The organism is Marinisporobacter balticus, from assembly GCF_004345705.1.
In the GTDB taxonomy this organism is placed as follows: domain Bacteria; phylum Bacillota; class Clostridia; order Peptostreptococcales; family Thermotaleaceae; genus Marinisporobacter; species Marinisporobacter balticus.
The window spans coordinates 1-57,671 of record NZ_SLWV01000019.1 but is presented as its reverse complement, the minus strand read 5'-3'; the positions used below and the strand labels follow the sequence as shown (position 1 = coordinate 57,671).

The window sequence follows — 57,671 nt, the reverse complement described above, 5'->3', positions numbered from 1 at the left end:
GTGCCTTAAACCTTAAAACATATGCAGGATACATAGAATATAATGGAGAATATTACCCAGGCAATCATAAAGCTATCATTAGTGCCGAATTATTCGATACTATTGCAAAACTTCTTCACGAAAAGAAATCTAGTAAACATCCTACAGTGCAGAAAAGCAAATATTTACTTGGTGGAATGCTATGGTGCGGATATTGCGGAGCTAGGTTAAAAGCCAATTGGTCTTCAAAAGGCAAAGGTGGTCCTAAATACTATTTTTACATATGCTATTCAAAAGCCAAACGACCACTCCATATGGTAAAAGACCCTAATTGTCCATCTAAGTATTGGAAAATGAATAAATTAGATGCTATGGTTATTAAACAATTGCTTGAACTCCCTCTTAATAAAGATAAAATAATCGCTACATATGAAGAAAATAAAGAAGCTATTACATTCCATGAAGACAAGATCGTACTAGAACAACAAATTAGTGAGGTTGATAAGCAAATTGATCGCTTGATGGATCTATATCAAAACGGCAAAATTCCAGCACAAAAAATTTCTGATAGGATAGATAGTCTATATCAAGATAGAAAAAAATTAGAAAAAACAATTTCTGCCCTTGAAAAGGAAATGTCTGAAGAAGAACAACTTCATGTATCCTTGGATGAGGTTTTATCGATGTTAGGAAATTTTGAACCCATATGGAATGAAGCAACTTTTGAAGAGAAAAGAATTATTCTTAAAGATTTTATAAAGAAGATTGTTGTTACTGATAGAGTTGAGATTGTGTGGAATTATAAGAACTTATAGATATTATCCACACAAAATCTCAATATATTTTCCCTCCTATCTTGATTATTTAGTCGTTTTCAATGATAGATTAACATAATAACTAGAGCTTTTTTATTTGTAATTTTTAACTAACACAACGAGTTAACTTACCTTTCTTATTATGTCTTCGTATAATGCATCACTACGTTTAAGGTGTAATATGTTTAATACAGGTGCAAGAAAAAACGCAAGTCCCATTACTAATGCTTGACTTTTACCACCTTTATACATCAGTATCAACATCAAAAAAAGCCCTAAAATCACTCCCACTATACCCACCATATAGGCCATTCCAACACTAGAACCCTTTGGCTTTATCTCTCCAACCATATATACACCATCTTCTCTTTCTTCTGCTTTACCAATAAACTCAAATGAGCTACCGCCATCTTTTGTACTACTCAATTCAAATCTTCCATCAGCATATACTTCCCCACTTATTTGGGCTTTTCCCAACCCTTTTGTCGAATATATTGTTTTCTTTTTAATATCCCTACAGTTACTAACCAGCTCTTGTAATGTTGAGTACTTTGTTTTGATTTCTATATCTTTTCGTTTTGCCATTCTTTTCATCCCCTCTATTCTTGTTATCACTTATATATTTAGAGTTTTTTTATTTTCATTGATATAAGAGCATTCGAAGTTTTAAATACCTAGTTCACCACATTTTTACAAATTTTGTAATTATAGATTAATATCAGTATACTGTATTTGTAATATTTTTAAAATACCTTTTATCCATATTGATTAAAATTATCGCGATATACACCTTCTAACTCCATTTCATCATCGTAACACTACAACCATAACCGTATCTATCGTTGTTACTATCTTAGGTGTATACGGAGGATTTCGGGAAGTTGATGAAGATAAAATAAAAATGCTTCAAACCTTTGGTGCAACAAAGATGCAGGTATTACAAAATGTGATCATTCCATCAAGTATTCCTACAATCATTAATGCGCTTAAAATTAATGTAGGACTTTCTTGGGTGGGGGTTATCGTTGGAGAATTTTTGGTATCTCAAGCAGGAATCGGTTATTTGATCGTTTATGGTGGGCAAGTATTTAAGCTTGATTTGGTTATGACAAGTGTGATCATATTGGCAATACTTGCATCACTTATGTATCAATGCGTAGCTATTTTAGAGAAAAGATTAATGAAAGGCAGATCATAAAATAAATTTTTATATTCGAAGAAAGAGAATGCTTTTTGCATTCTCTTTCTTCGAATATTTATTCTATATTGTTTTGATGTAACTGTCAATTAAACTGTAGCCTTCTTAGTAAAAACTTAATGAAAGGTATATCCTATAATTTATAAAATAACTTGTTTACACATCGAAATATAGGCTACAATAGCAATATGGATAATTTAGCCTTAATTATACAAAAAAATTAGAAAGTGAGCATAAGTATATGTATAAATTTTTATTTAAATTAAATAAAGACTTATTAGATTTAAGCGCTATTGAACTTGATGATAAATCTTTATCTATTTTCAACAATATAGAAGATAATGAACAAATAATATTTACAAACGAAAAAGATGAGGAAAAAAATTTTAAAATCAATAAATCTGAAAAACTACTTCACGGTAGAGGGATTAAAAGTTTCTTTAAAAAATATTCTACTGAACATATCTTTATTGAACCTCTAGAAGAAAAGAAGTTCAAAGTATATGATATCGAAAAATCATCCACAACTTTTTTTAAGCAATTCCAAACAAATATTGAAAACCAAGAACGACTAGAAGAAGTAATAAATGCGCTAAACAATATGAAAACTGGCGATGAAAAATGGTTTGATATTTATCATATAGCACAATCATTCAGTTTAAATACTAAAGATGACAAGTTAATGTGTTTGCCCTATCTAAGAGAACTCCAACTCTTTGATTATCAATTAAAAACGGTTAAAGCAGCTATTAATAGATTTAAAGGTAGAGTTCTTTTTTGTGATGAAGTTGGTTTAGGAAAAACGGTTGAAGCAGGTATGACTATGATGGAGTATGTCACACGCGGTCTAACTAGAAAAATTCTAATCCTCGTACCTCCATCGCTTGTCGAACAATGGTATACAGAAATGAAAAGAAAGTTTAACCTAGATTTTATTCGAGCTGATGATCCAAAATTCAAATCTATGGGTGATGAAGCTTGGCATCATTATGATAAAGTCATTGCCTCCATATCTACTGCAAAGAGACAAAGTAATAGTGCTTTAATATCCAAAATTCACTATGACCTTGTAGTTGTAGATGAAGCACATCACCTTAAAAATCGTAATACAGTTGCCTGGAAATTTGTAAATACCCTTCAGAAAAAATATATTTTCCTGCTAACAGCTACTCCAGTGCAAAACAAATTGGAAGAACTATATAACCTTATTACTCTTTTAAAGCCTGGTCAGCTTAAAACTTATTCGTATTTTAAAAAAAATTTTATGGACGATAAAGAAGGTATAGAAGCAAAAAATGTTGATAAACTTCGCAACTTACTCTCTGGCGTTATGATTAGAAATAAAAGAAGTGACGTTGATATAAAATTCACCAAAAGAAGTGCCATTACATACAGCTTAAATCTACCACTTAAAGAACAAGAACTTTATGATAATATAAGTGCATTTATACGTGAAAAGTATTTTAGTGATACAACAGGTACGCTTACTAAATTTATGCTAAAAAAATTACAAGAGCAAATGGGAAGCAGTATACACTGCGCTGTTTCTACTTTAAACAAATACGCTGAGCATGAAAAACTTAGTATAGATGATAAACAAATTCTTAAAGATTTCTCAAACAATGCTCATGATCTATTACTTGATGAAAGCTACTCTAATTCTAAGATCAATCAAGTTCTTAAAATCATAAACGAAGTTAATGACAAGGTTCTTATATTTACTAAATACAAAGCTACTCAAAAATTTCTAGTAGATTATCTTAAAAAAACTGGTTTCCTTGTAGCTGAATTTCATGGTAGTCTTAAGAGAAAAGAAAAGGAAACGCAAGTAACATACTTTAAAGAAAAGGCACAAATTTTTGTATGTACTGAAGCTGGTGGAGAGGGCCGTAACCTCCAATTTTGTAATGCTATGATTAATTATGACTTACCTTGGAACCCTATGGCTATTGAGCAAAGAATAGGAAGAATTCATCGTGTAGGTCAAACGAGAGATGTTTTTGTATACAATCTTGCTGCTCAAAATACTGTTGAACACTATATTCTTGAGTTATTAGATAAAAAAATTAATATGTTTGAATTAGTAGTTGGAGAAGTAGATATGATTTTAGGGGATATCGAAGAGAATGCTGAATTTTCAGAAATTATTATGAGTACATGGGTTAATTCAAAAGATATGACTATCATGAATGAAGAAATAGAAAAGCTTGGTGAACAGCTTTTAGATAATAAACGAAAATATGTAAAAATGAAGGACTTAGATGATAAACTATTTGGTAATTCATTTAAATCAGATGATCTATAGGGGTGAATAATAATGAAACTTCAACATTTTGTAATAGATACAATTGAAGCTATGCATGGCGTGGTTGACCTGTTAGAATATGCGCTTTGTTATGTAATGCTCCCAGATGAATACAGTCATTATTTTAATGGTAAAACTGAAATGCTTTTAGCTTTTGACTTTGAAGTAGCGCAAGAAAACCCGAAAGCTGAATTTATTACCTTTGGAAGTTATACGCTTGAACAATTAACAACCATAGCCCATGAAAAATCTATAAGCACTATTCGCTATGCAGTAATAGATAGACTTTCTTTATTAAAAGCCGAAGATAAAATAAAAAAATTCTTAGATATGGATAAATCTCAATTAGAAATTCTACAACAAAAAGAAATAATGGGAAGATGGGTATGTTTTAATTATAAGATAGGATATACTGCACATGAAAGAACAGAAGAACTCAAGGATATTTGGATCAATCTGCAAAATGGAGCGATAGATACAAAAATACAAGAGAATAAAAATTTAATATTCCACGAAAAAAATCTAACTACGAACTATCCCATTCCCGAACAGCACAGTGTTTTTGAAGCTTTTGAAAATGCTTATTCATATGTAAAAATAGAAGCAGAAGAATATTCTAATGTTATGGTAGACAAAATTGAATTTAGTAAAGAACTTCAAAGAATAGATGAGTATTATAATGAACTTGAAATAGAAAATTCAAAAAAACTTGAACGAAAAGGTGTCACTGACAAAAGAAAATCTGAGCTTATTTCAAAAGCTGAAGCACTTAAATTAGAAAGACTAAGACAAAAAAAAGAAATGGAATCCAAATACACTGTAGATATAGATATAGCCCTTGATAATGCTGTAATATATTTTATACCATTAATAGAATACCATATAAACTTGAAATTTCAAGGGATTGTAGAGAAAAAAACACTTCACTATAATCCAGTGATAAAGTCTTTTTATAAGGTACCCTCTAACATTTAGTAAATGTACATACTCTATCTGTTATTTCTATGGAAATTAATTTATACTAGAAAAATCTCAATAAAATAAGAGGATATTATGGTCACTCCCAATTTTTTTCTCACTGATTGGGAGTAATATTTTCTAGCTGTTCTAATAATCTCATTGAAACATTTTTGATATTCTCATCATAACCATTTAGTATTTCATATTGGATCATCACGACAAGCAAAGCACCTATCATCATAGATGGATACGCTGCTAATAGTACTTCATGATAAAATACAAGCATACCCATACACAAGATACTTATGATGAAGGTTTGCATTAATTGTTTTTTTAGTCTATTGATACAATCATTTTTTTGCAAACAGTTTATGCTATGAAAACCGCCTCATGTTTATAAAATATAGAAAAATGCAAAAAACAATCCCTATAAAAGCAACCTCTTTATACCCATTTAAATAGCTAGACTTTAAAATACTAGCATTTAAAATTTTATTTCTGGAAATCACATCGCGGCTTATAGTCATACTTTTTTTTACACCTATTTCCAGTAATAAGATAGTCGTAAAAATAATTCAAGAAAAAATAAAGAAGATGTATTTCTCTACATCCTCTTTTAGAATAATAATCTTTCCTATCTATGTAATTATAAAATCTTTTGAATTTCTTCGTACTTATATCTTTTTATCAATTTTTCTTTTGCGCCATTGATGATGAGCAAATTCGCTTCATCTTCTTTTATATTAAATATCTTTCCCTTTTGCTTTGTACCCATAATATTTACTGGATCTCCCACCTTTAAAAGTTTCATCTTTTCACTACTGCAAAAACCACATTTTGTATCATCCTTTTCTATTCTTCTACAGTCTTTACAATAATAGAACTTTTCCATTTTTTATCCCCCTTATCTTCCTCTTATATTTCAAATTAACTTATATATTCTTCAAACATTCAGAATTTCCTTCTTATTCAGATAATTTCATAGTTTAAATATTTCTCATATGGAAGGCACAAAAAAAATCACTTTATATTACCAAGTCTTAAAATTACAAGCAACATAGAGTCATTTATTTTACACTTCTTTTGTACATTCGTAGATCTTTGTATGAGTATTCAAATATTAGAATGCTTTTAGCATATTTTAGAGGATGATTTCCAAATCATCAAACTGCATGCCGATTTGATTCTTTTTGTAATCCATAGAATCATCGCTTCTATTCCTCCACCAACGCGCATAATGCCTACCAACCCACCTAATGTTAAACTCGTCAGTACGATTCTTGCTGACCAAGGATCTCCTAACGCATTCCATAAAAATTCTACACCTTTTCCAAACCCATTAACAGGATTGCCATACGCAAGCATTGTCCCTGCAACCCATGTACCAATAGGCAATACGTCCTTCCTAATCGCATACCTGTCCCTCCTCAATAAAATTTATGTTTCATAATTACTATATGCTTTTAGTAAAATAATTGTTACATAAATCCTTTTGATGTTTATTATCTAAGAATGCAGCATCATGAACACTTTTTTTTATTTAGAATAAAATGTGCTATATGGATAATCGTTATCTGAAAAATCTTTATAAAAGGAGGCGCTCACATTGCATTTCATTCATGATATGATTGCTGATCGATTTAGGGATCATAGTTTTGATATCGCTAAGGAAGATTACAAATTTATAAAAATAAAAAAAGCTAAGGAAGATGTATTAAAAAAACACCCGGATGCAGAATTGATCGACATGGGTATAGGGGAGCCAGATCTACCTGCCCATTCAAGCATTGTAGAAGTTCTTTCAGCTGAAGCAGCAAAACCTGAAAACAGGTGCTACGCGGACAATGGGATTCCTGAATTTCAAGAAGCTGCTGCCAAGTATCTAATGGATGTTTATGGTGTAGATCATATTGACCCTTACAAAGAAATTCTGCACGGTGTTGGTGCAAAATCCATTTTAGCCACACTACCTTTATGTTTTATCAATCCAGGTGATATTACCCTTACAACACTTCCAAGTTATCCAATCATCGCTACCCATACAAAGTATTTAGGCGGAGTAGTCTATGGCTTGCCTTTAATTAAGGAAAATGATTTCTATCCTGATTTTTCTAATATCCCAAATATCATATTGTATCGATCCAAGCTTTTATATATCAATTATCCCAATAACCCTACCAGTCAGATTGCTACAAAGGATTTTTATAAAAAGGTCGTTGATTTTGCCCATAAACACAAAATTATTGTTGTCGCTGATTCTACCTATGCAACAACTACTTTTGATGGGGTAGCACCCTTAAGTTTCTTATCTATTGATGGGGCAAAAGAAGTGGGTGTTGAAATTCATTCTTTATCGAAAGCTTTTAATATGACCGGATGGCGGATTGCTTTTATTGCGGGAAATCCTGAAGCAATCAGTATATACGGGACTGTAAAAGCCAATTCAGATTCAGGTCAATTTCGGGCTATCCAAAAATCTGGTATTTATGCACTCAATCATCCTGAGATTACAACTGAAAACTGTATACGCTATTCAAGAAGATTCGATTTATTAATTGAAGCTTTAAAAGAAGTTGGTTTTGATGTAGAAAAACCCAAAGCTACTTTTTATTGTTATTTACCCATTCCAAAGGGAGCCAAATCAGGGAAAGTATTTAAAGATGCTAAAGATTTTTCACTGTATCTACTAAATGAAGCCTTTACTTGTACGGTTCCATGGAATACACCAGAGCCTTATGTAAGACTTTCAGTTACCTTTGAAGCAAAAGATTACGAAGAAGAAAAAAGAATCATCCATGAATTGAAAGAAAGGTTATTAAAGCTTCAATTGATATTCTAAAAATCTTTATATAAAAAGACTAGAAATAGTCCTAGTCTTTTATTGTTCGTTTATTTTTTTAGTCATTTCTGATAATCATTCGATAGTTAATATAAAAATCATCCTTGTCCTTACAATATGAAATCCCTACAAAACCGTGCTGTATAAGCGCTAATCACACCACTTTCAAGCCAATTACAGCTTAAAAGTGGTATTTCTCTATTTCATTATTTTGCACATATCATTTGTAAATGCTGCAGGATCTGTAATCGGTAATCCTTCAATCAGTAGTGCTTGATTATATAATAAATTTGTATATAGATTCAATTTGTCTTTATCTTTTTCAAAAGCTTCTTTTAATGATTGAAACACATCATGATGCATGTTTATTTCTAAAACTTTATCTGCTTTCATATTTTGATTGTTCGGCATCGCATTTAATATTTTTTCCATTTCGATAGTAAGTTCACCATCATTTGATAGACATACAGGATGATTTTTTAATCTTTTTGATGCTCTAACATCTTTAATCTTATCTGCTAAAATATTTTTCATCGCTTCAAACAATTCTTTATTGGTTTCATTATTTAAGCTAGCATCACTTTCATTTTCTTCTACTTCTATGCCTAAATCACCACTTGATACAGATTTAAATTCCTTTTCTTTATAGGTCATGATCATTCTTATCGCAAACTCATCTACCTCATCTGTAAAATATAAAATTTCATATCCTTTATCTGCTACAAGTTCTGTTTGTGGTAGTTTTTCAATTCTTTCATTGGATTGACCTGCTGCATAATAAATATATTTTTGATCTTCTGGCATTCTAGATACATATTCATCTAGCGTAACCAACTTTTTCTCTTTTGACGAATAAAACATTAATAAGTCTTGTAACATATCTTTATTGCTTCCAAAATCACTATAGATACCATACTTCAGTTGTCTTCCAAAAGATTCGTAGAATGTTTCATACTGATCTCTTTCATTTTTTAATAGGTTACTCAGTTCACTTTTAATTTTATTTTTGATGTTTTTGGCAATAAGCTTTAACTGTCTATCATGCTGTAACATTTCTCTCGATATATTTAGTGATAGATCTTCTGAATCTACAATTCCTTTTACAAAACCAAAATAATCAGGCAATAGTTCGGAACACTTATTCATAATCAAAACACCATTGGCATATAGTTCTAATCCCTTTTCATATTCTTTTGTATAAAAATCATATGGCATTTTTTCTGGAATAAATAAAATTGCATTATAGCTCACAGCACCATCCACTTTGATATGAATATGTTTGATTGGTTTGTCAAAACCATAGTGCTTTTCCCCATAAAACGCCTCATACTCTTCCTTCTTCAGTTCGTTTTTATTTTTTTTCCATATAGGTACCATGCTATTTACAATCTGTTCCTCTATGTATTCTTCGTATTCTTCTTCACTGCCTTCTTTTAATTTTTTTTCATATATATCCATTTTGATAGGGTATCTAATGAAATCAGAATATTTCTTTATAATAGATTTTAATCTGTATTCTTCAAGATAATCATCAAATTTTTCATCTTCTGTATTTTCTTTTATTTTAAGTATAATCTCTGTACCAGTACCTTCTTTTTCACATGGTTCAATGGTATACCCCTCTACACCATTAGATTCCCACTTGTACGCTTCATCACTCCCAAAAGCTTTACTGATCACGCTAACCGTATCCGCTACCATAAATGCAGAATAGAAACCTACACCAAACTGACCAATAATATCATATCCATCTTTTATCTCATTTTCTTTTTTGAATGCTAAAGATCCACTCTTTGCTATAACACCAAGGTTATCATCAAGTTCCTCTTTCGTCATACCCATCCCTGTATCAGAAATCTTCAATATTCTATTTTCTTGATCAGCAGATATTTTAATATAGTAATCATCTTTGTCGAAACGTAATGCATCATCTGTTAATGCCTTATAATAAATCTTATCCATTGCATCACTCGCATTTGAAATGAGTTCTCTTAAAAAAATCTCCTTGTGGGTATAGATTGAATTAATCATCATATCCATCAATCTCTTAGATTCTGCTTTAAACTGTTTGGTTTCCAAATCAATCTCTCCTCTCATAATAAAAACTACACGATAAATAGATTATCGTATTAAAAATATACTTAAATCATAAACCTTAATCTTAGCAAAAAAAAACCATACTTCTCATAATTCTATAGCCTATTTAATACAATCTTTTTTTGTTAGCACTCTATGTGAGTGAGTGCTAATTTTAATTTTAAAATATACCTTTTTTTATCATTTGTCAATACCTTTTTTACATTTTCGCTATTCTTTCTCTATATCATTCTAAAATTTCTTACTTCTTTTTATCTCATGACAAAAGTTTTGTTTCAGAGTACTTTAAATAAATATTCTTTTTAATAAGGATATTTATTTAAAACAGGTAAAATTTAGAGGGTACGCTAACTTTTTGTGAAAACAAAAAGTGTAAATGTAAAAATTCACACTTTTTTTATATCTCTAAACTAAATTTACTATATATAAGATAAAATATTTGAAACTACCTAGCATAAGCTCTTTGATTTTAATACTTGAACTTACTTATATTTTTCTGCATTTCTTCTGCTAGCCTTGATAATAATTCGCTAGCATTTGCAATTTCCTCCATAGCTGCTGTTTGTTCTTGTACAGATGCTGAAGCTTCTTCTGTTCCAGCTGCATTTTCTTCTGATATGGCTGAAAGATTCTCTATAATCGTAATGATTCCATCTTTTTTGGTTTCCATTTCCTTTCCTGATCCATTAATATTTCTGATGACTTTTTTCATATTTTCAATTGCATCATCGATTCCTTTAAATGTTTCATTTGTCATTTTTACACTTTCTGTCTGAGAACTTACGATTTCTCTCACTTCTTTTATTTTATCAACACCATCTCTACTCTTGCTTGTCAGATCTACAATAATATTCTCAATTTCTTTTGTAAATTCATGAGACTGTTCTGCTAGTTTCCTTATTTCTTCTGCTACAACAGCAAATCCCCTACCTGATTCTCCTGCCCTAGCTGCTTCTATGGCTGCATTCAATGCTAACAGATTAGTTTGCTCTGCTATATTTCTAATCATTTGGCTGGCATTTTCTATTTTTTCTGCACTCTCATTGGTATTTATAATCACTTCATATATTCCCTTAGCTGTCGCATCACTTTCATTTGTCTTTTCTACAAGATCCTTTACGATCTTAAATCCATCATTCTTTAATCTATCAACTTCACTTGTGGAAATATTTAAGACTTGTACAAAGTCCTGATCTTTTTCTATTAATTTACCTAACTCACTAATATGTTGAGCGCCCTCTTCTGTACTATTTGCTTGATCACTAGCACCGCTTGCTATTTCTTCGATAGTTTGCGCTACTTCCTCTGCTGCTGTTGATAGTTGCTGACTTGTTGTTGTCAATTCTTCTGAGGAACAAGCCACCTGTTGAGATATATCAGAAACATTTTTGATCAGATAAATTAATTTTTTTTGTATAATTACTAATTCTCTTGTTATAATTCCTATCTCATCTTTTCTTTCTAGATATTTTATTGCTTCACTATTTTCATCGAAAGATAAATCATAGTTTGATAGTCTTTTCATAATTTTAGATAGATTTATAATCGGAACTGCTATCCTTTTCGCTATGATATAAGCAACGATAGCTCCTATTATTATTCCTAATATCGTTATGAATATAAAAGTATTTCTTAATTCATTTAAATAAGCACTAATGAACCGATAAGATGTTTCTTTAGAAATACCTACAAATAGTATTCCAATTATTTCACCTGCCTTATCCTGTATGGGTTTATATACTGTTAAATACGATTTGCCTAAAATCTCAGCTTCTCCAGTATATTGTTTTCCTTGTACGATGTCGCTATAAGCACGGCTCTCTTTCCCTAAATAAGTACCTACCGCTCTTTTTCCATCCTCATTTAAAATATTTGTAGTAATTCTTTTAAAGTCATCCCCACTTTTAACAAATACAGTAGCCACATCTCCTAAATCATTCAAAATAGCATCCACCATTTTATTTTGTTCTTCAATACTTTGTCCATTTTCATCTATCAATGCGCCATTTCCGTATTCAACTTTTCCAAAATAATTCTCAAAGTAAATGGTCGCCGATGAAATATCTCCATTTAATTTCTTTGTTAAAAGCAAATTTTCTATTTTCTTCATTCCATTTAAACTTTTACTGTATCCTAATAAACTTATCATTGAAGTAGTAATAAGAGTCAATACACAAAAATAAATAATAAGCTTTGTTTTTATATTTTTCATCATATTCGTTGCCCCCTCTTGTATTCTATACATTTTGTGTATGTCCTAACATTCTACATCATTCTACTTTTTTCCTTCTTTTTTATAGCTTTTCAAAGTTCATCCCACGCTTCAACGCAAAAACAAAATACGTTGGCTCAAGAATCTTATCTTCTGGGCCAATGCATTAAAAGTATGCATATCTATGTTATTTATTCTATTTGTTTGTCTAATTGTTCTCTTTCCTTCAAAACGCCCCCCCTTTTTTATAACTACCTATTCATGAACCCTTATCACTGCGCTATCTCCAACGTTGAAGAATATCTCTGTAAAACAGAACAAAAGAATTGATAAATGCCTTCATTTTTATCGCATTATTCCCATCTAAAAAAGCGAATCGATACACTGATACACACTACTGCAACCGCAATCATCACCACAAGTGAAAGTAGAATATTTCCACTGGGTAAACCAAGAAAGACATCCTACCAATCTTTTCGTGAGTACCTACAAGAAGATTATCCTAATGCTTCCCCAGATGATGCTTTATTAACCCCATGGTCATCTACGATGCCTAATGGAGATGAACAATATAATTCTGATGAAGTGGTAAGTACTATAATGAGACTGATTGATGATGTAGAAGGTCAAAAGTGCAGCAATCTAGCAGGCGCAGTTTTAGTCAGCAACCACCACTTCAAGTGGTGGTTTGATACTAGCCCTATAAGGGCTTTATTACTTGCACACCTTAAAAGGTGGGCATCACAAGCACTACTACCATCTGCCTCTAAAAGAGGCTCTTGCATCTTCAGTGATATTTCCTACTGTTGACACATAATAACCTCTTGCCCAAAAAGTTCTGTTCCATTTACTACTTTGATTTGGATGTTTGTCGAATATCATTAATGCGCTTTTTCCTTTTACATATCCAACAGTATGTGATCCTTACATATTGCGCCTTCTATTATTTCAACCTTTTTATACTCACATAGTTTTTTCAATATCTCCCTGATATCTGATTTTACCTGTCCAAATATTACTTTGCGTCTGTACCTTGGAATAAATACAATGTGATATTGGCTTGCGACACCCGTATCATTTTACTATAGGAGGCTTTTTATTAACCGAAGTAACACTACTGTTTTACTCTATTCTCCCCAGCATAGCTGGGGGTTTAATATTTTCAATTACTATTTCTAACTTGCTTTATTATAAATCAAATTTTATAATAGTAATAGAAGTAAAAGTATCATAGTATATTTTATAATAGGCAGGTTTAATTATGACATTAAGTAATGAAAATTATCGATATAAAGAGTTGGCTGATTTCTTAAAAACCCGCAGATCAAAAATTTTACCTTCGCAAGTGGGACTTCCATCAATGTCCCGCCGAAGGACTCCTGGGTTGAGAAGAGAAGAAGTTGCACAATTGGCTGGAATTGGACTGACGTGGTATACGTGGCTTGAACAGGGTAGACCGATTCATGTTTCTTCATCAGTTTTAGAAAGCTTATCAAGAGTTTTATTACTTGATAAACACGAGCGCAAACACCTTTATTTTTTAGCAAATCAGTCTCTTTCAGCTGATGTTCCAAAACATCAGAGTGTAGTAACCCCTTCGCTTCAACATGTTTTGGATAGTTTAGTTCTTTGCCCGTCACTTATTACCGATCAGCGTTGGAATGTTATTGCTTGGAATAAAGAATCCTGTTTACTTTTTGGAGATTTTGAAGAAATGAATGCCCGAGAAAGAAATATCGTTTGGGCTATGTTTACAGATATTAAATACAAACAGCTATTTTCTGATTGGAATTTGTACGCAAAACGTTTATTAGGTTCTTTTCGTTCAAGCTGCGGGCAATACATAGAAGACTCTTGGCTTGCTCAATTTGTAAATGATTTAAAAATACAGAGTACAGAATTCAATTCATGGTGGCCTTTACATGATGTCGAGAGCAGCAGTGAAAAATACAAACTTTTGAATCATCCCACTGCGGGAAGATTAGAGTTTGAAGTAAATAACTTTGATGTGTCGAACAATATGGCGCTAAAATTAATTGTACATGTCCCATTACCTGGAACAGATACTGCTAAAAAAATAAAATCCTTGTTAGACCATTAATGTTAAGGAAAAATAGGAGAGTGATAGAGGCACTACCAACGTCCCCTCGAAGTTTATCTCTTTTGATTTCCCAGATGGCATAAAATAACGACGGTTTCAATAGAAATCCGTCGCTTAGCCAAACCTCTCACATCGCTCAAGGCAATCTACCCATTGATCTCGGCAGGTTTAAGTTTGTTGTGTTTTTTTGTTTACAGCTTAGAAAAAGAATATTGGTTCCTTTCGCTCTTTAAATCTTTCATGTGCTCTTATTGCAGCATCTTTCATAAGGCCTGGTTTCATTGTTCTTGCCTTTTGGGGGCAGTTCTTAATACAAGCACAACACAAGATGCACTTTTCCTTATCAATCAAATTACTATTTTCTGAATCAATAGCACCAACAGGACATCCTTCTATACAAATTCCGCATTGTGAGCACCTGTCACTAACTGCAATAAAATCAACTTTCCACAGTTCCGTAACGCCTCCATAGGGATAGCAACCCGGTACATTTATATCAGAAATGTGATCAATTGATAAAATAGATAATAGTTTTTCATTTACTTTACGTCCAAATAATTCTGCATGATTCAAATCACTTGCGTCAGGACGGCCTTCAGAACTTGGCAATTCGGAACTGGAAAAGGAGTGTTCTCCAACAAATGCTGCACCAGCAATAAGTTTACATCCACATTTTATCAAAACATTTTTTAGTTCAAGTAGTGCATCTTCATATGCACGGTTACCATAAACGACGATACCTACAGTAGGTGTATTATTGGCTTTAAGCGCATGCAGCCACTCCATTAAAAGTGCAGGAACTCTTCCCATATAAACCGGAATTGCCACAACCAGCAATTCATTTTCCAATGTTTGTAGTCGTTGTTTTCTTACATTCGGCTTAGTAATATCTATTAGGTCCACATTGATTTGGTTGATTCCTCGTGCAATGCCTTGAGTAATCTTTTTTGTTGTACCCGTAGGTGAAAAATAAACCAATTTTAGTGATTTTATTTTCATAAGCTACCCTCCATCATTCTATTTTTATTTACATATCCTACCAAAATAATAACACAAGTATTATAATAGTACCAGTATGGGATTTATACTGGTATAAATTATAATAGCTATTGTAGATTCTCAAATTATCCTTCTTCAAAACAGCATAATTTTCTCGGATTATATAATTCGATAAGATTTTTTCACTGAAATAATTCTTTCATTTGTATTGGTTTATTTCCGTTGTTTCCAATTTTGCTTCACCCACATGTATATTTGCAGAATTCTTAATTTCTCCATTTAGTTTTATTGCTAAAATCCCCATGATGATAATCGTTATTATGTCGGCAATCGGCTGAGCAGCTATTACTCCGTTTAATCCCATAAATTTTGGAAGCATCAGAATAATAGGAATAAAGAACACGGCCTGACGTCCGGCGCAAAGTACCCAGCCGCCTAACGGTTTGCCAAGTGCCATAAAGAGCATACAATAAATTGCTTCTATGCCATAGAAAATGAATGTTATGATATTGATACGAAGCGCAAATGAACCAATTTTAATAACGGATGCATCGTTCGTTGTAAATAAGGAAACGACCGGCTGAGGAAATAAAATCATGAGCAAGGTCATTAACACACAAAAAATGGTAGTCCATTTTACTGCGATCTTTGTCGCACTTTGCAACCGGTCATATTGTCCTGCACCATAGTTATATCCGGCAACGGGTTGAAAGCCTTTTACGAAACCAAATACCGCATAGATGCCCATTGAGATTACACGGATTACAATTCCCATAGCTGCAATGACGGAATCCCCATATGGCTGCGCTGCCATATTTGTTAAGCTAATAGCTACACTGGTGGAAAGTTGAAAAACGAGGATTCCAATTCCTACTTTAAAAATTTCTTTGAAGATCGTACCCTCCAAACGGATTTCTTTTAGTGAAAAGCTAAATATACTTTTTTTCTTTAATATGTAAAACAAATACATAATTGAGGTAACAATTTGAGCAACTGCCGTTGCCATACCAGCCCCTATAATTCCCATATGCAGACCAAAAATGAAAGTCGGAGCAAAGATGACATTCAATCCGGCACCAAGCAGCATCGCAGTCATCGAAACCTTAACTGCTCCCTCACTCGAAGCAATATTGTTCATGGTAACATTAAATATGTTGAATATTGAGCTGGCCACATAGATAATGGCATATTGTTTTGCATAAAGAAAAATTGTTTCCGTTGCACCTAAACCCCATAATACTTTATCTAGAAAGCACTCTAGTAGAATGATTACAACCGTCCCGATAATAAGGCTTGAATAAAGGGCGGTTGAAGCTACATGACTTGCATCCTCATTTTTTCTCTCCCCCAATAGTCTGGAAATATACGCCGCTGCACCGCCGCCGAACATAACTGCGATACCGACAATTGCTTGTCCAAGAGGGAAGGCAATGGATATTGCCCCCATTTGGCTTGTCCCAAGTCCTCCAACAAAGTAGGCATCAATCAGATTATAAAATCCTGTTACCAGCATACCTATCATTGTCGGCAATCCCATTTTCAATAAAAGCTGAGGGATTGGTGCTTCCCTTAGCATTGTGATACGTTCTTCCTTGTTCATAATAAAAATCTCCTTTAGTTTATAATTTGTATATCAATTGCATCCTTACCTTTCTAAGTGTAAGAATGCAATTACAAGCTTCATAATTACTCTGCACTTGCTATTGATCGAAAGTATTGATTGATTCATTACTTCCCTGGTTTGATCTTGTTTCTTTTGCAACTTTCTTGATCCTGAAACTAGGAATGACACCTTTGTATGTAAACCTGATTTAACAATTCGTAAACTTTTAATTTTTGCACCTACTTCGAATGTTTGTATTTCCTTTTCTACCTTTTGGAATATTAGGTCATACATAACGGGATTGGTATCTAAATAATCAATTTGTATCGTTGTATCACAGTCCATTTCCAGATAAAGTTTATATGAAATTTCATTGGCTATATCGTTTAAAATGATGCTGTTTTCTTCCTCTCCCTCAAGGTGCATGGAAGCTACATAATGTCCAAGACCATAATCGTGAATGATCAGGCTATTGATACCTTTTACTTGAGGATACTGCATAATCAAGGTTGTAATTTTATCAACTAAATCTTTATCCGGTTTTTGCCCTAACAATCTTTCTACAATTTCCATCATGGATTTCAATCCTGAAAACATGATAAAAATAGAAACCAGCAATTCGCACCAACCATCAAAGTTGCTTTCATGGGAGAGGAATTTATTTTACATGCAATATTCTTGTTATAAAAAAACATATAAAGCTTTACAAGAATGGAACAGATGCGTATCAATAATATGATCCAGCTGAATTCAATGTTTTTAGGGGCGCGTATTGATGTAATCTTCTCCTAACTGGTGTAATTTCAAAAATACATTCACCTCCTTATAAGTGAATAATTTTATTCACTCATATGATAAACCTTTATGTCGAAAATGTCAATGAATAAATTTATTCAATGACTTGCTAATAAAAAATGTACATGATAGCCAATAGACTTTTCATGTACATTTTCTTTTACATATATTCTAATCTGCCTTGATCCCTAAAACACGTACTAGCATATCTTGTGTAAAATCAAAAAAGGATTGCATATATTCCTTCGCATTTTCCGCTGGCATTTCTGCGTGGAAAGTGTGTATCAGACCTGAAATCAAAAACTGAGCTGTTCTTGGAGCATTGCTGCAACTAAAAGTCTTTTCTTTCATTCCCTGTTCTATAATCGGTATCATTACAGTCATCCATTGATAGGCTACATCATCCAACAGAATTGCCCTAATGCTTGACCCCTCATTATATCTCGATTCAAACTCATGGTGATTAACCGAAAAATCAAACATGCGGTTTATGACAAGATTCAACTTTTCAATTGCCGGGATATCCTGTGATATTGGAATTTTCATTTGTTCTACCGCTTGTATTGCATAATATTCTGAAGTTGCCGCAAAGATTTCCGTTTTAGATTTAAAATAGCGGTAGCATAAACCAGGAGATACATTCATCCTTTCAGCGATATTTTGAATGGTTGTATTTTCATAACCTTTTTCAGAAAACATCTCTAATGCTGTTTCAACAATTTCCTGACGGCGTTCATCCGGTTCTTTTGATATACGTATTTTACGGGAACGATCATTCTCGTCCTCTGAGAATTTATTTTTAGACAATGCCATATTTTTGCCTCCGTTTAAAATCATTTTATGAGTGAATGAATATATTCATTATCATCCATTTTTGATTTTTTGTCAAGGCAACGATAGAATATCTACTTTCATTCTTACTTTACTACAGCGTACGCAAAATATAAGCAAATCATTTCATGTTTACCATCATTGTTAGTTCGTTCTGATTTCCATATCTGTGCTATAAAATATGATAGGAGGTGAACTGACAGTTGGTACTATGTCAAGAAAGTGCAAGTTGAATTAGGAATTTTTACAAGCATGATAATAGTCTGTAATTTTAAATCTATTTAGCCATTCTCTTTTAACCAATGCATGAACAAGCGTTATCCCATGGATATGCTTTTTTTGAATAACTGTTTATGGATGTTTTCGTAGCCTTTTGATAGGAATTACAAGCATACTGCCCCCTATCGCTGTGCATAACTAATGGCTTAGTTATGTTTCGTTCCTTTTTCGCCTTTTCTATAGCTTCCACCACCCATTTTGCCTCAAGTGTAGTACTAAACACCCAAGATATTATTTTTCTTGAATATAAGTCCAAAGATAAGTAATATCTGAACACCATACAGCATTAGGTTCAGCTGGGTTAAATTCTTCATTTAATATATTAGTAAGTTCAGTGCTGAAATCAGAATCTATTTTTGTAATTGTATAGGGTTTTACATATTGTGCTTGTATCCCCATTTCACACATATAGTTATCAACAGTCTTTTCAGCTATACATTCCCCAGATTGTTGTAGAATCTCTGTTATTTTTGGAGCACCGTAGTTTTGATAAGATTCATTATAGATTTGCTTGATTTTTTCTTTTATAGATTCCTTACGTGTACTTCTGTCAGATGGCAGCCTTTTTTAATATTTCTAATGCATCTTGAGCGTCCCTTAATTCTTTGCGTAGCTTTGCATTTTCTTTTGCTTCATCAGTTTTATAATTACCAGATCGGCTTGTAGGAACCTCCCCATCGTGTGCTATTGCTTCCTTAGTCCAAGTACTTAAGGCTGTTTTGCTAGTTCCAAGATTTTTTGCACAAGCTGCTAATCCTAGTTCTTTATGGTCTACATAATATCTCACTGCATCTTCTTTAAATTGTTTGATGTACTGTTTTTTCATGTTCCATTCCTCCATTTTCAATTCTATAGTAATATATTCTTGGTTATTAATCATAGTCAATCCTTTCATATAAGTATATTTTGTAGGAAAAATATTTTGACTTATTTTAAAGGATTTGGCTATGATTTTTTGGAATATGTAACTATATGGATATTAACTATCCATACGTCAGACTATATTGCTGCAATTAACGGATAACTGCTCAGCAATTTTTCTTTCAGAGGGCAATTTATCGCCGTTTGAAATCTCCCCAGAAAATATTCTATCTCTTATTTGATTGTAACGTTGATGATAAATGCTTATATTGGATTCTCTATCAATAACAAACTTCATAGAGTATACTCCTTAGAAAATCCTTAATTTTATTTTAACATCCCATTTAAAAGGAAAAAATCGCCTCTTTCTCTTTAAATCTTACCATCCACGCTCTATTCTATAAAAACTAGACTATTCTTAATTTCATTCATAGCAAGTGAAACTCTTTAGTGGTGAAAGTTATTTCTACAAGGACATATATCCGTGGTTTACTATCCATATTTTTATTGTCCTTTTATCACCGCATACCCTTCATCCTCTAAGTTAAATTTGATATTCCCTACTTGTGTGCCATTAGCATAAGTGAATGTACCATTACGCTTTGTAAAACCATCCGGAAAGTCTTCAATCAACCATTCACCCCTCTTTATGGTAACTTTGCAGTTTTTATATTCATCATTAGATTCCAACTCCAAATAACTAGAAGAAACGATAGCGTTCAAGACTCCCGTAAATTGATCTGGAATCGTATAAAATATTGAAGAATCGTACATATCAGCATTGATATTTCCAACGTTCTGGAACACACTATTATAATTAACAGTAGCTGTTTTTACCTTCAGATTAATATCCCCGTAAATAACATTGGGAACATACATAATCGCAGAAGAGTATACCGACTCTTTTCCAAGGTAAGATATGTGTACCTTCCAATTTTTGCTTTCATTTTCAACAGAAACCTTGTATAAGGTGTTGTTGTAATCTATGGTTATTTCTTTATCGGATGTAGTAATCAAATCAACAGCCGCATTGTTATCTATCGTAATATCGACATTAGGGCTATCGACAAACGTAAAACTATCTGTTTTTGCCGTTTTATCTCGAGGATAAGCTTTATCATCCAGCTTCCAAGGTTTGTAATTAAGTTTCTCGTTAACATCTACTAAGGCATTATTATCAGATTTTTCAATAGTCCCTGCTGTATATGCCCCTGTAAAAGCAGCTCCAGATAAAAACATAGAACTTAACAATATTGATATAAAAATAATTATTTTTGATTTTTTTCTAAAACTCAAAATTGAACCCAACCTTTCCTTTAACAGTTTTGTATTCTCACTTAATGTTATTGATACAATAGAATCGCTGTATGTGCCTTCTTTGTCCAAAACTCTCTCACATCTTCCAACTCCTCTGGCGTTAAAACGTCAGGACTTAACATGGTAGAAATTAGATGTTTCACATCCCCGCCATAAACCTTATGCAGAAACTCCTTTGTACGAGCCTCTACGAAATCAGTTTCTGAAATGGTGGGAGTATAATAGTAAACATATTTTTTTTCTTGTAGGAAAATACGGTTAACATCCCTCAGGCTGGCAAGTAATGCTTCGTATGCACATCTCTGCAAATCGCAAAACCAGGAGTGTCTTCTTGAAGGAATGCAACGGATATTTGAATATATAGGTGGAGTTCCCACAAGGATACTGTTCGACAACATGTCCACAGCGGTAGCGAAAATACTGCCAAAACACGAGAGAAAACTGGCTGATGGGTTTCTCAAGATTTGTGCCGTACTATTATCCAATATCAAGAATACGATTGGGATTTTTAATCTCAATACGAGAAATTAGATCATGAATAGGTTGATTGCGCTCTTTTTGAAACATGAGATATTATTCTGGATTCCAGTCTGACATATTTTTGTCACCTTTCTTAAACTAAATTTCTTGTCCTATCTCTTTTCGCCAAGGTTTTTTAAAATTTCGTGATATCGTATTGTTGCCAATACACTTTGTTCACGTTTTTTGCAGAAAGAAAACTTGGCTAACTTCGGAACAACACGCTCAACAACAATCTGTCCATCCACCATCTTGGATTCTAGTGCTCTCAAGGCCTCCAGAAACCGATTATCCTCCTTTGCACTGTTATAAAAGGATAAAACATATACATAAATAAAAAGATTATAGTTGCGGAAGGGATATTCGACCTGCATAAACAGTGTGCCCATTCCATAATGGCATGGACCAATCGGTTTCCGGATTGTCCAATGCTCAAGCAAGAAATCCACAGCCCTTTCAAGCGCTGGTTCTTTGTTAAGATAGTCACTAAAATGGAATGCGTTCAGGACAGTAAGTGTTGGGAAAGGGTTTGAATACTCAGTTTCTGGACCTCGTCCAAAGCTAAACTTGTTGCAACGCCAGCCGCCATCGTTATATTGTGTATCCAAAAGGTGTCGGAAGGTTTTTTGCAGTCTGGCATCACAGGCATAACCCATGTGGCAAAGCACATTGGCAGCATTGGCGGTATGGCATGGGTAAATGGAACCTTTCGGGTACAACTTAAACCTTCCATCTTCCCTCCATGCACTGAATATTATGTTGGCGCATTCTTTAAGTAAAGGCTCGGTGAGTTCCATGCCTAACTCCAACAGATACAGTATGCTATCCAGCATAGAGAAAGGTGAACCTTTTATTAGGCGTTTGTCAGGTGTAGTCCAATAGTCTGCGCCATTATCATACCTGTGCGACAATATTGCTTCAACATCTGATATATATTTCTTCTCTATAGCCATTCCTTTCACCTCCATATACTTCATTTTTAATACAGACTTTCAATAGGTACCCTCAGTGAGAATAGTCCTATTATTGTTATAGCATAATCCTATTTTCCTTCACCGAGCAACTTCATTTCCATATCTTCCAACGCTTTTACATAATCTTTTTCAACCTTAGAAGCATCCTCCAAATGCAAAGATTTATATTTTCGATATTCCTCTTTCGCCTTTAACTCAGCCATTTTAGCGTTGATTTCCCCTGCATGGGTGAGAATTGTTTGTCCATGTGCTGCCCAGTGCATTTTGTTTTGCACTGTTTTAAAAAACATCATTGATGCATCAGTTCTAGGATCATAATCAATACTTGTTGCATAGATATCAAGTACTTTTCTTGATTGATAGCTCAAACTTCTGTTTTTAATCTATCATCACTCTAAATAACCTATGTCATCTATATTTTCATCTGAAAATCAGCCCTAAAAAGATGACATTTTTGCCCGTTTCTCACTCCAAAACCACAGCATATCGTGGTTGTATTGGCTTATTTATCGTTTACACCACAATGCATCATCAGAATCACAGTTTCCATGTGCGTGGAAACAGAATTTGAATACTTCATATCAAAACTGTAATGAAAATGCAGAGGGGGTAGAAAATATTTACCCGTTTGCTTACTCTTACATAGGCTTATAACCGCATCTTATCTTTTTTAATAATTATTATTCCACTGTTTCATAAACCGACACCGTCACGTCTCCTTTTTCATCTCTGTAATAAATTACTACATTTTTTTCTTTGTCACTTTCATTAATACTTACATTCTTTGAATATCCTATTTCATCTTTTTCAAATATTGCATCCACTGTAACAAAACCCTCTCCAGAACCATACGCCGTCTTATAAGAATGATAAATTCTTCCATTTTTATCTAGAATTACTTTCTCTTCCGAAATCAATGTCCAATGATTTACTATTTTATTTATATCAACATTCTGTACAGCTTTTTCTGTCTCATTGCTTTCCTCCTGTAAATCATCTTCCATCGCAGATGCAAATTCCTTCAAATACTCTTCTGCTGCCTCATTATTAGCTTTATCTTTATTTAATGGAAAATCAAATAACAGATTCAACCCTTTGAAACCTTCGTTTATCGAAATTTCACCAGTTTTCTCATTATATTTATAGGCATCTCGCTCATAAAAAGATGAATTGTTGACACATAAATAGAGTGCACGATCCGCAAATAGCTGAGTATTGTCACATTCAATCATCCGGTACATAATGCCCTCCTTAACTATTTCAAAATAGCCTCCGTTCATTGTCATAATATTATACTGCTGAGGATTCAGTCCCTGAATCAATGGTGATATAAAGAATGGAACTTTTCCGTAATCAGCATCGGAAGTCTTTGGCATTGAAGTACCATCTGTTCTAGATATAGCAACAACTGCATATGACCCATACCCGATTTGCCGGACACAGAATTGTTAGACATCTGAAGTTAAAAATTTCAAAAAATCCTTTCTTAGATAAAACTTTACATGACCGTTGCCGCCTGAAAAAGTGAAGAAATGCTTGAGCCGTATGAGTTGGAAACTCTCACGTACGGTTCTTAGATGAGGGAAAGGGAGTAATCCCTTTTTCTTAATCGATTTCACCTCTACAGCTTACACAGATTGCATCAAAATCCATGAGACTATCAAAATCAGCATGGATGGCAAAGGACGAGCAACTGATAATATTATGATTGAAAGATTTTTTAGGTCGTTCAAGTGGGAACGGTTGTATGTGCTGTGCCCAGAAACTGTTCGAGAGGTGAAAGATATGACCAAGGCTTATATGAAGTGTTATAACTACGAACGTGGCCATCAAGGTCTTGATAACTACACCCCAAGTGATCTTTATTATTCAATATAAAAAATCGCTGTATAGCTTACTAAAACACGAGAGGAGGATTTATCTTAAAAAATTGATTTTCATGTCTTGACAAGCGGGGACATTATAATCTATCCTATACTCCTGTAGATTATCCATATCCTGATAGTAAATGTATTCACTATCACAGTAAAAGTCCAATACGGTTTTATCTAAAATTTTTCTCCTGGTATTATCGACAAGATTTAACACATATAATTTTTCCCCGTCCAAGGGATTCAAAAAGAATACCTTATTATCGTCTAAGAAAAATTTTGTTGCAATAATTTCTGGAACAGTAGAAAACTCTTTTGTATGCGTATCATAATAGGAAAGCTGGTATCTATCTCCAATAAAAAATATTCTTTGACCGTCATAGGCAATATTGCCATTTGTAGGTATATTGATTGTTTGTATTTGTCCACTTCTCCGATTGACCTGCTGTACACCGTCACCAATAAAATAGATACTGTTTTGATCTAAAAAGAAGCCATTTGTATTATCAAGAGAAAAATAATCTTCATTGTTAAGTGTAACACTTCCCATAAAGTACTGTTTTGTCCTATCAATAGGTTTTTCGTATATAATTTTCTCCTTGAATGTTCCTGTATCCACTTCAATAACTGAGATTCTATCAGGATATATATTAGGTCCCGATTTGTTTAAATTGTATTTTATGTAATAAACGTAATCACCATTGCCATAAACTGTTCTTTCTATTTGAACTGAAGATTTCAGAGGTGTTCGTACCAAATCTTCCACCACTCCCCTTTCTATATCCTCAAATACCAGACGCTCATTGTCTAAATTCGATGAGTCCACATAAAAACGATATTTTGAATTTTGAAACGTCCTATTGGAATGATAGTTATAAATATCATATCCTAATTGGACTTTGTGGGAGCAGCCCGTCATGCCAAACAAAACAATACACAGCATAATTGATATGGCAATCCTTTTGTTTGCATTGGTTTTCTTTGCTTTGTGCCATACATTTGAGCGTAGACATAAGAGAATAAAAAGCATAAGAAGCATAACACACAATACAATAAAAATCAGAATGAATATTGTACGAACCGGTATTTCTTGAAAGACTAGATACTCTCTATCTGTAAGTTGATCTATTTCATACAAATTTCCTCTAAAAAAGCCATTTGCAAGCATAAGACCCAGTGGACCCGTAAAAATATACTTTGCTGAAGAGGTTCCCATGCCGAAAAATGGGAGTAAAATAACTGCGGTACTTGCAAACAGTGTCAACGTATACCGTTTAATCCATACGGATAAAAATAAAATAAGGGCAGAAAAGCTTATGTAGCCCAGTAGTTTTATCATAGACGTATATATAAAAGTTTCCATCAAGGAAACATTCTTTGTTGTGGTAGAATAATAGGAAAGGCTCTGCAATGGGTACGCTCCATTTTTGAGTCCGTATTTCAGGCTGAAAAACAAGTAACGGAATCCAAAGGAAAACAAGACTAATACAGCTACTGATACAAGAACCAGTAAAATCTTGCAAATTGCCTGATGCCTTCCCCCTTTTTCCATAGTCAGTCCAAGGGAATTCATAGCGCATTGATATTCATGACAAAATACCGGTGTTACCAAAACCAGTATCAGAAGAACAATAAGAAAATCCAGATTGTCATTGGACAATAACCCATCCCAGCCATTTGTATATAAGAAGTAGCGCTGCTCGGGATTTTCTCTAACATATAGATATTGTTCGAAGATCCGTTCAAAACCATCCTGATTGTACAGAACTTCTTCAAGGTGATTACGTTCCTGCAAAAAATCATCCTCGGTGATATTACCGTCATAATAACTGTCATATACTTTATCTAAATTAATTTTAGCTTGGTTAATCTTGTGGGACTCATCCAGTAAAAACTGTTCGGTTTGTTCTGTTAAACGTCCCTCTACTTTTTCAAGATAAACATCATATTGGCTTCGGCTTTCCTCAAAAGAAAGATTGACAGGCTTATCCCTTACAAACAAAAGGATCATGCTGAGCACAATGAACAGTCCTACAAATAAGATACCTTTTTGATGAATATACATTTTCTTCATTTCATAATTCATTGTTCGCCCCCGCCTTTCCCTTCACGATGGCATTTTTTCTCCCAGTAAACAGAAGTAAGAATAGAAAGACTATACCCATCAGTATGCCCAACCCTAAAGCCCCAACATAGCTTTGTACTGGAATACCGAGAAAATTGACAAACTCTGTTTGTCTAAACAACTCACTATTGGCTACAAGTATAAAAGGATTGGCGATTTTAGCCAATATGTATCCTGAACCTTCCATGATTTCCTTATGGAGGATGGCTATGCCGGTCACTACCAGATTGGCTGAAAATGGCAACATGGCATTTTTTGAAGCTGAGGAGATCAATAGAAAAATCTCTCCCAAAACCATCATGCCACCTGTTTTAATCACCGCAGATACTATGGCATACTGGCTCATCGAAAGGTTTATACACGCATTTTCAAAGCTTTTAAGGGTATAAATGGGGAGTGCTGCCCCCTCAAGGGAACCAAAAATAATGGAAAATCCCACAAAATCCAGCAGCCAGAACCACAAGCATACTACAAATATAAAAAGCATGGAGGCAATTATTTTTGCAAGCACCGTTTTTCTTCCCCCTGACACAGTGGTTAGGAGGAGCGTATCCATATCGGCTTCTTTCTCTGATACAAAAACCCCCACCAATCCATATAGACAAATAAGCAAAACCAGCAAGGATGAAAAGTCATATTCCAAATAGTATTGGTACATCTCTGTGTAAGATAAATCTGTGATAGACCTATTAGCAAAAAGCTTGGCAATCATCTGATTTTCACGATACTTATACTTATTTCCTATTTCATCGTAAAATATCATGTTGTTCTGTGCTGTCCCCACAATATCATTGGCAGCGAATTGGTACATATAAGCGTACTCCATGGGCTGTACATAATACCTTGTCAAAAGGTAATAGTCGCTGTATACATTTCCTGTATATGTATTTGGGTCGTCGGTTCTAGTACTGGCGGTCAAATCAGCGGTTTTCTGTTCTAATGGTCTATAAATGGATAGCAGTTCTTCAATCTTCTCCTGTGTGATTACGCCACTAAATTGATCATATAACTTCCAGTATACTTCGTGCCATATTGGAGATGTACTTTCGGCGATATAGGAGTTTTCTTGATAAATGCTATGTATTTTAATAAAATTGATCACTGAAAATATAAGTATGGCAATGAGAATTGATCTCTTCAAAAAATGTTTTTTTAATTCATATTTAATCAAATTTACCATTGTTCACCCTCGCTATTGTAGTACAGGAAAACATCTTCAAGATTTGGGGACACACAAACTGCATTTTCAGCAGGTTTATGATCATCGATCACCCTTAATTGAATACACTGGTTTTCTCGGTACATATTACTAATTTTCAAATGGGGTGCTTTTTCATTGAGTATTTTATCATTAGCAGATACAAGCCACACTTTGCCCTCAATTTCTTGCATAAGGACCTCAGGTGCGTCCTGTTTTATGAGTTGCCCCTCTTTTAACAGGATGACCTGATTAGCAATAAATTCAACGTCTGAAACAATATGTGTAGCCAACAAAACAACCCTATTTCCCGAAAATTTTGTAATAAGATTACGAAATCGGATTCTTTCCTGGGGGTCAAGACCCGCTGTAGGTTCATCAAGAATCAGTATATCGGGATCATTGAGCATAGCTTGGGCAATCCCAACTCGTTGTCGCATCCCTCCAGATAAAGCACCAATTTTTTTATGGGCGGCATCCCTTAAATTTACAATGTCTAAAAGTTCCTTTATCCTCTTTTCTGCTAATACAGAGGGAATACTTTTCAATGTACTTATATATAATAGAAAATCATAGACCGTAAAATTCTTATAAAACCGTGGATACTGGGGCATATAACCAATATGGGATAAAAAGTCAAGCCCCATTTCTCTGGTATCCATTCCATCAACAACAATACTGCCCATATCACTTTTGAGTATGCCTACAAAAATATTAATTAAGGTGGTTTTTCCTGCACCGTTTGCACCCAAGAGTCCATAAACACCGTTGTCTAAACTTGATGAGAAGTTTTTCAAAGCATACTTGCCCTTATATTGCTTTGAGATGTTTTTAAATAAAATATTCATAAGCATAAGTCCTCCAATAACACTGTTAACTCTAAAAGCTGAATACAAGACACTGTGTTGATAAATCGGTCTGCCTGTTGGCTACCAAAACAATACAGATCCTCAGTTCATCAATGACACGAACCTCCGGCTCACAAGCCACATTGGGGTCTGCGTCTATGACTTTTTCCATCACCATACTGCCCTTTTCTGCGTCGTACACTCTGACCTCGAAGTTGTTCTTATCAAAAGTAGATGTGGCAAAAAACTGTCCGTCTTCTGAACCGAATACAGTACCACTTTCTTTTTGAGTTTTTGTTTTTAGAATCTTAGATTCCCCCGAATTAAAATCAAATACCATCAGGTTCCCGGAAGGCACGGTAAAATCCTCAGCTAAAAACCCAAAGGCATTGTAAGGAATCAACTGTTTTACGGAATAATTCGTACTTCTTTTTACTAAAAGTCCCGAGCCATCGATGTTAATTGTTCCGTAGGTGTCAAAGGAGCTCTTTCCGTATACTGGGGGAACATCTAAGCTCTTCGATTTAAACGCAATGATATTGTCGTTTTGAACAAATGCTACTTGATCAAAACCTACTAATCCTGAACGTTTTGACCTATTCTCATCAAGAAGATCCACTAAGGTCGTTTTGGTTTTACTGTTAATATCATAAAGAAACAATCCGTCCAGTGTTGCAAACGCAATTTTTCGACCATCCTTGGATACTGACATTTGTTCCGTATCACCAACAAATTCATCCTCACCCATTAGCTTATTGATGCTAATCTCGTTTAGCTTGTTCAGCTCTAGATCATAAATGTTAATAACGTAGGAATCCCTAAAAGCACCATCGCTTATACCAAACCCGCTGCTACCGTCTTCATCACTTATGTCATAGCTTATACCAATGACAGCGATGCCATTGTCTATCACATGGTATTCTTCCAGATCAAAGTCTACCTTTTCAGTTTGATTTAGTACCTTTCCTGTGAAAAGGTCATAGAGATATAGGTTATCAGCTAGGATAAGTATCTTATTTTTTTCAATATAATATACATTCTTAATTTTACCTTGTATTTTACTTGTGTCGATATTCTTTATGGTTTGATTGGATAGGGTATTGGATAAATTATCTGAGGCAAACGTTGTTTGACTCAAAACATTACTGTCTGGGGCTTTAACCGAAGTATTAGACTGAACCAACCCCATACTTGTACAACCTGGCAATAATAGAATCAAAACGAATGCAATAGAACAAAATAATTTTCTCATATTTATTCTCCTTTTTTATAAAGTAATATTGATTGTGTTTTTTCAGCTTCAAAAATACCATCTGGAAAATCTCTTGCGTTTTTCGGAGCCGATATGGCATAAAAGGTATTGAAATCTTCCAGATTGTCTAAGTTAATATCAAGCTCAATCACCGATACAGAACCTTTTTCAATGGTAGTATCTATAGATGTCCCTTCGCCAATTGATATTGGTTGGTGATTAATATAGAAGGTGGTTGTATATTCCAGTCCTCCATGACCACACAGTTTATAAGTTACATGTAGTGTACCGTCATCATTTATTTTGTAATGATCCATTATAGAAGAACCATCATAGTAAATAAGGCTGAATATTTGGCTGTTGAACACATCCATATCAATATCCTGCATAAAATTGTTGTTATTTAAAATTTCCATAAATTTGTTTGTTACCGGTTCCTTGGATAGATTTATAGTCCCTTTAACTTCCCTTGACTGATCATCTGGGGCTTTCCCATCCGCCTCAAAAGAAAGTTGATAAAATGCCGGTAAAAGTCCATGATAGCCTCCATAAGATGATGTTTCATTCATATCCGGCATAAACCTTGGATTATAAATACTCGTTATAGTAAGATCAAGTGTTTCACCTTGCTTACCGGTAACAGGTGAAAATATGAATGTAAATGGTAGATCAACATCATCTTCCTTGAGTTCAAAGGTGTGCATATATTCATATGGGGCTTTTGTATCATCCACTTTATATGGCTGTGGTATGCCATCCACGAATATAAAAAACCCCATATTTTTTGCTTTGCCAGAAGCCTTTACACGGTATTCAATGTAGATTTCTTTGCCATCATAAACCCACGGCACCCTATGATTATTTTCATCAACATTGAGAATACTTGGTCCGTGTGAAATGCTTCCCATAATCCCTATATCTTCATCATTGGATTGAAAAGGATTCACTGTATTTTCCATTTCGGGTTCATTAGCCTCCACTGGCAGTTCAGCATTATGGGAACAACCTGTGGATGCTATAAATAAGAATATATATACTGTTATCACTAGTAATTTTTTCACATTATTCTCCTTTTTCATATGATTCTACAAATCCAGCCGGTGGAATTGCCATAGAAACTACCTTAATCTGTGGATGCCCTGCATTTTTCATAATATCCGTATAGTCAACCCATACTTCTTGCCCTACGGTAAGGTTTCCAAACCCTACAATTTCAATATTGTCAGTACATACAACCTCTACAGTATCCCCTTTTTTCCCAAGGGTGCCATCCTCAAGTAATGTACCTACAAAAGAATAGGGCATATCCCCTTCTGGACCTTTCTTAATTTCCAGCCTTACGGATTCAAAGATACGCTCATATAACATAAAGCAGCCATCCGTCAACGCCACATATTTGTGGATTGTGTCAAAGTCATTACCATACACTTCTACTCCCGATTCTAACGTATTAGAGACAAATTCCTCCTCCACTTTCAGTATGCTTTGGGGAACCGTTCTGACAATATTCCCTATATGCTCCCAACCATCCTCCGGTAAAGTCTCGATGGTTTCCCCTGTATCACTGTAGAAAGCCCCGTCAACAAACATCATAGCAGGATCAGCTAACTCCTCCTCACATATAACAAGATAGGGATAAGGTGTACGGTTTGATATAAATCCTGTAAGAAAAAACATTACAATCAAGATAGAAGCGATGTTTATCCATGGGGCGTGTTTTTTAAAGTTTATTACGTTTTTAATCCGCCATTTTACATCGCTTTCCCCAAAGGCGATGGGATTCATTATGCCCGTTCTTTTCGTGGACAAATCAAGCAATGATAATGAATAATCCTTCCGTATATCTTCTTCTTCCTTTCGCAATACTGCCTCATCACAAGACATTTCCATATCTTTTGACATAAGGAAATAGCTAACCCATATCAGAGGATTCAACCAATGAATGGCAAGTACCATAAATGAAAACAGCTTGATCAAGTAATCTCGGCGCATTATGTGGATTTGCTCATGTTTTATAATGTAGTCATATTGTGTAGATTCCAAGGTGGTAGGAATAAATATCTTTGGATGGATAAACCCTAGTACAAATGGAGTTTTGATATTATCCGTTTCGTAAATGTTTCCTTCCACAAGGGTTGCATAATACACATTTCGTTTTAGGCGGATATATTCGATTACCCCATATAACAGCAGTACAGCTACCCCAAGGAACCAAATAAAACTCACAATTTCTAGCACAGACTGTATCGGGTTTATGCTATTCTCCATACTATCCGCTGGCAAAACATTTGTAATTGCCATATTTGCTATATTATCCAGAATCGGAATATTGCTTGTTATTTTAGGGTTTACCGTATAAAGGATATCCGGTGGTAGTACATACTCCGAGGTAAACAAAAGGCTTAATCGGCTGTAAATACCAAATGGGCAGATTAATCGAAACAATACCACAACCCAAATAACATATGAATATATCTTAGGAGCTTTTTTCAGTGGCATACGAACAAGCATGACAGCCAAAGCCACTATACCCGCGGAAAAACTCATATTAAAAATTTTTATAAATAATGGTATCATTTTTTCATCGCTCCCTCTATCATTTGTTTAATCTCCTGGGCTTCCTTTTCGGACAATGTTTTACCTTTCAAAAAGGTCGCTATAAAAGAAGGAACACAACCTCCAAATGCTTTTTCCAAAAGTGTATCGGCTTCGTATTTTTGAACTTGCTCTCGCTCAATAAGTGTTGTGACGGTAGCATTTTCGTTTTTCATAATACCCCGCTCGCTTAATTTTTTAATCATTGAGTAAGTCGTTGGTTTTTTCCAACCAAGCTTCTTTTGGCACAATCGTGTCAATTCAGTAGAGTTTACAGGTTCATGCTCCCAAACAATACTCATAAACTTGTATTCTGCATCAAACAATTTTAAATTTTTTTCCATTAATTAATCACCTCCGTTGGTTGGTTGGTTGGTTGGTTGGTTGGTTGCTATCAACCTTTTTTAGTTTATCACGACCGACCAACCTTGTCAACAAAATAGTTTTTTAAGCATAATAATTATGATCTACATATTTATAAACCATTGTATAATGATATTATATAAATTTAATATCACACTTAAATACTACAGTTTTGTACTTTTTAAATTATTTCCATAAATTAACGTAATAATTTTCAAAATAAAAGAGGAATATATGTACAAAATAGACCCCCAGCAAAGGAGTGATATTCATGTACATTTATATTCCTCAAGAAATACTGCCGTTGTTATTATTTCCTAAATAATTGTTATCCATACCAAACTACAAATATTTTGTTAGCTTTATTTGTTGCCTTTTAGTAACTGAAGGACGAAAGACTACCAGAAATATTCATAGATATTGTTTTTTTACAAGAAGCATTTGGCAAGTTGGGAACGGTTCTTAAGCAAAAACCAGTGGGACTGCATGGGTGTTATGAAACAATTGCTTTATAAGCTTTTAGCGTTATTTCCAAATAATTTTATGATCCATGGGTCGCTATTGGTAGCTTATGACACTAGCCTTATAGCAAAGAATTCTGAAAGAATACTTGGTATTCAAAAGTGGAATAACCACAGTAGCAATGCAGAAAAAGGTAAGTATATCATAGGTCACCATTGGGGAATTTTAGGTATTGTTGGTTCTTTTTTATCGAACCGATTTTTATATTTCCCACTCATTTTCCGCTTAATATCTGGTAAGTTGAACCCCTGCTCAATGGATGTCTGATGCGGATGGAATAGCAACTCCCATGAACTTCTGGGACAATGTCCATGCTACATATTTCAGTTTGCAGATTGGACCTGTAAGCATACTGTCAGGGTAGTAGCAGATGCCTACTTTAGTAATAAGTCATTTATACAACCACTTTTGAGTAGAAAAACTCCTATTCATGTGATTACAAAATTAAAAAGAAATGCAGTGGGGTATTTAGACCTTAAGAAACCTCAAACAAAGAAACGTGGCAGACCAAGAAAAAGAGGACAAAAGATAAAAATAGTTGATCTTTTTAAAACTGAACCTATCCAATCGATATCTGTATGCTTATATGAAAAAATAAGAGCCATTGAAGTTGTGGCAAAAGACTTATGGGTATTAGCGCTTGACCGTAAAGTACGAATAGTGGTCACAAAACTGGGTAGTAATGTAATGGCATTAATCAGTACAGACATAACGCTGAATCCAACTCAAATTATTGCAATTTATGGCTCACGTTTTTCTATCGAAATAGCAATCATAGATATGAAGTAGCATTTAGGCTTAGGAGATTATCAGCATCAAGTTCTATTGCCTACATTCAGATTTATACATCTTGCAGCGGTATGGATAATTTTATAAAGGCTTCATTTGTGCAAAACTATAGATAATAACTTAGAAACAAAAAAATTTTTGGAGGTAATTTAAATGGGAATGGTAACAAATGCAACTGACAAATATCAAGCATGCATAGATGCTTGCTCAAAATGTACCCAAGCTTGCTATGAGTGCTTTACAGCTTGTCTAAATGAATCAGATTTGAATGCGAGAAAAAATTGTGTAAGTATTCTAGTTGAATGTGCTATGTTTAAAGATGCTCACTGCAAGAAGTGTGCTGATATCTGTAATATGTGCGCTAATGAGTGCAGAAAAATGGCAAGCATGTAATTTAGAATGTAAAGTCGATAGTTACGTATTGACCTTACATTAATACATATTTTACCAATATTCAATTTTTAAATATATACTTAACTTTTTATTATAGCAAGGTTTATTCTCCGTAGATCCATTATAGTTTTTATAAAACTACAAATCTATATGCTCACATTTTAGAGGATATTAATCAAATATATCCTATGTCATCTATATTTCCCCTTAAAAATCAGGGCAAAAATTGGGCACTTTTTAGCCTGATTTTCGCGTGGATGCTAAAAACGCCCCGGGGTCTATTTCGCATGAAGTCAGAATCATTTCTAGTTAGATATGCATTAGGTTATCACAATAGCTGTAAACCGCCATTTATCAAAATTTTGATTTTAATTCCTAAGCATTTACGATCAATTTTTACCTTTATATTCTTATCAGAAAATAAACCCTAATGCGTTTCAAAAATTTTCATCCCCACCCAAAATCCTCTCTATTCTTGTAGATTAGAAAGCAGTAATTCCTTCAACCATTTTGGTATATGTTCAACTTTTTCCCTTTCCAAAATCTTTTTAACTATTTGAGCTGCATCTTCTTTTCTCCAGAACCTATCCCGTATAAAATATTGCTTTTAATTTTCTTTTTCAGCTTGCTTCAAAAGTCTATCAAAGTCGCTTTCAAATAATCTATCTTGAACTATTCTATATTTTTCAAATTCACTTTCTGCAAAAGCTTTTGCAATTTCTGCTGTAACCTTACCTGAATTATTTAAAAGTTCATATTCATTAAATTGTAAAAAGGCATTTAGTTTATTTGCCCAATCTTCCATTGTCATTGGTATTTTTCTTTTTGCTTGGTTTTCAGCGTAATCAAGATACATAGTTACTATTCTATTTAACGAATCCATTTCCTCTAAATTCAGATAATTCTTAGCAACAGAAACATCACTTTTCACTATTTTACCTTTAGGTGCATTTCTCCAAGTAGTTAATCCCATGTTTTCTTTTTCTGCATTTGCTCTATCCATTATAAGCTCTGCTGCTGTTTTGCCATGTATTGCAAAGTGCAATTTATTTTGAACAGTTTTAAAAAATGTTTTTGTTGTTACAGCATCAGCAGAATAATCCATTGCTGTTGCATAAATATCTGTTATTTTTTGATAGAATCTTCTTTCACTTGCTCTTATTTCTCTAATTTCTTCAAGCAAATGATCAAAGTAATCTTCATTTAAAAACGTTCCATTCTTTAACCTTTCCTTATCCATAACATAACCACGAATAGAAAAAACCTTAAGTACAGAAGTTGCCCACTGACGAAAAACTATTGCCCTCTCAGAATTAGTCCTAAATCCAACTGCAATAACTGCTTCTAGATTATAAAATTTAGTGTTATATTCTTTCCCATCAGAACTAGTTCGTCGGAATTTCCGACATACTGAATTTTCATCTAATTCACCATCTAAAAAAATATTCTTTAAATGCTCTGTTGGTTCTCCAAAAAAAGGCCCAAGCGATCTGGGGGGACAGAGAGGAAGATTGATATATCTTTCAGATCGCCAAAAAGCTGTGGAATTAATTGATGAAGCACGAGATGGTGGGGCAAGATTAGAACCTGCATGTAAAATACTTGGACTTACAAGTAGAACGTATCAAAGGTGGAAACAATATGGTGATATTAAATCAGATGCAAGACCGTATGCTATTAGCCCTGAACCTAAAAATAAACTTTCGCAACAAGAACGCAAAGAAATTTTAGAAACAGTAAATTCTAAAGAATATGCCAGTTTACCACCCTCTCAAATCGTTCCTAAACTTGCTGATAAAGGGAAATATATCGCTTCTGAATCTACATTTTATAGAGTACTTAGGCAAAATAAAATGCTTACACATCGTGGGAAAGAAAGCAGCCACATTTTTAGCAACACTCGAAAGATTAGGTGTGCAAAGTTCATTTTCAAGACCAAGAGTAAGTATGGTAGCCTGCCTGGGGCGTTACCTTCTTCAGATGGCTACGCACAGGGCAAGCAACCATACTTACGGAGGCTCAATGTCAATAGCAAACCGGAAGATTCAAATAAGCTTGAAAAATAAATTGTAACAACTTTATACGACAATTTTGGTTCTTTCCAATGTTTGTTGAAAAGTGTAATTTATATTATATTTAAATAGTAATTGTTACTCAAAAATATGCTATAAATCCAATAGTTTCAACTAAGTATGGAAAGAACCACAATTTTCTTGACAAACTCCGAATGCGGATAGCTTCAAAATGAATGAGTTGACTGTCTAAACAACTTTTTGCCTTACTCCAGACAAACGCATCTGCAGAGAGTAAAAAAATAACGGCTGCATATCCGTAGATTTCTTCTAGCTTCGGAAACATACCTCTTTTACAGATACTTTGAAATCTCTTTTTATGCTCTGCATTTCTATTTCTATAGCAGCGAGAGGTGTATCTCTCATAAATCTTGTAATCATTTTAATCAGTCCTTTCTTTTTCTGCAAATCGGACAACAAAAAAAGAGGCTATGTTTTTCAGTAACGAAGAACATAACCTCATGGTTGTTTTGCCCGATGGCAGATTTATTAAATTGTATTTTAGGTTTATATGAAAACAGAGGCATCAAGATTATTCTTTCAATACCTTAGTTTATTTAATAATTATTCTCTTTGATATAGTTGTTTTTTAACGGCGGGATATTCACAAACCCCATTTTATTCTGATATGCGCAGAATTTGAAATGTATCATACTCAGTTTCAGGATACTCTTTGTTGAAATAAAACATGCTATATCTCCATTTATCCTGATTATATATGCAAACTCTACCTGTATAATTTCTTTTTTCTACTAATTCAAATAAGAGGGGTAAGATCATTCTATATATGATAGAAGTTCAACAATCTTCTATTTTATGAATATTATAAGTCCATATCCCAACGCTCTTCTATAACATCTTTTCCCCATGCCGGATTTTCCTGTGTATGGGTTATTTTAAATCCTTTGCTTTTATAGATATGCCTTGCTGTTTTTAGTTTACTTATAGTTTCAAGAAAAATGTGTGTATAGCCTTTCTCTCTGCAGAAATCAAGTGCATCTTCAATAAGTTTTTTTCCTATACCTTTGCCTCTGGCTTCCGGTTCAAGGAGAAAAAATCTTAATTGCGCCGTTTTATCATCTGATTTAGAAATTGCAATGCTTCCGAGTCTTCGTCCGTCCACTTCTGCAATCAGTATACATTCCTTACTCGCATCAAAATGTCCTACAAATTGATGTACTACCCTATTTACATCGTTGACAAAGGCTGAAGATAAACCATATTCAGCTGGATATAGAATCTGATGTCGCAAAATCAAATAATCAATGTCATCATCAACAAAATTACGGATGGTAATTGGATACAAGCTTTCTGAGATTCTGTTCTTTATAACACCCATGGCTTCCAAGACTCTAGATAACATGAGTTGAATGTGAAAAAGCTCCCCACTGTCAAAGCTCTGCAAACTGAATATGCAGAACTACTTTCCGGCAAGAAAAAAGCCTACGGGGAATACCATAAGGCGAAAAAGGATATGCAGGAAGTAGTCATCGCAAAGGCAAATATTGACCGTCTTTTAGGCGAGGACACGGCTCATCGTGAAAAAGAAAAATCACAGGAACAGAGGTAATCTGTCCTGTGATTTTATCAGCCTCCGCAGAAGGCGTAGCCACACAATTTATTGTGTGTTCAGTGGGGATTGGGGATACTCCCCAACAAGCAGATTTGCCAAAAATCCCGCAAGGGAATTTTGAGCAAAATCGCAAGGTGTGTACCACCTTTCCCTGATTGCCACTTTTGTTCGCAAACAATATACCGTATATTGAAACATATCCAAGGGAACAACGCCAACCCTGTATAGCAGCTTGCTTTTATCCTAAAAACTCTATCTCCATTTACTTGAATTTACTTGAAATCGACCAAGTAGCCAACGAACGATTGGAAAGGCTTATGCCCCCAATGGCAAAAGTCGCAGGTATCACGGAACTGCTTAAAGCCACCGACCAAATAAAATGCTTAGGCTTAGGCTTAATGAACACCATCAAGGTACAGGTTGAGGAAACCATTTTTGCGGAGCTAATTTATAGCTGACTACTCGATTTTATTCACCTTATGCTCTTAGGTGTGAGCATACACATCATAGCATTAACTCTAATAGAGCATAATATTTTGACATTATAAAAAACTAAAAGCTCCCCATTGACAAAGCTTACTCGATATGTAACAATAGTTGTATAACATATGTGATTATTCAAAATCTAGTAAAGGAGAAAATTAATATGCCACCTAAAGCAAAAATAACGAAAGACATGATTTTGAATATTGTCTTGGATATTACAAGAGAAACAGGATTTGAAACTGTAAACGCAAGGAGTATTGCAAGTAAGCTACAATGCTCTACTCGACCTATTTTTACTTGTTATGAAAACATGGATGAATTAAAAACAGAATTTCTTGATTTTGCTTATGAATACTACGAGCAATATGTCACCAATTATAATAGTTCTGTTAATGTCAGTCCATATTTAATCCTTCCCCTTTCCTACATTGAATTTGCTCAAAAAGAAACACATTTATTTAAACTGTTATTTATAAATGATATGGCTTTAGAAATGACAGAAGCAAAAGACTTTTATAAAGAAATTGACAATGAGAAAAAGGCAAAACTTTTTTCGGAAACTATTGGAGTAGAGTTAGAACAATCAAAAATCATATTTTTAGACTTATTTCTTTACACGCATGGCATAGCAGTTCTAGCTGCAACGAAAAAATTAGCATTAGATAGAGATAAGGCTGAAAAAATGGTGACAAACATTTTAACAGCTTTTATTAGACAAGAAAAACCAGATTGGAATTTATCCATTTAATTTTTATTATCAATAGAGGGAGTGCAATATGAATACAAACCAATATCTAATTAACCATTACAACAATTATGATGAAGATAGCCGCCTTGTTGTAAAACATGGTTCCGTTGAGTTCCTTACCACAATGAAATATATCGAGAAATACATAAAATCTGACGACCATGTGCTTGAAATTGGTGCTGGAACAGGTCGGTATTCCCATGCACTGGCACGAGAGGGATATGATGTTGATGCAGTGGAGTTGGTTGAACACAATATAGAGATTTTCAAACAAAACACTCAACCGAATGAAAATATAACCATTACACAAGGCAACGCTATGGATTTATCTGCGTTCCCAGACAATGAGTATGACATAACGCTGCTGTTAGGACCGCTGTATCACCTTTACACCAAAGAGGATAAACAACAAGCTCTGGGCGAGGCGATTCGTGTAACAAAACCGGGAGGCATAGTTTTTGCCGCCTATGTTATATCCGATGGTTGCCTCCTTGACGAAGGTTTCAATCGTGGGAACATCAATGTTTCTCAATATATTGAACAGGGCTTAATTGATTCACAGACATTTGCCGCCAAGTCAGAGCCAAAAGCTTTGTTTGAACTTGTCCGCAAAGAAAGTATTGACAATTTGATGTCCGTATTTCCTGTAACTCGGCTACATTACGTTGCCGCAGACGGTTGTGCATTATTTATTCGTGAATCAGTAGACGCAATGGACAACGGCACATTTGACTTATACTTGCAATACCACTTTGCAACTTGTGAGCGTGAAGGTTTACTAGGCATAACAAGTCATGCGATTGACATATTCAGAAAATAAGCATCATTTACATTAGCCTTAATCGCAAAACATGAGGTGATTATGAAAGAATGCAAGTGGTTACTATGCCCTATATGTGGTAACAAAACTCGTGATAAAATACGAGAGGATACTGTGCTTGAAAATTTCCCTTTGTTTTGTCCGAAGTGCAAACAGGAAACGCTAATCAGCATTAGAAAATTTGATATGTCAGTTATCAAAGAGCCAGACGCACAGGCGCAAAGCCGATAACCAACAAGAATCAAACTCGTGGTTATCGGCTCTTTTTCATAAGAGGATTGCCATGTTGCAGATGCTTTCAAAACTCACTAAATTAAAGAAGAACTACATTACAACTATCCACCTGTGATTTAGCAGTTTTTTGTTGTGCCCAAATACAACAACATAACTATGTCTATGCCCGCGGAGGTTGAGCTTAATAAAACCCGGCTTGATGGTCTGTATGACATCATCGTAGAACTAGAAGAAAAAATTGAGGATGTCAAACTACGCCGCAAAGCTGTGGAGCAGGATGCCCTCACATTAGAAAACATCTACACCCTACTGGCAAACTTTGATAAAGTGTATGATAAAATCAGCGATGAAGAGAAAAAAACTCTGATTTCTTCGCTAATCAAAAAAATAGAGATTTTTCCATGTGATGAGGCTAAATTGCGTTTGAAGTCTATTTTATTCAATTTTCCTGTTTATAAAGACGGTGGAGATGTTTGTGGGTTTTTGTGGGACAAAAGTACGCACGTCTCCACATGGCTCGAGTTGATGGCATTGATGTCTTTTATACCTGCCTGTTCTCGGAAACATATCCACGGCATTTTTAGCACTATCAGTAGGCGGGAACATATCAAAGATTTTTGGGCTGCGTCCATTAATCTTTAATGTCCAAAGCCTTCTATTTTCCATCCAGTCTGTGGAGATTCGTAAACCATGTGACAATCCCAATATTGCTGCCCGCTACTAATGGTTATCTCATTATTGTATTGAAGATCTACCGTTACTCTAAAGATTTTAGTGTATTCATCGGGCTCATCAATCAGTTCGACTTTCAATAGTTTTGCAGATTTCAGATTATCAAAAATTGATGCAGCACCGATACTGGCACCCGTTAAAGGCAATCCTACACCCTCATTAAATAATTCACTATTTTGCATATTTGATGTTAAATTACCCAGTAAAGTTTTTTTCAAGATACAGTATTCCGCTACCTTAGCATCTTTATTATCCAACGCCGTGAAATATTCTTCAATAACCTGTTCTGGTTCCAATTTGGATAGGCTTACTTCAAGGTCGTCAGCCTGAATCATGTTCACAAGCCATTCGTTAAGCGTTTGCCTTGTCACTTTTTCAAAGCTATTTCCTATCAGACTGCAGGCGTTAAAAGTGCTGTGCCGCCCAGCACGGATGAATGCACCGATTATTTTGCTGTCGTTTTTCACAACAACACCTCTGCAATCCTGTATCGGATAAAACTCCTGCGGCATACTTTCATGAATCCTATAAATTTCAACATCAATGTCTGCAGTATTAGAGTATCCGCTCATGTCCAGGCCGATATCCTTTGAAAGCTCATTGTTATAAGCGAAATAATATGCGTTTGGATTAAAACCAGACAAGGCTTTGATGTTGTTGAGCTTGTTTTTCATTGCGCTAATCTGATAGTCAAGCGTCCATCCATATTTTTGAAATAGTGCTACGGCATCGGCGTTATCTATATAGACGGTAATGCTTGTATTCTCCAGAAATGAATCGATATAACGTGCAAAATCTGTATTTACTTCGTAAAGACCACCGTCTTTAACAATATAGGCTTTATTATACAGCGTATCGTAGTAAAGTCTACAGCTATATCCGCCTATGTTATTAGACAATTTTACGGTATACTGATTAGTATGATTATTTTCCAGATCATCCTCTTTTGCAGGTGTTAGACTTGTTCGTAGTGTTGAATCAGTGAATGCAACTATTTTTGAATCGGTTGTTTCAAACTCGTTTGCCGACTTAAAGCCCATCATGTCGGAGTGAAACTCAATTTTTACTCTGTTATACTCCTGATACGCTGCTTCCGTTGTACCCGAAGGACTTTCTGCTAGATTATCTTTTAGTTGAATCGTGTTGCCTCCCTTAGGATTTGTAACTAGTGCAATTCCTACAATAATTACAGTTATCATTGATACAGCAATCACCCAAAAGGAAAATTTCTTGTAATTTAACACGTTTTTAATCCTTCCTCTTACATTTCCCTCGCCAAAAGCAAGGGGATTACCATTTAAGATATGCCTTCCAGTAGCAAGCGACAATAATGAATTAGCATAAGGCTTTTTAATATCTTCATTCATTTTTTTCAATACTCTTTCGTCACAGGATAGCTCCATATCTGTGCTCATTAGTATAAACGCAATCCACACAAGAGGATTAAACCAATGTATGGATAATATTAAGAAAGCAAATATTTTTATGATGTGGTCTTTTCGATTGATATGGGTTTGTTCATGTAGCAAAATATAGCTTCTTTCGGTGGCATTAAGTCCAACCGGTAAATATATCTTTGGTCTTATTAAGCCAAGAACAAATGGTGTTTTTAAATTCTTAGCTTCGAAGATATTCTGTTCTATTAACTGTGCACTTTTCAGCTGTCTTTCTAATAGTAAAATGGATACTACACTATAGATAAGTAATATCATTATTCCTAAAATCCATATGTATGCCCCTATTTCTATATAAATCTGCAATGGATTTACACTTGCTTCAACAGTCGGAGCGGGAAGTGATTGGCTTACAAATGAATCTACTACTTCTATCCCCTTATTTATCTGAGGACTCTGCTGATAGATGATATCATGGGGAATTGACACAGTATGCGTATTCCGTGGCATAAGACTAAACATGCTTTCAAATGAGAATGGAATTATTAGGCGAAATGCCACCACACCCCATAAGGCATAAGAGATAACTTTTGGAGCTTTCTTGAGTAATAGTCTAACAAGTATCACAAAAAGGATTACATAGCTTGCAGTAACACTCATATTTAAAACAGAAATAAATAGTTCAATCATTGCTACACCTCCTTGTGCTCGTCAATCAATCTTTTCAACTCTTCAGCCTGGTGTTTACTTAATATTTTCCCACCAATAAAAGCTGTTAGAAATTTTGGCAAGGACCCTCCAAAAGTATCCTCAACAAAACGTATACTTTGTTTGGCATAATATTCATCCTTTGTAATTAGAGATGAAACTACAGCATTTTCATTTTGAAAAAGGCCCTTTTCACATAACTTTTTCAATACTGTATATGTTGTGGACTTTTTCCAGTTCATTTCTTTTTCACATAGCTTCACAAGATCACCAGAACCTATCGATTCGTTCTGCCAAATTAATTCTGCAAACTTTTCTTCACTTTCAGTGAGTTTATATTCTTTCATAATAAACCTCCTTGGTCTATATAATACCGACCTTATATTATAAGTCTATACCTTATAGACTTGGATGTCAATGATGATTTATAAATAAATCTTCATTTGTAAATCACAACATACAAAAGACCGCCAACCAAGAGAGTACGTCTCCCGATTGACGGTCAGCCACCAATGTTGTTTCTACATCTATCCTATCTCCACAACCCTACAAATGTTATCTATACCATCCACTCAACCCCACGTACATTTTCTTACCTTTCGATATGTTTCCGAAAACGCAAAAACACACTTTTGGTTGAGTAGTCGATTTTGATATAATCCATCAAAACCAGTAGAATCAACACTTACACCTTTTTTATCAACACCACACATTCCACATGTGTCAGGTGATAACTGGGAATATAATTCTTTACCCTTCTTTAAAAATCCTTTCCCATTATCTGAATCATCATCTTTTCCCATAGTAATTGTCGATTTTGGACCGGTTTTAAAAACAAAAGTCAGTTGATGGGGATCTTTTTGTCCTTTGTCATCAATGCCACCTAGTATAATCTTCTCGACAATAGAATCAAATACATCTGCATCAAATTTTTTAAGGGGCTTGTTGGCATCAAAGTACTTCCTAAAACTTTTTAGCCTTGTTTTCATTTCTTTTTCTTCACTGGCTGTCAAAGATAGTTCATTGGTTTCCTTGATTAATCGTTCTTTGTCTTTATTTAACTCAATAAACTTATTTTCGTAATTTTCACGGTCAATGGCACCATCGATATGAATGTCTATGAGCTTCTTGATTTTATCTTCAACTTTGCTAAGTTCTTTATTTAGAGCTGAAAGCTCCTTCTTGCTAGTGCTTTCACTTAATGTATTTTCAATAGTTGAAATAAATTCCTCAATGATTTCTCTATTATGCTGGCACATTTCATTAAAGACTTTGACAAAGGTTTCTTCAATTACAGCTTCATGGATTCCTTTACTATCAGGACAATGCTTTTTACCATGTTTACTGGATTTTATACAGTGCCACACCACTTTTTTATTCTTAGTACCTGAGTTCCACGCTCTTCTACCAACAGTAGTTTCGCAGAAGCCACACTCAATTTTACTGCTAAAGGTGTATTGTCTACTATACCGCTTCAAACGTCCTTTTTCCATGTTGCAATTACGCTTATTTCTTATGGCTTGGACTTTTTCAAAGGTTTCTTTGCTGACAATCGGCTCATGATGATCTTTGATGTAATATTTCTCTTCTTCACCCATATTATCAAGGCGCTGCTTAGTAATTGGATCAACAGTAAACATCTTGCCAAGTAGTAAGTCACCCATGTATTTTTCATTCTTTAATATCCCTCTAATGGTACTATCAGGCCAGTTGGTGCTGCCTCTCTTAGTCTTATAGCCTTTTTCTTTTAATTCATTTCCAATAAGTCGGGCACCCTTACCTTGATTATAACAGTCAAAAATATACCGAACGACTTCAGCTTCTTCTTCATTAATCACAAATTCTTTGGTTTCCTTATCGTAGTCATAACCTAAACAACCTTGAAAACCAACCAATTCGCCACGCTTCATTTTCATCTTTAGTCCCATTTTTACATTGGTTGAAATGCTTTCACTTTCCTGTTGGGCTATTGAAGTTAAAACGGTCATAGCAACTTCCCCTTGCATGGAAAAGGTATTGATGTTTTCTTTTTCAAATAGTACAGCAACATTATGTTTTTTAAGAAGTCTGGTGTATTCCAGTACGTCTTTCGTGTTTCTACCAAATCTAGAGATACTCTTTGTAATCACTAAATCAAATTCACCTGCCATGGCATCACGTATCATCTCTTGAAAACCAAGGCGTTTATCAATATTCGTACCACTAATACCGGCATCGGAATAAATCTTTGCCAGTTCCCAATTAGTATTTTCTTTTATCTTTTGCTCATAATAAACTACTTGAGAATAATAACTTGCCATCTGTTCAGCAGAATCAGTGCTCACTCTGCAATAAGGTGCTACTCGAATTTTGGAGAGTTCTTTACCAGATGCACGGTCAAATTTATTCTTTTTTGGTTTTATGACTTCTACTTCTTTCATGTCTTCACTTCCTTTATGGAATCTAAAACAATGTTACTTCTTATGTGTCCATTCATGTTCTTCTAAATACACATCAAAGTCATCTTTTTCAGGAGCATTTAAACGTTTTTGATTAAACTTCTCATATTCTTTTTCAGCAAGTTCCTTAGCTACTTCATGAGAAATAGAACCTGCGCCAGTAAGAATGTCTCGCTCGTTAAATTTAAGAAAGGCATTAATCTTTTCTTCCCAATCCTTCATATACATTGGGTTACGTCTTTCAGCCTGATCTTCTGCATAATCTAAATACATGGTTACAATTCTATTGAGTGATTTCATTTCTTTTTCAGTCAAATAATTCTTGGCAACGGTGATATCACCTTTACGCACCTTCTCACCCTTCCAAGTGGTAAGTCCCATATTATCTTTTGATGCATCAGCTCTTTGTTCAATTAGTTCTGCAGCTGTATGACCATGAATAGCAAAATGAAGCTTGTTTTGAACCGTTGCAAAAAATTTCTTTGCAGCTTCAGATTTTGCATCATAATCTATTGATAATGCGTAGATATCAGTAATTTTCTTATAAAACCTTTTTTCTGATGCTCTAATGTCACGAATACGTTCTAAAAGCTCATCAAAGTAATCATCACCAATATTACGCATGCCTTTAAGGCGTTCATCATCCATGGTAAAGCCTTTGACTAAATACTCATTTAACCTTTCCGTAGCCCATCGTCTGAACTGTGTCCCTCGACTAGAACGAACACGATAGCCTACAGCAATAATTAATTCTAGGTTATAAAAACGTACCGTTCTCTCAACCTCTCTATTTCCCTCGGTTTGAACTATTCGGTTTTCCCGAATAGTTCGATTTTCTTCAAGTTCACCTTCGGCATAGATATTTTTTATATGTTCATTAATGGTATTCACACCTTTTTGATAAAGCTCGGCAATAGCCTTCTGTGTCATCCATACGGTTTCATTTTCAAGCCTAACATCAATTTTAGTTTTACCATCTTCTGTCTGATAAATGAGTAAATCGTTTTTATGATCCAATGTTACCCTCCTTTTCCATATGCAACTTATAATTCATCAGACACTGTCTGACGTTTTTAAGTGAACTATCCGGTAATTCCGGATAGTTCAACAATGTATGTTCCTAATTATCATTTTAATTTTACCACAGTAGATAATCAAGTGCCACATAAACCTCGTTTAATTTTGTATTTTCTTTCCAACTCAGCTTTGATTTTGATGAATTCTTTTTCTGAAATCATCTTTTCATCAAGCAGGCTGGAAAGCATGGCTAACTGTATTGTAAACTTCGTTAAGTTTTCCATCTAACCCTCCTACTTGATTTTTTTTATTTAATGGTATTTTTTGAGTACAGTCACTACGGCTTCGTAAATATCATTTAGTGACTTTCTAACTTCCTCAAGATTGGGACTTGTAGTCTTCCCTTGATGACAAAGTATAGTCAACTGATTCAGGTTATTACCAATCTTAGTTAATTGGGTATGAAAATTTCTGAAATCATCAATAATAGTAATCCTTTTATCACAAGCAGATTTAATGATATAGGCACTCATATTTAATTTCACTCGGTCTGCCTTTTTCTTAATCTGCTGATATTCTTTTTTTGTCATTCGAATGTTCACTTGCTTATCTCTTGTTCTCATTAGCATCTCCTTCCTTAGAAATGGGTGTGGGCATGCCCACTATTACACACTTTGGCTATACAAAGTGGAAGCTTGCCCCTGTTAAAACAGGGTAAATAAATCCTTAAGCTTAAGCTTCCGTCCAGTAACAAACTAGACGCTTTCGGATTTATTGGGGATATTGAAGATAAAAGCATTATGACTTCGTCAGCAAATAGTGAACCGTACTTTTGGACCACTTTTCACCGGTATACGCAGTCATTTTATCTGCAATTTCTTGATAGGATAATGCATTACACTGATACATTTTAAGTAGTCGCATATGTTCACCAGAGGCTCTCGTTACTCGTCCAAAGTGATCTGGACGTGCCTTTAATTGGTCATTTTCATCAAGCAATGATTTAATATTCCCTTCCAATATCCTCACCTCATCTTCAAGTTCTTTTATGGATTTTTCCTTGATTTGAAGCTTGTGTTCAAGTACTTGAATCTCTTCCCTAGCTTCTTGCAATTCAATTTTTAATTCTTCAACACCAAATAATTTGCCTAACATTTTTATCACCTTCCTTTCAAGGGTGCAAGCGTGCAAAGGTTATAAGCATTGCCCCCTTGCACTCTTGATTTTATAACTGCCATTTCCAACCTTCCTTTGTTTTAATAGATTTCACTTCAAGATTCTTTTTAGCTGTTTTCAACGTTCTTTGAGAAATCTGCTTTTCTTTTGCCTTTTCAACAACATAGTCACTGGCTTTAGCACCATCATCAAGAACTTCTTTAATCAGCTTTTCTGCTCGCTTAAGAACACTTTCAGTTGAACCCGCTCCGAGTAATTCATCCAGCTCAATGTCATATTCTCCTATCCACGCAAAGCCATTTTCTTCATCCAGCTTAAAAGCAACTTTCTTACCCTCAGGTGCTAAACTTGATTTGATCTGAGCCATTACTCGAATAGATGGGTCTGCTCTTACGCGCCCTACTAACAAAACACTTCTAGCGGCAGCTGTAATATCAATAGAACCAAGTCCACGATAAAGTCCTTTTGTACCACCTGCTTTATTCATATGACCAATAATGACAATGGCACAACCTGTCCTCTCTGCAACGTTAGAAAGATTTTTGAAAATTGGTCTGATTTCATTTGCCCTATGCATATCTACACCAGAACCTAAATAAGCTTGTAGGGGATCAATGATTAGCAACTGTGCATTCGTCTCAATAATGGCTTCTTCAATTCTTTTATCTGATAGCGTCAGCTCCTTATGACTTTCATCAATAACGATTACTTTGGTGCAGTCAGCACCTGCTGCCAATAATCTTGGTTTAATGGTGTCACTTAAGCCATCTTCTGCAGTTTGATAAATAACATTGCTACATTCTAACGCCTCCTTACTTAAAGGCAATACATCACCAGTCGTCATTGCTGATGCTATTGCCAAAATCATGGTGGTCTTGCCCTCGCCTGGATCACCTTGAATAATGGTGATTTTCCCAATGGGAATGTAGGGCTTCCATAACCATTTCACTTCTGTTACCTCAACATCACTCATGTTGATGAGTTTTAGTTCATTTTCATGTTCCAATTGTTTACCTCCTTTTTGTCCCGCTACTTATTAGCCGATTTTTTGAGGGGTCTGGTCTATACATTTTTCATTTTAATTTTTGCCCCTCACTTATAAGCCGAAAAATCACGAGGGATGGGCGAAATATTTTCAATATTATTTTTCCCCTCACTATTAAGCCGAAAAATCATAGGGGGTGTACGAAAAAAAGTATAAAAAAATCCCCCTATCTATAAGCCGAAAACAGATAGGGGGATGCCGAAAATATTTTATTACTTTACACTTTCTTTTTGGATTCAGCCTAAATCATTAATCATAATTCAGGCTAATTGATATTTTAAATTAGCTATATCGTTAAATATTATTTCTCCATTCTCTGATTTTTCTGCATCCAGCACTTCAAGTAACGATTTGGCGATATGCCAAGCTAGTACTGGTGGTACTGCATTACCAATTTGCCTATATGCATCACCTTCTGAACCAGCAAAAACAAATTCATCTGGAAATGACTGAATTCTAGCAGCTTCTCTTGGGGTAAATCTTCTGTATAATTCATTCTCTGGATCAACCAAAAGAACTGGATCTCTAGAGTTTAAGCTAACTTTCGCAAGATGACTCGTAATGGTCAAGCATGGTTCATTAAGATTTTGATATAATCCTCTTTTCATATTATTTTTTGCTTTTTTCATTCCTTCGACTGCACGCTTCGAAAAATAGTACTTATTATCTTCTGAAACTAGGCTCTTTACTGCAACTGATAATGGTACCCACTCATTGGCAGTCGTTTTTTTCGGGAAAATATATTCCTTTTTCAAATCATCTCTAATTCCGATGATAATAACTCTTTGTCTCTTTTGCGGAATTCCATAGTCGGCTGAATTCATTAGCATAGAATAAGTTTTATATCCGGCTAATTCAAACTCTTTAATCACTCTACTGAATATTTTACCTTTATGCAGAGTCATAAATCCCCTAACATTTTCTGCTATAAATGCTTTTGGACTTTTAGCTTTCAAAATTCTTATCATCTCTTTATATAAGTTTGCTCTATCATCAAATGGATCCTTATTGGGATTCACAGTACTAAATGATTGACACGGAAAACCACCCATTAAAACATCATGGTCAGGAATTTCACTTGCATTAATATTTTGAATATCATCACAAACTACTTTGTGGCAATCAAAATTTTTTTTATAAGTATTCAGAGCTTTTTCATTTATATCTGTTGCATATACTATATTATATGGTAATCGCTGATATTGTTCTTTATTAAACTCAAATCCACCCAACAGTCCTAGATCAGCTCCACCACAGCCCGAAAATACAGAAACTACTTTATACACCATATTCACTCCTTGCTTCTTTAATAACCATATCAATTGCCGAATTTCCAAAATCAGCCCTATATGCTACTGGAATTACTCTTAATAATCCGTCATCGACTTTTTCTTTTACATTCTTTATTACATACATAAAAACAGTTCCTCTAACAAAATATACTCTATAAATAAAATAGTAATTACTATGTTGATTAGCTGCTATCCATTCATTCCTTGTTAAGTTTATTGTATCAATCCAATTATCATCTTCTATGCTCGGGGCTGTGACTCGCTTAGTGGACTTAACTTCTATATACTTAACAAATTCTGATATATCACCATCCTCGGCAATCACCGATTGAATGTCATACCCTAAACCTCTTGTTTTACCGAGGTGAAGTACTTTTGAAGCTAATCGATGATTATATGATTTAACACGTTCTTTTTCATACTCATAAACAAATAGTTCACCTTCATCACCTAGCGCAACTAAATCCGTTCTACCTAATTTTTTAGATAATTTTTCTTCTGGAATTCCTAATGATTTTGCAGTTGTCGTGAAGATTTCTTTGCTATCTACAAGTTTTGAAAAATAAAAACTCCAATCTGTTCCAATTTTTTTCCTATTTTCAACTGTAGATAAATCGTATGAATATACATCAAATTCTAATTTTTCATCCCAATGCTTTGCAAAATAATTTATAGCATTTAACTCATTTTCATTCAATAATACTTCATATTCCATTCCAATATGGATTAAATTTGCTAGTTCAAGATAGTTTAGAAGCTCATTTATATGTTGCATATTATAAGAAGACGCCTTACCAGGATTTTTTATCTTTCTTATAATCCCTTCATTCCTATCGTTGACGATTACATTTACTATTTCATTTGGAAAAGCTTTACCTTGCAACGCATCTAATGAATTTAATATATAATAACCGATATCATTCTTAGTTAATACCAACCCAACTTCTTTCGCCTCTAATAAAACACTTAGTACTAAAGAACATGGTCTAACCGAAATGTTATTGTTAATTCTTTCAAGTATAGTAGCTGGTTTATCCATTCCATTTGGATACTGAATCTTAAAACACATATCTTTAAAAAATGCTGGTTGATCATTGTCCTCTAAAAATTTAAGAGTTCTTTCTGATGTATATACATTCTGATTTTCATCTATATAATACATTCCGAACAGTTTTCCTGCAATTTCAGTTCTATGATTATCTAATGTCTTAATAGATGCATTAGGTAAGAACCTTTTCAATAATCGATTAAATGAATTCTCAAAACTTCCTTTATCTGCAGGTGTTATTTCGTCAATTATTTGAGCATATGCAGGCAACAAATTATCCATTTCGCCCTTAGACTTCCCTCTAATTATAGTACACCTATATTGATTGAAATGATTATACATTATTTTATCCCCTTTTCATCAATTCAACTACTTTTGTTGCAATTACTTCTGCAAGCATTGGCGGTACAGCATTCCCAACCTGCTTTAACTGACTTGTTTTTGTCCCTATAAATCTAAATTTATCTGGAAAGGATTGAATTCTTGCAGACTCTCTTGCTGTTGGAACTCTATTTGCTCTGTAATGAAAATGATGATTATGACCAGTATCAATAGTAAAGCTTGGTTTGCTACTATTCATTCGTGTCCAAGCAATATTTACTTTTCGTGTATCTTTCAAATGTTCTGGTAAATCCTTATAATTTCCTCCATCAGGTACGAGGCTTATAATTCGTTTTGTTTCCGCTTTGTGAACTGCTGTTACATGATTAAATAACATATCTGAATCATCTCTCATTTTTTTTTGATAGATTGTATTAGCATTTGTAGAATAATGCACACCATCTCCAAGTGGTACTTCATCACTTATATAATCCAAATCTGATATAGCATCCTTACAGTTTACAAATGGCAATAAATCTTTATCTACACCATGAGTTAGTTCTGGAAAACTAAATTTATCCGAATTTATAATTTGATTTTCATCAACCCCAACAAAAAAAACTCGTTTTCTTTTCTGTGGCACACCATACTCGTCTGCAGATAACATTTTAACTTGAACATTATATCCAATGTTTCTGAAATCTTCCATTATTTCATCTTTTGCTTTTCCATTAAATAATCTTATTAAACCAGGCACATTTTCCATTACAAAAATTTTAGGTTTTATATCATTTACTATTCTAACAAAAGATTTATATAATGTATTTCTTGGGTCATCAATCAATCTTTTACCTGAAACCGAGAACCCCTGGCATGGAGGGCCTCCAATAATAACATCAATACTATCATTATTCAAATCCATTAAATCAAGCAATGATTTCCCTGTAATATTTGTGATATCATCATTTACAACTATGGAATCCGGAAAATTATATTCATATGTTTTTGTGGCATCTTTCCACGAGTCTAATCCAAGTTTAATGTTAAATCCTGCTTGTTCAAAACCCTTTGAAAATCCCCCACAACCACAAAATAAATCTATTAAATTATATTTATCGCTCATACAAAATCTCCTGTCTATATATTATGTATCTTTTGATTTTGTTCTCAAATCAATAGGCTTTTCTGCATCACTAGGTATGGCCCATAAATTACCAATTCTTAAAGCACCTTGTACTCTACCTTCACTACATAATATTTGAACACGCCTTTTAGAAATATGCCACTTTTTAGCTATATCCTTAACCGAAATATAATCCATCTATATCACCTCTACACAAAACTCTTAAATTATTATATTCGCAATCGCGAATAATGTCAACTCTGATTCTTGAAATGCAAATCCACCTACTAGTGTAAGTGGATTTTATTATTCGACTTATATCCCTACATTTCACATCCAAAAGCCTAGCCTTACGATGATTTCACCTTTCAGTTCCTTATTACGATAATTAGCAATATCCGTATTAAACATGAAAAGCTTGGTTTTAAGTGGTATATGGGCAAATACGATTAGTCTTTTTTGTATATGATGGTGTCAAGTTAGGACAAAAATATCATTTCACTTTTCCATATTAATGCTGTTCTTATCTACAATCTCAAACTATTGCATTAATTGATATGCTGTTTTAAATATCTCAGACTTACTCCATAACTTAGAATCACCTATGATATATAATCTATACTTAGCTCTTGTTACAGCAACGTTTAAAATATTTGGTTTAACCCATTTAACTGCACCAATCGCTTTATTATCGCAACCAAGTAAAAATATAACTTCATTAGCTTCTTTTCCTTGAAATTTATGAACTGTACCACAACAATTCTCACACCATTGTTCAACAGTCTCACCATATTCTTCAATTAATTTGTCATATCCAAGAATCATCTTTTTCAATTCAGTAATAACTGTAGTAAAAGGAGATATTACATATAAGTTAGGATAACCATTATATTTCTGAAAGCTATCTACTATCATTTTCATTGTTTCTTTTCCTTGTTCATTGACAAAATGATTTCTATTACCAATTTCACTGCCCTTAATATCCAACCAACAAGATTTATCTAATATAAATTTATCAATTAATGATATGTCAGGTGCTGCTGTTTGGTATTTCATTGTTCCACCGTACGAAATGATATTTGAAATACTAAACATTGGTTCGATACATCTTCTATGTACAACAAGTGGACATCCAACCCATTCTGAATGAGAATCTAAATTGGCTGAATTTTTTATATAAGAACCATACTTATTTATGCTATCAGCAAAGGATTGAACAGAAATAGTTTTATCCATGTAAGGTTTTAATAATTGATCAGAGAATGCCCTTTTAATGGCATCAGCCTCATTTGTCACAACTGGCTCAACCTGCTTAGGATCGCCTACTATTATTGCTTTTTTACACCTCCATAGTGCACCAAGAGCAATATGTGGTCCAGCTTGACCTGCTTCATCAACTATTAATAGTCCAATACTTTCTTTTTCTTTAATGTGTTTAAGAAATCGTCCAACTGATGCAAAAGTAGTTGAAATTACTGGTGTTAATAAAAAGAGAGTATTAAGTAAGTGAGGGAAAGCTCTATCTTTATCCCTAATACTGAAATTACATAATTCATTATTGCTATTCTCACGATTTTTCCACATCATACTGAGATTTATGAAGTTGTCTCTACATGACTTTGAGGATAAAATAAATTCTTTATGAAGTTTAATAGCTGAATGAAATAATTTTTCTTTTTCTCGATTATACTTATCAGTAGTCCAAGGATTTGATATCTGAGCCTTTGTACTAACAGATTCTACATCACTAAAGTACTCTTTCCAAAAGTCATCATCAAGTATTACACGATCTTTCTTCATCTTTTCGAGTTTCATCATGAATTCTGAATTTGCTAAGCTGATTTTTTGGGTCAGGTCTTGTATAGCTTTCATACAGTTATTTTTTTCTTCCAAGATATTATTTTGTTTATCTCTCATTTGTGAAAGAATTTGCTTGAGTTTTGATATTTCTTCTTCTATAATACACTTACTTTTTTTTATAGATTCTATATTTTCAACAACTGATATTTTCTTTTTTTCATTGGAATTATACACTTCAATCATTTGATTCTTTTTAGCTTTCATTTCCTTAATCAATAATAAACGCTCAGTCTTTATCCATCTATGCAATATTATTTCATAAAACTTTCTAGCATCCTCTAGTTCTATTATACTAAATTGAGTTTTAGATATTTCATTATCTATATCTTCTAATCTGTTATTAATATCTGAATACTCATCATTTTTATTAGTTAGATCTTTTTCAATTTCTATATATTCCTTTTCTTTTTGACTTATATCTTGTTGTATTTTATTAATGTCTTTATTATATACGGTTATTATTTCTTCCAATTTAGCTATTTTAAATTCATAACTTGAAATTTCATCCTGAAACTTTTTAATAGCTAAAAAATGACTAGATTTCAAATTAGAATCATTGAATAATTTATCTTCAATATCCTTAACAATGTTTAATTGGTTAATGAAATTTATTCTTGCTTCTTTATATTTGTTTCTACGCTCTTTCATTTTATCATTATTGTTATAAAAACTTTTAATTATGTTATTCAATACATTATAGCAATAACGCCCTACATTAGAAGATTTGCCCATTGGGGCTGAAATAAGTCCCCATGCATTAATCTCAGTCTCTGTATCGCTTTCACTTGAAATTAGTTTATGAGCAAGCCATGAAAAGTAAATATCATTTTTCTTTTCATAAACAGCTCTCACATTACCATATTCTTCTTTTTCTAATTTAATAAAGAATTCTTCTTGTTCAAGAGCTTTTAAGACATCAAACATTGATGCAACCTCATCAAGCTGTCTATCATTTTCAGTAAGAAGTTTATCTGAATACATGTTCACTCTAAGTGATTTTGCATCAGGTAATTCTTTGCTTATATTCTCCACAGCAGCATTATTATTAGATGCAACCAACATCCCATAGTCAGCAAGTTTATCCTCCTTAAATGAATAGAAATAAGGATAATACTCATCATATCCATTTAACCTTAATGTGCCGTCCGAATAATTGTTCTTTATGAATGCATCATCAGGATTCTCATATTTTGTTAGTAAAGTAGCACGTTCAACTATATTATGAGTAATAATTTCTTTTAAAAGTGTCGTCTTACCTGTGCCAGGTGGTCCATTTACAGAGAATATATTACCTACACCTTCAAAATTAAACATACCAAAGTTGATTGCTATCTGCTGCATTAATGCAGGACTATATTTTGATGGCCACTTTCCTAGTGGTGATTCTTTAATTCTAAGTATTCTACTTATGTAATCTTTATTAGCTCTAATATCAATTCTTTCTTTTTTGTGATCTTTTATTTTGTTTTTTTTCATATATAAAGCTGTTACATAATCAATTATATCAGCATGCATACTTTTGGAATCGTGCTTATCATTGATTGAATGACTTATCATATGCAAGTCATCAGTATAAAATCCATTTAGCAACTCACTCAAATCTAAACTCTTTCCTTCTTCCCTATTTTGAGTTTTTTCAGAGTCATATCGTGAATATGTAAGTATTCCCTCTTCCAATAAACACGTAGTTTCCTTGAATACTTTTTTGGCATATTGGGAAATTATATGTTGATATAACTTATTTAACGTCTTATTTGTAAGTTCTGTTTCCATTTCAATGATTGATTCAATCTTCCTCACATCATCATAATAATTTTTAATAGTGATTCCATGATCTTTACTGTTTTTATCTATGCAACACCGATATACTCCCCATAGCATCGGTGAAATTCTTAAGCTATCCTCTATATAAAATCCATTCTTATCAATCTTCAGAGCAAATAGACACAATTTCCCTTTGTCTTCTTCTGGTCTTGTATCTTCAATTTCTAACACCTCAAATAAACGTTGAACTATTTCTTCCTTCCCTATCTTCCCATAACAAATATGAATGAATTCACTACAATACTGGTGTTTATTATATATTTCATTGTGATTTTGAATTATTTTTAGTATCTCTTCATTTGTACATAGCTTATTAAATACCATAAATTTCTTTGGTTTGCTTTTTCCTTTTGGCATTGGAAGATTTTTAGCCATTAGCATTGCTAAGTGAGCATTTTTTTCTTGCATTTTTGATTTTTTAGGAAATGGATCTTGACTTAAAAATTCAATAATATACCAAAATTCAATTATTTTTTTCGCTATGGCTGATTTATTTATCTCTTGTAATGACATATTTAACTCCAAACTTTATAAATTTTAACTCAGTTCTTTCTTCAATAAAATTTATTCAACAATTTTAAAGAAAAATAAATTTAGGGTATAAATCAGTGTATTTTCAATAAATTACCCTTAAATTATTATAACATAAGGCTAAATAAAAATCTTTGCCATCTTACAACAACTTACAATTACAATAAATATAATAGAGTAATCTTGATTTTCTTCTCCAATTTACACCAACATAATCGTTACTGAATGCTATTCTTATAGTAAGCGATGGAACAAATAGCGTAAAATACGAAACAAGGCACGCTCTGCTGATAAATAGCAAATCTTGCCTTGATTATTTTTATAAAATTAAAAAAATCCTTCACTATATATAACGTATTAATGATTTAACACTGGGAAAAATTACAATCAAATATTCCGCCTCTTTGATGATATTATGTAAACATAATCTATGAGGGGAGGGATTGTGCATGTATACTGAAAATCATAATGAACAAGTAGAAATTAATGTTTTGAAAAAGCTATTACGAACGACTAATAATAAGCGTATGCATATCAGATATCAGGTGATACTTCTTCATTACAGAGGATATACAAATGTGCATATTTC

Annotated in this window: 57 protein-coding genes and 2 pseudogenes (1 of these 59 running past the window's edge); 17 read left to right on the top strand and 42 right to left on the bottom strand. The window is 33.9% G+C overall.

From position 1 onward, the window contains the following. Positions 1-794, top strand: partial view of a recombinase family protein gene (locus EV214_RS12705; protein WP_132246360.1) — the 3' portion only. It extends 652 nt beyond the left edge of the window; 794 of the gene's 1,446 nt are visible here — the last part of the coding sequence; its start codon lies off the left edge, out of view; the stop codon is at positions 792-794. 123 nt (positions 795-917) lie between these two features. Here EV214_RS12705 and EV214_RS12700 read toward each other — a convergent pair whose 3' ends face one another. Beyond that, the gene (locus tag EV214_RS12700; protein WP_132246358.1) at positions 918-1,379 is read right to left on the bottom strand and encodes a hypothetical protein; all 462 of its coding nucleotides are present in this window, start codon (positions 1,377-1,379) and stop codon (positions 918-920) included. Between the two features lie 199 nt (positions 1,380-1,578). On the opposite strand from EV214_RS12700, the gene EV214_RS12695 reads away from it, so the two are divergent. The 3 genes from EV214_RS12695 (at position 1,579) to EV214_RS12685 (ending at position 5,272) form a co-directional block, all read left to right on the top strand. Continuing rightward, on the top strand, positions 1,579-1,992 hold the full coding sequence (locus EV214_RS12695; protein ID WP_132246356.1) for an ABC transporter permease: 414 nt from the start codon (positions 1,579-1,581) through the stop codon (positions 1,990-1,992). A 241-nt stretch (positions 1,993-2,233) separates the two neighbouring features. After that, positions 2,234-4,297, top strand: coding sequence for a DEAD/DEAH box helicase (locus EV214_RS12690; RefSeq protein WP_132246354.1), 2,064 nt, complete (start codon positions 2,234-2,236; stop codon positions 4,295-4,297). Between the two features lie 12 nt (positions 4,298-4,309). Next, positions 4,310-5,272: a hypothetical protein gene (locus EV214_RS12685; RefSeq protein ID WP_132246352.1), complete on the top strand. Its 963-nt coding sequence runs from the start codon at positions 4,310-4,312 to the stop codon at positions 5,270-5,272. Positions 5,273-5,372: 100 nt separating this feature from the next. On the opposite strand, the gene EV214_RS12680 is transcribed toward EV214_RS12685, so the two are convergent. The 3 genes from EV214_RS12680 to EV214_RS12670 all read right to left on the bottom strand — a co-directional run bounded on the left by EV214_RS12680 (position 5,373) and on the right by EV214_RS12670 (position 6,652). After that, positions 5,373-5,621, bottom strand: coding sequence for a hypothetical protein (locus EV214_RS12680; protein ID WP_132246350.1), 249 nt, complete (start codon positions 5,619-5,621; stop codon positions 5,373-5,375). A gap of 282 nt (positions 5,622-5,903) precedes the next feature. Continuing rightward, positions 5,904-6,149 carry a hypothetical protein gene (locus tag EV214_RS12675; protein ID WP_132246348.1) on the bottom strand — a complete coding sequence of 82 codons (246 nt, stop codon included), beginning with the start codon at positions 6,147-6,149 and terminating at the stop codon, positions 5,904-5,906. A gap of 239 nt (positions 6,150-6,388) precedes the next feature. Beyond that, a complete protein-coding gene (locus EV214_RS12670; protein ID WP_207669689.1) occupies positions 6,389-6,652 on the bottom strand; it encodes a hypothetical protein in 264 nt (87 codons plus the stop codon). Positions 6,653-6,863: 211 nt separating this feature from the next. On the opposite strand from EV214_RS12670, the gene EV214_RS12665 reads away from it, so the two are divergent. Further along, positions 6,864-8,096, top strand: a complete 1,233-nt coding sequence (locus EV214_RS12665) for an LL-diaminopimelate aminotransferase (RefSeq protein ID WP_243116657.1) — start codon at positions 6,864-6,866, stop codon at positions 8,094-8,096. Positions 8,097-8,294: 198 nt separating this feature from the next. Here EV214_RS12665 and htpG read toward each other — a convergent pair whose 3' ends face one another. The 3 genes and pseudogenes from htpG to EV214_RS19155 all read right to left on the bottom strand — a co-directional run. Further along, on the bottom strand, positions 8,295-10,175 hold the full coding sequence (gene htpG, locus EV214_RS12660; protein WP_132246346.1) for a molecular chaperone HtpG: 1,881 nt from the start codon (positions 10,173-10,175) through the stop codon (positions 8,295-8,297). A gap of 487 nt (positions 10,176-10,662) precedes the next feature. Further along, the gene (locus tag EV214_RS12655) at positions 10,663-12,408 is read right to left on the bottom strand and encodes a methyl-accepting chemotaxis protein (protein ID WP_165916363.1); all 1,746 of its coding nucleotides are present in this window, start codon (positions 12,406-12,408) and stop codon (positions 10,663-10,665) included. A 795-nt stretch (positions 12,409-13,203) separates the two neighbouring features. After that, positions 13,204-13,454 (bottom strand): annotated as a pseudogene (locus tag EV214_RS19155) (transposase); the annotation flags it as partial. A 212-nt stretch (positions 13,455-13,666) separates the two neighbouring features. Here EV214_RS19155 and EV214_RS12640 point away from each other — a divergent pair. Further along, positions 13,667-14,506, top strand: a complete 840-nt coding sequence (locus tag EV214_RS12640; protein ID WP_132246340.1) for a helix-turn-helix transcriptional regulator — start codon at positions 13,667-13,669, stop codon at positions 14,504-14,506. A gap of 198 nt (positions 14,507-14,704) precedes the next feature. Here EV214_RS12640 and EV214_RS12635 read toward each other — a convergent pair whose 3' ends face one another. The 13 genes from EV214_RS12635 to EV214_RS12580 all read right to left on the bottom strand — a co-directional run bounded on the left by EV214_RS12635 (position 14,705) and on the right by EV214_RS12580 (position 24,060). Next, on the bottom strand, positions 14,705-15,505 hold the full coding sequence (locus EV214_RS12635) for an EFR1 family ferrodoxin (RefSeq protein WP_132246338.1): 801 nt from the start codon (positions 15,503-15,505) through the stop codon (positions 14,705-14,707). 199 nt (positions 15,506-15,704) lie between these two features. Further along, positions 15,705-17,105 (bottom strand): MATE family efflux transporter, encoded by a 1,401-nt coding sequence (locus EV214_RS12630; protein ID WP_132246336.1) that lies wholly within the window; start codon positions 17,103-17,105, stop codon positions 15,705-15,707. Between the two features lie 45 nt (positions 17,106-17,150). Then, on the bottom strand, positions 17,151-17,684 hold the full coding sequence (locus tag EV214_RS12625) for a cation transporter dimerization domain-containing protein (RefSeq protein WP_132246334.1): 534 nt from the start codon (positions 17,682-17,684) through the stop codon (positions 17,151-17,153). A gap of 390 nt (positions 17,685-18,074) precedes the next feature. Beyond that, positions 18,075-18,716, bottom strand: a complete 642-nt coding sequence (locus tag EV214_RS12620; RefSeq protein ID WP_132246332.1) for a TetR/AcrR family transcriptional regulator — start codon at positions 18,714-18,716, stop codon at positions 18,075-18,077. Positions 18,717-19,029: 313 nt separating this feature from the next. Further along, positions 19,030-19,293, bottom strand: a complete 264-nt coding sequence (locus EV214_RS19710) for a DDE-type integrase/transposase/recombinase (protein WP_408631306.1) — start codon at positions 19,291-19,293, stop codon at positions 19,030-19,032. After that, positions 19,245-19,541 (bottom strand): IS3 family transposase, encoded by a 297-nt coding sequence (locus EV214_RS19705; RefSeq protein ID WP_279233129.1) that lies wholly within the window; start codon positions 19,539-19,541, stop codon positions 19,245-19,247. Before EV214_RS19705 ends, EV214_RS19710 begins: the two co-directional genes overlap by 49 nt. Before the next feature lie 22 nt (positions 19,542-19,563). Beyond that, positions 19,564-19,839 carry a transposase gene (locus tag EV214_RS12610; RefSeq protein ID WP_132246328.1) on the bottom strand — a complete coding sequence of 92 codons (276 nt, stop codon included), beginning with the start codon at positions 19,837-19,839 and terminating at the stop codon, positions 19,564-19,566. A 168-nt stretch (positions 19,840-20,007) separates the two neighbouring features. Then, entirely contained in the window at positions 20,008-20,172 is a 165-nt protein-coding gene (locus EV214_RS12605) for a GntR family transcriptional regulator (protein WP_132246326.1), read from the bottom strand. 206 nt (positions 20,173-20,378) lie between these two features. Next, positions 20,379-21,260, bottom strand: coding sequence for a hypothetical protein (locus EV214_RS12600; protein WP_132246324.1), 882 nt, complete (start codon positions 21,258-21,260; stop codon positions 20,379-20,381). After that, a complete protein-coding gene (locus EV214_RS19700) occupies positions 21,218-21,589 on the bottom strand; it encodes a BlaI/MecI/CopY family transcriptional regulator (RefSeq protein WP_408631308.1) in 372 nt (123 codons plus the stop codon). The genes EV214_RS12600 and EV214_RS19700 overlap by 43 nt, the downstream gene beginning before the upstream one ends. 234 nt (positions 21,590-21,823) lie before the next feature. Beyond that, positions 21,824-22,663 carry a prenyltransferase/squalene oxidase repeat-containing protein gene (locus tag EV214_RS12590; protein ID WP_132246320.1) on the bottom strand — a complete coding sequence of 280 codons (840 nt, stop codon included), beginning with the start codon at positions 22,661-22,663 and terminating at the stop codon, positions 21,824-21,826. An 89-nt stretch (positions 22,664-22,752) separates the two neighbouring features. Next, positions 22,753-23,052, bottom strand: a complete 300-nt coding sequence (gene rhuM, locus EV214_RS19510) for a RhuM family protein (RefSeq protein ID WP_330571309.1) — start codon at positions 23,050-23,052, stop codon at positions 22,753-22,755. Between the two features lie 312 nt (positions 23,053-23,364). Beyond that, the gene (locus EV214_RS12580) at positions 23,365-24,060 is read right to left on the bottom strand and encodes a hypothetical protein (RefSeq protein WP_132246316.1); all 696 of its coding nucleotides are present in this window, start codon (positions 24,058-24,060) and stop codon (positions 23,365-23,367) included. Between the two features lie 232 nt (positions 24,061-24,292). On the opposite strand from EV214_RS12580, the gene EV214_RS19695 reads away from it, so the two are divergent. Next, the gene (locus tag EV214_RS19695) at positions 24,293-24,562 is read left to right on the top strand and encodes an integrase core domain-containing protein (RefSeq protein WP_408631307.1); all 270 of its coding nucleotides are present in this window, start codon (positions 24,293-24,295) and stop codon (positions 24,560-24,562) included. A 39-nt stretch (positions 24,563-24,601) separates the two neighbouring features. On the opposite strand, the gene EV214_RS12570 is transcribed toward EV214_RS19695, so the two are convergent. Genes EV214_RS12570 through EV214_RS12540 form a run of 7 tightly spaced genes read right to left on the bottom strand, consistent with a single transcriptional unit; the run spans position 24,602 to position 32,917 of the window. After that, the gene (locus tag EV214_RS12570) at positions 24,602-26,641 is read right to left on the bottom strand and encodes an ABC transporter permease (protein WP_132246312.1); all 2,040 of its coding nucleotides are present in this window, start codon (positions 26,639-26,641) and stop codon (positions 24,602-24,604) included. Continuing rightward, the gene (locus tag EV214_RS12565) at positions 26,631-27,860 is read right to left on the bottom strand and encodes an ABC transporter permease (protein ID WP_132246310.1); all 1,230 of its coding nucleotides are present in this window, start codon (positions 27,858-27,860) and stop codon (positions 26,631-26,633) included. Before EV214_RS12565 ends, EV214_RS12570 begins: the two co-directional genes overlap by 11 nt. Next, on the bottom strand, positions 27,854-28,726 hold the full coding sequence (locus EV214_RS12560; protein WP_132246308.1) for an ABC transporter ATP-binding protein: 873 nt from the start codon (positions 28,724-28,726) through the stop codon (positions 27,854-27,856). Before EV214_RS12560 ends, EV214_RS12565 begins: the two co-directional genes overlap by 7 nt. A 31-nt stretch (positions 28,727-28,757) precedes the next feature. Beyond that, the gene (locus EV214_RS12555; RefSeq protein WP_132246306.1) at positions 28,758-29,978 is read right to left on the bottom strand and encodes a hypothetical protein; all 1,221 of its coding nucleotides are present in this window, start codon (positions 29,976-29,978) and stop codon (positions 28,758-28,760) included. A 2-nt stretch (positions 29,979-29,980) separates the two neighbouring features. Further along, complete coding sequence (locus EV214_RS12550; RefSeq protein ID WP_132246304.1) at positions 29,981-31,039, bottom strand: beta-glucanase/beta-glucan synthetase; 1,059 nt, start codon at positions 31,037-31,039, stop codon at positions 29,981-29,983. A gap of 1 nt (position 31,040) precedes the next feature. Beyond that, positions 31,041-32,555, bottom strand: coding sequence for a M56 family metallopeptidase (locus tag EV214_RS12545; protein WP_132246302.1), 1,515 nt, complete (start codon positions 32,553-32,555; stop codon positions 31,041-31,043). Continuing rightward, positions 32,552-32,917 (bottom strand): BlaI/MecI/CopY family transcriptional regulator, encoded by a 366-nt coding sequence (locus tag EV214_RS12540; protein ID WP_132246300.1) that lies wholly within the window; start codon positions 32,915-32,917, stop codon positions 32,552-32,554. Before EV214_RS12540 ends, EV214_RS12545 begins: the two co-directional genes overlap by 4 nt. Positions 32,918-33,422: 505 nt before the next feature. Here EV214_RS12540 and EV214_RS19145 point away from each other — a divergent pair. From EV214_RS19145 to EV214_RS12525, 3 genes are all read left to right on the top strand, one after another. Then, positions 33,423-33,725, top strand: a complete 303-nt coding sequence (locus tag EV214_RS19145) for a hypothetical protein (protein WP_132246298.1) — start codon at positions 33,423-33,425, stop codon at positions 33,723-33,725. A 30-nt stretch (positions 33,726-33,755) separates the two neighbouring features. Further along, the gene (locus tag EV214_RS19140; protein ID WP_132246296.1) at positions 33,756-34,247 is read left to right on the top strand and encodes a transposase; all 492 of its coding nucleotides are present in this window, start codon (positions 33,756-33,758) and stop codon (positions 34,245-34,247) included. 153 nt (positions 34,248-34,400) lie between these two features. Further along, positions 34,401-34,640, top strand: a complete 240-nt coding sequence (locus tag EV214_RS12525) for a four-helix bundle copper-binding protein (RefSeq protein WP_132246294.1) — start codon at positions 34,401-34,403, stop codon at positions 34,638-34,640. A gap of 607 nt (positions 34,641-35,247) precedes the next feature. Here the strand turns inward: EV214_RS12525 and EV214_RS12520 are convergent. Further along, positions 35,248-36,084, bottom strand: coding sequence for a virulence RhuM family protein (locus tag EV214_RS12520; protein ID WP_330571311.1), 837 nt, complete (start codon positions 36,082-36,084; stop codon positions 35,248-35,250). Between the two features lie 11 nt (positions 36,085-36,095). On the opposite strand from EV214_RS12520, the pseudogene EV214_RS12515 reads away from it, so the two are divergent. Further along, positions 36,096-36,514 (top strand): annotated as a pseudogene (locus EV214_RS12515) (helix-turn-helix domain-containing protein); the annotation flags it as partial. Between the two features lie 1,021 nt (positions 36,515-37,535). On the opposite strand, the gene EV214_RS12505 reads toward EV214_RS12515, so the two are convergent. Then, on the bottom strand, positions 37,536-38,051 hold the full coding sequence (locus EV214_RS12505) for a GNAT family N-acetyltransferase (RefSeq protein ID WP_165916360.1): 516 nt from the start codon (positions 38,049-38,051) through the stop codon (positions 37,536-37,538). 27 nt (positions 38,052-38,078) lie between these two features. Here EV214_RS12505 and EV214_RS12500 point away from each other — a divergent pair, with 27 nt between their 5' ends. From EV214_RS12500 to EV214_RS18960, 6 genes are all read left to right on the top strand, one after another. Continuing rightward, positions 38,079-38,282: a hypothetical protein gene (locus EV214_RS12500; RefSeq protein ID WP_207669688.1), complete on the top strand. Its 204-nt coding sequence runs from the start codon at positions 38,079-38,081 to the stop codon at positions 38,280-38,282. Positions 38,283-38,440: 158 nt separating this feature from the next. Next, entirely contained in the window at positions 38,441-38,743 is a 303-nt protein-coding gene (locus tag EV214_RS19690) for a TnpV protein (RefSeq protein ID WP_408631305.1), read from the top strand. 188 nt (positions 38,744-38,931) lie between these two features. After that, a complete protein-coding gene (locus EV214_RS12490; protein ID WP_132246286.1) occupies positions 38,932-39,519 on the top strand; it encodes a TetR/AcrR family transcriptional regulator in 588 nt (195 codons plus the stop codon). A 28-nt stretch (positions 39,520-39,547) separates the two neighbouring features. Further along, positions 39,548-40,339 carry a class I SAM-dependent methyltransferase gene (locus EV214_RS12485; RefSeq protein ID WP_132246284.1) on the top strand — a complete coding sequence of 264 codons (792 nt, stop codon included), beginning with the start codon at positions 39,548-39,550 and terminating at the stop codon, positions 40,337-40,339. Between the two features lie 42 nt (positions 40,340-40,381). Next, a complete protein-coding gene (locus tag EV214_RS12480) occupies positions 40,382-40,570 on the top strand; it encodes a cysteine-rich KTR domain-containing protein (protein WP_132246282.1) in 189 nt (62 codons plus the stop codon). A 135-nt stretch (positions 40,571-40,705) separates the two neighbouring features. Continuing rightward, positions 40,706-41,215: a hypothetical protein gene (locus tag EV214_RS18960; protein WP_207669687.1), complete on the top strand. Its 510-nt coding sequence runs from the start codon at positions 40,706-40,708 to the stop codon at positions 41,213-41,215. On the opposite strand, the gene EV214_RS12470 is transcribed toward EV214_RS18960, so the two are convergent. From EV214_RS12470 to EV214_RS12415, 13 genes are all read right to left on the bottom strand, one after another. After that, the gene (locus EV214_RS12470; RefSeq protein WP_132246280.1) at positions 41,212-43,389 is read right to left on the bottom strand and encodes a M56 family metallopeptidase; all 2,178 of its coding nucleotides are present in this window, start codon (positions 43,387-43,389) and stop codon (positions 41,212-41,214) included. The two genes, EV214_RS18960 and EV214_RS12470, sit on opposite strands and share 4 nt — an antisense overlap. Positions 43,390-43,391: 2 nt before the next feature. Next, positions 43,392-43,754: a BlaI/MecI/CopY family transcriptional regulator gene (locus tag EV214_RS12465; RefSeq protein ID WP_132246278.1), complete on the bottom strand. Its 363-nt coding sequence runs from the start codon at positions 43,752-43,754 to the stop codon at positions 43,392-43,394. A gap of 225 nt (positions 43,755-43,979) precedes the next feature. Beyond that, positions 43,980-45,827: a recombinase family protein gene (locus EV214_RS12460; RefSeq protein WP_132246276.1), complete on the bottom strand. Its 1,848-nt coding sequence runs from the start codon at positions 45,825-45,827 to the stop codon at positions 43,980-43,982. Between the two features lie 33 nt (positions 45,828-45,860). Next, positions 45,861-46,862 carry a virulence RhuM family protein gene (locus EV214_RS12455; RefSeq protein WP_243116655.1) on the bottom strand — a complete coding sequence of 334 codons (1,002 nt, stop codon included), beginning with the start codon at positions 46,860-46,862 and terminating at the stop codon, positions 45,861-45,863. 137 nt (positions 46,863-46,999) lie between these two features. Beyond that, positions 47,000-47,146 (bottom strand): SHOCT domain-containing protein, encoded by a 147-nt coding sequence (locus tag EV214_RS18780; protein ID WP_165916359.1) that lies wholly within the window; start codon positions 47,144-47,146, stop codon positions 47,000-47,002. A gap of 27 nt (positions 47,147-47,173) precedes the next feature. Beyond that, the gene (locus EV214_RS12450; protein ID WP_243116654.1) at positions 47,174-47,491 is read right to left on the bottom strand and encodes a plasmid mobilization protein; all 318 of its coding nucleotides are present in this window, start codon (positions 47,489-47,491) and stop codon (positions 47,174-47,176) included. 169 nt (positions 47,492-47,660) lie between these two features. After that, positions 47,661-48,017, bottom strand: a complete 357-nt coding sequence (locus EV214_RS12445) for a hypothetical protein (RefSeq protein WP_132246274.1) — start codon at positions 48,015-48,017, stop codon at positions 47,661-47,663. 70 nt (positions 48,018-48,087) lie between these two features. Next, on the bottom strand, positions 48,088-49,011 hold the full coding sequence (locus EV214_RS12440; protein ID WP_132246378.1) for an AAA family ATPase: 924 nt from the start codon (positions 49,009-49,011) through the stop codon (positions 48,088-48,090). A 332-nt stretch (positions 49,012-49,343) separates the two neighbouring features. Further along, the gene (locus EV214_RS12435) at positions 49,344-50,369 is read right to left on the bottom strand and encodes a DNA cytosine methyltransferase (protein ID WP_132246272.1); all 1,026 of its coding nucleotides are present in this window, start codon (positions 50,367-50,369) and stop codon (positions 49,344-49,346) included. Then, positions 50,362-51,765, bottom strand: a complete 1,404-nt coding sequence (locus tag EV214_RS12430) for a protein NO VEIN domain-containing protein (RefSeq protein WP_132246270.1) — start codon at positions 51,763-51,765, stop codon at positions 50,362-50,364. Before EV214_RS12430 ends, EV214_RS12435 begins: the two co-directional genes overlap by 8 nt. 4 nt (positions 51,766-51,769) lie before the next feature. Continuing rightward, positions 51,770-52,867 carry a DNA cytosine methyltransferase gene (locus EV214_RS12425; protein ID WP_132246268.1) on the bottom strand — a complete coding sequence of 366 codons (1,098 nt, stop codon included), beginning with the start codon at positions 52,865-52,867 and terminating at the stop codon, positions 51,770-51,772. Between the two features lie 21 nt (positions 52,868-52,888). Beyond that, a complete protein-coding gene (locus EV214_RS12420) occupies positions 52,889-53,065 on the bottom strand; it encodes a DNA-binding protein (RefSeq protein WP_132246266.1) in 177 nt (58 codons plus the stop codon). Between the two features lie 342 nt (positions 53,066-53,407). Next, positions 53,408-57,064 carry a DEAD/DEAH box helicase gene (locus EV214_RS12415; protein ID WP_132246264.1) on the bottom strand — a complete coding sequence of 1,219 codons (3,657 nt, stop codon included), beginning with the start codon at positions 57,062-57,064 and terminating at the stop codon, positions 53,408-53,410. Positions 57,065-57,671 lie beyond the last annotated feature (607 nt).

Coding starts and splice junctions, on each gene's coding strand:
- EV214_RS12700 (WP_132246358.1), bottom strand. CDS start 1,379: ATGGCAAAACGAAAAGATATAGAAATCAAAACAAAGTACTCAACATTA.
- EV214_RS12690 (WP_132246354.1), top strand. CDS start 2,234: ATGTATAAATTTTTATTTAAATTAAATAAAGACTTATTAGATTTAAGC.
- EV214_RS12685 (WP_132246352.1), top strand. CDS start 4,310: ATGAAACTTCAACATTTTGTAATAGATACAATTGAAGCTATGCATGGC.
- EV214_RS12675 (WP_132246348.1), bottom strand. CDS start 6,149: ATGGAAAAGTTCTATTATTGTAAAGACTGTAGAAGAATAGAAAAGGAT.
- EV214_RS12655 (WP_165916363.1), bottom strand. CDS start 12,408: ATGATGAAAAATATAAAAACAAAGCTTATTATTTATTTTTGTGTATTG.
- EV214_RS12640 (WP_132246340.1), top strand. CDS start 13,667: ATGACATTAAGTAATGAAAATTATCGATATAAAGAGTTGGCTGATTTC.
- EV214_RS12635 (WP_132246338.1), bottom strand. CDS start 15,505: ATGAAAATAAAATCACTAAAATTGGTTTATTTTTCACCTACGGGTACA.
- EV214_RS12630 (WP_132246336.1), bottom strand. CDS start 17,105: ATGAACAAGGAAGAACGTATCACAATGCTAAGGGAAGCACCAATCCCT.
- EV214_RS12625 (WP_132246334.1), bottom strand. CDS start 17,684: ATGATGGAAATTGTAGAAAGATTGTTAGGGCAAAAACCGGATAAAGAT.
- EV214_RS12620 (WP_132246332.1), bottom strand. CDS start 18,716: ATGGCATTGTCTAAAAATAAATTCTCAGAGGACGAGAATGATCGTTCC.
- EV214_RS19710 (WP_408631306.1), bottom strand. CDS start 19,293: ATGGTGTTCAGATATTACTTATCTTTGGACTTATATTCAAGAAAAATA.
- EV214_RS12610 (WP_132246328.1), bottom strand. CDS start 19,839: ATGAAAAAACAGTACATCAAACAATTTAAAGAAGATGCAGTGAGATAT.
- EV214_RS12605 (WP_132246326.1), bottom strand. CDS start 20,172: ATGAAGTTTGTTATTGATAGAGAATCCAATATAAGCATTTATCATCAA.
- EV214_RS19700 (WP_408631308.1), bottom strand. CDS start 21,589: ATGTTGTCGAACAGTATCCTTGTGGGAACTCCACCTATATATTCAAAT.
- EV214_RS12590 (WP_132246320.1), bottom strand. CDS start 22,663: ATGGCTATAGAGAAGAAATATATATCAGATGTTGAAGCAATATTGTCG.
- EV214_RS12580 (WP_132246316.1), bottom strand. CDS start 24,060: ATGCCAAAGACTTCCGATGCTGATTACGGAAAAGTTCCATTCTTTATA.
- EV214_RS12570 (WP_132246312.1), bottom strand. CDS start 26,641: ATGAATTATGAAATGAAGAAAATGTATATTCATCAAAAAGGTATCTTA.
- EV214_RS12565 (WP_132246310.1), bottom strand. CDS start 27,860: ATGGTAAATTTGATTAAATATGAATTAAAAAAACATTTTTTGAAGAGA.
- EV214_RS12560 (WP_132246308.1), bottom strand. CDS start 28,726: ATGAATATTTTATTTAAAAACATCTCAAAGCAATATAAGGGCAAGTAT.
- EV214_RS12555 (WP_132246306.1), bottom strand. CDS start 29,978: ATGAGAAAATTATTTTGTTCTATTGCATTCGTTTTGATTCTATTATTG.
- EV214_RS12545 (WP_132246302.1), bottom strand. CDS start 32,555: ATGATACCATTATTTATAAAAATTTTTAATATGAGTTTTTCCGCGGGT.
- EV214_RS12540 (WP_132246300.1), bottom strand. CDS start 32,917: ATGGAAAAAAATTTAAAATTGTTTGATGCAGAATACAAGTTTATGAGT.
- EV214_RS19145 (WP_132246298.1), top strand. CDS start 33,423: ATGGGTGTTATGAAACAATTGCTTTATAAGCTTTTAGCGTTATTTCCA.
- EV214_RS12525 (WP_132246294.1), top strand. CDS start 34,401: ATGGGAATGGTAACAAATGCAACTGACAAATATCAAGCATGCATAGAT.
- EV214_RS12505 (WP_165916360.1), bottom strand. CDS start 38,051: ATGGGTGTTATAAAGAACAGAATCTCAGAAAGCTTGTATCCAATTACC.
- EV214_RS12490 (WP_132246286.1), top strand. CDS start 38,932: ATGCCACCTAAAGCAAAAATAACGAAAGACATGATTTTGAATATTGTC.
- EV214_RS12485 (WP_132246284.1), top strand. CDS start 39,548: ATGAATACAAACCAATATCTAATTAACCATTACAACAATTATGATGAA.
- EV214_RS12480 (WP_132246282.1), top strand. CDS start 40,382: ATGAAAGAATGCAAGTGGTTACTATGCCCTATATGTGGTAACAAAACT.
- EV214_RS12470 (WP_132246280.1), bottom strand. CDS start 43,389: ATGATTGAACTATTTATTTCTGTTTTAAATATGAGTGTTACTGCAAGC.
- EV214_RS12465 (WP_132246278.1), bottom strand. CDS start 43,754: ATGAAAGAATATAAACTCACTGAAAGTGAAGAAAAGTTTGCAGAATTA.
- EV214_RS12460 (WP_132246276.1), bottom strand. CDS start 45,827: ATGAAAGAAGTAGAAGTCATAAAACCAAAAAAGAATAAATTTGACCGT.
- EV214_RS18780 (WP_165916359.1), bottom strand. CDS start 47,146: ATGGAAAACTTAACGAAGTTTACAATACAGTTAGCCATGCTTTCCAGC.
- EV214_RS12450 (WP_243116654.1), bottom strand. CDS start 47,491: ATGCTAATGAGAACAAGAGATAAGCAAGTGAACATTCGAATGACAAAA.
- EV214_RS12445 (WP_132246274.1), bottom strand. CDS start 48,017: ATGTTAGGCAAATTATTTGGTGTTGAAGAATTAAAAATTGAATTGCAA.
- EV214_RS12440 (WP_132246378.1), bottom strand. CDS start 49,011: ATGAGTGATGTTGAGGTAACAGAAGTGAAATGGTTATGGAAGCCCTAC.
- EV214_RS12430 (WP_132246270.1), bottom strand. CDS start 51,765: ATGTATAATCATTTCAATCAATATAGGTGTACTATAATTAGAGGGAAG.
- EV214_RS12425 (WP_132246268.1), bottom strand. CDS start 52,867: ATGAGCGATAAATATAATTTAATAGATTTATTTTGTGGTTGTGGGGGA.
- EV214_RS12420 (WP_132246266.1), bottom strand. CDS start 53,065: ATGGATTATATTTCGGTTAAGGATATAGCTAAAAAGTGGCATATTTCT.
- EV214_RS12415 (WP_132246264.1), bottom strand. CDS start 57,064: ATGTCATTACAAGAGATAAATAAATCAGCCATAGCGAAAAAAATAATT.